Annotated in this window: 66 protein-coding genes and 3 pseudogenes (2 of these 69 running past the window's edge); 24 read left to right on the forward strand and 45 right to left on the reverse strand. The window is 34.5% G+C overall.

What is annotated here, in order from left to right; genetic code table 11:
- Together gatA and gatB are read left to right on the forward strand one after the other, a co-directional pair.
- Positions 1-114, forward strand: the end of a protein-coding gene (gatA, locus tag E4O01_RS11715; RefSeq protein WP_253692365.1) for an Asp-tRNA(Asn)/Glu-tRNA(Gln) amidotransferase subunit GatA. Its footprint begins 1,344 nt before the window's first position; the window shows 114 of its 1,458 coding nt (coding positions 1,345-1,458); its start codon lies off the left edge, out of view; its stop codon occupies positions 112-114.
- Positions 107-1,588 carry an Asp-tRNA(Asn)/Glu-tRNA(Gln) amidotransferase subunit GatB gene (gatB, locus tag E4O01_RS11720; protein WP_253692366.1) on the forward strand — a complete coding sequence of 494 codons (1,482 nt, stop codon included), beginning with the start codon at positions 107-109 and terminating at the stop codon, positions 1,586-1,588. The genes gatA and gatB overlap by 8 nt, the downstream gene beginning before the upstream one ends.
- A 63-nt stretch (positions 1,589-1,651) precedes the next feature.
- Here gatB and E4O01_RS11725 read toward each other — a convergent pair whose 3' ends face one another.
- From E4O01_RS11725 to E4O01_RS11870, 33 genes and pseudogenes are all read right to left on the reverse strand, one after another.
- Complete coding sequence (locus E4O01_RS11725; RefSeq protein WP_253692367.1) at positions 1,652-2,674, reverse strand: hypothetical protein; 1,023 nt, start codon at positions 2,672-2,674, stop codon at positions 1,652-1,654.
- 12 nt (positions 2,675-2,686) lie between these two features.
- Entirely contained in the window at positions 2,687-3,193 is a 507-nt protein-coding gene (locus tag E4O01_RS11730) for a YfbM family protein (protein WP_253685652.1), read from the reverse strand.
- A 41-nt stretch (positions 3,194-3,234) separates the two neighbouring features.
- Positions 3,235-4,011 (reverse strand): hypothetical protein, encoded by a 777-nt coding sequence (locus E4O01_RS11735; RefSeq protein WP_253685654.1) that lies wholly within the window; start codon positions 4,009-4,011, stop codon positions 3,235-3,237.
- A gap of 178 nt (positions 4,012-4,189) precedes the next feature.
- Positions 4,190-4,978, reverse strand: coding sequence for an alpha/beta fold hydrolase (locus E4O01_RS11740; protein WP_253692368.1), 789 nt, complete (start codon positions 4,976-4,978; stop codon positions 4,190-4,192).
- Between the two features lie 156 nt (positions 4,979-5,134).
- Positions 5,135-5,434: a hypothetical protein gene (locus tag E4O01_RS11745; protein ID WP_253692369.1), complete on the reverse strand. Its 300-nt coding sequence runs from the start codon at positions 5,432-5,434 to the stop codon at positions 5,135-5,137.
- A 24-nt stretch (positions 5,435-5,458) separates the two neighbouring features.
- Positions 5,459-5,830 carry a hypothetical protein gene (locus E4O01_RS11750; RefSeq protein ID WP_253692370.1) on the reverse strand — a complete coding sequence of 124 codons (372 nt, stop codon included), beginning with the start codon at positions 5,828-5,830 and terminating at the stop codon, positions 5,459-5,461.
- 203 nt (positions 5,831-6,033) lie between these two features.
- Entirely contained in the window at positions 6,034-6,594 is a 561-nt protein-coding gene (locus tag E4O01_RS11755) for a hypothetical protein (protein ID WP_253692371.1), read from the reverse strand.
- A 121-nt stretch (positions 6,595-6,715) separates the two neighbouring features.
- Positions 6,716-7,369 carry a GAD-like domain-containing protein gene (locus E4O01_RS11760; protein WP_253692372.1) on the reverse strand — a complete coding sequence of 218 codons (654 nt, stop codon included), beginning with the start codon at positions 7,367-7,369 and terminating at the stop codon, positions 6,716-6,718.
- 177 nt (positions 7,370-7,546) lie between these two features.
- On the reverse strand, positions 7,547-8,236 hold the full coding sequence (locus E4O01_RS11765) for a DUF6966 domain-containing protein (RefSeq protein WP_253692373.1): 690 nt from the start codon (positions 8,234-8,236) through the stop codon (positions 7,547-7,549).
- Positions 8,237-8,259: 23 nt separating this feature from the next.
- Positions 8,260-9,243: a hypothetical protein gene (locus tag E4O01_RS11770; RefSeq protein ID WP_253692374.1), complete on the reverse strand. Its 984-nt coding sequence runs from the start codon at positions 9,241-9,243 to the stop codon at positions 8,260-8,262.
- 65 nt (positions 9,244-9,308) lie between these two features.
- On the reverse strand, positions 9,309-9,521 hold the full coding sequence (locus E4O01_RS14900) for an RHS repeat-associated core domain-containing protein (protein ID WP_371819656.1): 213 nt from the start codon (positions 9,519-9,521) through the stop codon (positions 9,309-9,311).
- Positions 9,522-9,564: 43 nt separating this feature from the next.
- Entirely contained in the window at positions 9,565-10,236 is a 672-nt protein-coding gene (locus tag E4O01_RS11775; RefSeq protein WP_253692375.1) for a protein phosphatase 1 regulatory subunit 42, read from the reverse strand.
- Entirely contained in the window at positions 10,227-10,409 is a 183-nt protein-coding gene (locus E4O01_RS11780) for a hypothetical protein (protein WP_253692376.1), read from the reverse strand. The genes E4O01_RS11775 and E4O01_RS11780 overlap by 10 nt, the downstream gene beginning before the upstream one ends.
- 3 nt (positions 10,410-10,412) lie before the next feature.
- A complete protein-coding gene (locus E4O01_RS11785; protein ID WP_253692377.1) occupies positions 10,413-10,568 on the reverse strand; it encodes a hypothetical protein in 156 nt (51 codons plus the stop codon).
- Positions 10,569-10,592: 24 nt separating this feature from the next.
- Positions 10,593-10,763 (reverse strand): annotated as a pseudogene (locus tag E4O01_RS14905) (RHS repeat-associated core domain-containing protein); the annotation flags it as partial.
- Positions 10,764-11,177, reverse strand: coding sequence for a hypothetical protein (locus tag E4O01_RS11790; RefSeq protein ID WP_253692378.1), 414 nt, complete (start codon positions 11,175-11,177; stop codon positions 10,764-10,766).
- A gap of 1 nt (position 11,178) precedes the next feature.
- The gene (locus tag E4O01_RS11795; protein WP_253692379.1) at positions 11,179-11,520 is read right to left on the reverse strand and encodes a hypothetical protein; all 342 of its coding nucleotides are present in this window, start codon (positions 11,518-11,520) and stop codon (positions 11,179-11,181) included.
- Positions 11,521-11,523: 3 nt separating this feature from the next.
- Positions 11,524-11,685, reverse strand: a pseudogene (locus E4O01_RS14910) (RHS repeat-associated core domain-containing protein); the annotation flags it as partial.
- A 76-nt stretch (positions 11,686-11,761) separates the two neighbouring features.
- A complete protein-coding gene (locus E4O01_RS11800) occupies positions 11,762-12,358 on the reverse strand; it encodes an Imm26 family immunity protein (protein WP_253692380.1) in 597 nt (198 codons plus the stop codon).
- Positions 12,359-12,465: 107 nt separating this feature from the next.
- Positions 12,466-12,807 (reverse strand): DUF7668 domain-containing protein, encoded by a 342-nt coding sequence (locus E4O01_RS11805; protein WP_253692381.1) that lies wholly within the window; start codon positions 12,805-12,807, stop codon positions 12,466-12,468.
- A gap of 126 nt (positions 12,808-12,933) precedes the next feature.
- Positions 12,934-13,278, reverse strand: coding sequence for an immunity 51 family protein (locus E4O01_RS11810; protein WP_253692382.1), 345 nt, complete (start codon positions 13,276-13,278; stop codon positions 12,934-12,936).
- 10 nt (positions 13,279-13,288) lie between these two features.
- Positions 13,289-13,669 carry a hypothetical protein gene (locus E4O01_RS11815; RefSeq protein WP_253692383.1) on the reverse strand — a complete coding sequence of 127 codons (381 nt, stop codon included), beginning with the start codon at positions 13,667-13,669 and terminating at the stop codon, positions 13,289-13,291.
- Between the two features lie 67 nt (positions 13,670-13,736).
- Positions 13,737-14,087: a hypothetical protein gene (locus E4O01_RS11820; RefSeq protein ID WP_253692384.1), complete on the reverse strand. Its 351-nt coding sequence runs from the start codon at positions 14,085-14,087 to the stop codon at positions 13,737-13,739.
- Between the two features lie 111 nt (positions 14,088-14,198).
- Entirely contained in the window at positions 14,199-14,345 is a 147-nt protein-coding gene (locus E4O01_RS14915; protein ID WP_371819657.1) for an RHS repeat-associated core domain-containing protein, read from the reverse strand.
- Positions 14,346-14,496: 151 nt separating this feature from the next.
- Positions 14,497-14,904 carry a HEAT repeat domain-containing protein gene (locus E4O01_RS11825; protein WP_024465754.1) on the reverse strand — a complete coding sequence of 136 codons (408 nt, stop codon included), beginning with the start codon at positions 14,902-14,904 and terminating at the stop codon, positions 14,497-14,499.
- Positions 14,905-14,908: 4 nt separating this feature from the next.
- The gene (locus E4O01_RS11830; protein ID WP_253692385.1) at positions 14,909-15,169 is read right to left on the reverse strand and encodes a hypothetical protein; all 261 of its coding nucleotides are present in this window, start codon (positions 15,167-15,169) and stop codon (positions 14,909-14,911) included.
- Positions 15,170-15,289: 120 nt separating this feature from the next.
- Positions 15,290-16,231, reverse strand: coding sequence for a hypothetical protein (locus E4O01_RS11835; protein ID WP_253692386.1), 942 nt, complete (start codon positions 16,229-16,231; stop codon positions 15,290-15,292).
- 14 nt (positions 16,232-16,245) lie between these two features.
- The gene (locus E4O01_RS11840; protein ID WP_253692387.1) at positions 16,246-16,584 is read right to left on the reverse strand and encodes a hypothetical protein; all 339 of its coding nucleotides are present in this window, start codon (positions 16,582-16,584) and stop codon (positions 16,246-16,248) included.
- Positions 16,585-16,635: 51 nt separating this feature from the next.
- Complete coding sequence (locus E4O01_RS14920) at positions 16,636-16,950, reverse strand: RHS repeat-associated core domain-containing protein (RefSeq protein WP_371819569.1); 315 nt, start codon at positions 16,948-16,950, stop codon at positions 16,636-16,638.
- A 169-nt stretch (positions 16,951-17,119) separates the two neighbouring features.
- Entirely contained in the window at positions 17,120-17,653 is a 534-nt protein-coding gene (locus E4O01_RS11850) for an ankyrin repeat domain-containing protein (RefSeq protein ID WP_253692388.1), read from the reverse strand.
- A 1-nt stretch (position 17,654) separates the two neighbouring features.
- On the reverse strand, positions 17,655-18,305 hold the full coding sequence (locus tag E4O01_RS14725; RefSeq protein ID WP_305879940.1) for an RHS repeat-associated core domain-containing protein: 651 nt from the start codon (positions 18,303-18,305) through the stop codon (positions 17,655-17,657).
- 36 nt (positions 18,306-18,341) lie between these two features.
- Entirely contained in the window at positions 18,342-19,109 is a 768-nt protein-coding gene (locus E4O01_RS11865; protein WP_253692389.1) for a hypothetical protein, read from the reverse strand.
- Positions 19,106-19,921 carry a leucine-rich repeat domain-containing protein gene (locus E4O01_RS11870; protein ID WP_253692390.1) on the reverse strand — a complete coding sequence of 272 codons (816 nt, stop codon included), beginning with the start codon at positions 19,919-19,921 and terminating at the stop codon, positions 19,106-19,108. Before E4O01_RS11870 ends, E4O01_RS11865 begins: the two co-directional genes overlap by 4 nt.
- A 263-nt stretch (positions 19,922-20,184) precedes the next feature.
- Between E4O01_RS11870 and E4O01_RS11875 the strand changes: the two genes are divergently transcribed.
- From E4O01_RS11875 to E4O01_RS11970, 20 genes and pseudogenes are all read left to right on the forward strand, one after another.
- Positions 20,185-20,712: a hypothetical protein gene (locus E4O01_RS11875; RefSeq protein WP_253692391.1), complete on the forward strand. Its 528-nt coding sequence runs from the start codon at positions 20,185-20,187 to the stop codon at positions 20,710-20,712.
- Between the two features lie 50 nt (positions 20,713-20,762).
- A complete protein-coding gene (locus tag E4O01_RS11880) occupies positions 20,763-21,332 on the forward strand; it encodes a hypothetical protein (RefSeq protein WP_253692392.1) in 570 nt (189 codons plus the stop codon).
- Positions 21,333-21,350: 18 nt separating this feature from the next.
- On the forward strand, positions 21,351-22,010 hold the full coding sequence (locus E4O01_RS11885; protein ID WP_253692393.1) for an SMI1/KNR4 family protein: 660 nt from the start codon (positions 21,351-21,353) through the stop codon (positions 22,008-22,010).
- A gap of 116 nt (positions 22,011-22,126) precedes the next feature.
- Positions 22,127-22,396 (forward strand): annotated as a pseudogene (locus E4O01_RS14925) (helix-turn-helix domain-containing protein); the annotation flags it as partial.
- Positions 22,397-22,673: 277 nt separating this feature from the next.
- Positions 22,674-23,537 (forward strand): hypothetical protein, encoded by an 864-nt coding sequence (locus E4O01_RS11895; protein WP_253692395.1) that lies wholly within the window; start codon positions 22,674-22,676, stop codon positions 23,535-23,537.
- Positions 23,538-23,598: 61 nt separating this feature from the next.
- Positions 23,599-24,147: a hypothetical protein gene (locus E4O01_RS11900; RefSeq protein ID WP_253692396.1), complete on the forward strand. Its 549-nt coding sequence runs from the start codon at positions 23,599-23,601 to the stop codon at positions 24,145-24,147.
- Positions 24,147-24,767, forward strand: coding sequence for a hypothetical protein (locus E4O01_RS11905; protein ID WP_253692397.1), 621 nt, complete (start codon positions 24,147-24,149; stop codon positions 24,765-24,767). The genes E4O01_RS11900 and E4O01_RS11905 overlap by 1 nt, the downstream gene beginning before the upstream one ends.
- 16 nt (positions 24,768-24,783) lie before the next feature.
- Positions 24,784-25,314, forward strand: coding sequence for a hypothetical protein (locus tag E4O01_RS11910; RefSeq protein WP_253692398.1), 531 nt, complete (start codon positions 24,784-24,786; stop codon positions 25,312-25,314).
- 115 nt (positions 25,315-25,429) lie between these two features.
- Complete coding sequence (locus E4O01_RS11915; protein WP_253692399.1) at positions 25,430-25,882, forward strand: DUF2004 domain-containing protein; 453 nt, start codon at positions 25,430-25,432, stop codon at positions 25,880-25,882.
- A gap of 227 nt (positions 25,883-26,109) precedes the next feature.
- Entirely contained in the window at positions 26,110-26,337 is a 228-nt protein-coding gene (locus tag E4O01_RS11920) for a hypothetical protein (RefSeq protein WP_253692400.1), read from the forward strand.
- Between the two features lie 122 nt (positions 26,338-26,459).
- Positions 26,460-27,791 carry an RNA-binding domain-containing protein gene (locus E4O01_RS11925; RefSeq protein WP_253692401.1) on the forward strand — a complete coding sequence of 444 codons (1,332 nt, stop codon included), beginning with the start codon at positions 26,460-26,462 and terminating at the stop codon, positions 27,789-27,791.
- A gap of 15 nt (positions 27,792-27,806) precedes the next feature.
- Positions 27,807-27,959, forward strand: a complete 153-nt coding sequence (locus E4O01_RS11930) for a hypothetical protein (RefSeq protein ID WP_253692402.1) — start codon at positions 27,807-27,809, stop codon at positions 27,957-27,959.
- Positions 27,960-28,081: 122 nt separating this feature from the next.
- Complete coding sequence (locus E4O01_RS11935) at positions 28,082-28,936, forward strand: hypothetical protein (protein WP_253692403.1); 855 nt, start codon at positions 28,082-28,084, stop codon at positions 28,934-28,936.
- Positions 28,937-28,999: 63 nt separating this feature from the next.
- Positions 29,000-29,911, forward strand: a complete 912-nt coding sequence (locus E4O01_RS11940) for a DUF4261 domain-containing protein (RefSeq protein WP_253692404.1) — start codon at positions 29,000-29,002, stop codon at positions 29,909-29,911.
- Between the two features lie 13 nt (positions 29,912-29,924).
- Positions 29,925-30,989 carry an ankyrin repeat domain-containing protein gene (locus E4O01_RS11945; protein ID WP_253692405.1) on the forward strand — a complete coding sequence of 355 codons (1,065 nt, stop codon included), beginning with the start codon at positions 29,925-29,927 and terminating at the stop codon, positions 30,987-30,989.
- A 149-nt stretch (positions 30,990-31,138) separates the two neighbouring features.
- Complete coding sequence (locus E4O01_RS11950) at positions 31,139-31,519, forward strand: hypothetical protein (protein WP_253692406.1); 381 nt, start codon at positions 31,139-31,141, stop codon at positions 31,517-31,519.
- A 1-nt stretch (position 31,520) separates the two neighbouring features.
- Positions 31,521-31,958, forward strand: coding sequence for a hypothetical protein (locus E4O01_RS11955; protein WP_253692407.1), 438 nt, complete (start codon positions 31,521-31,523; stop codon positions 31,956-31,958).
- A gap of 11 nt (positions 31,959-31,969) precedes the next feature.
- The gene (locus E4O01_RS11960) at positions 31,970-32,320 is read left to right on the forward strand and encodes a hypothetical protein (RefSeq protein ID WP_253692408.1); all 351 of its coding nucleotides are present in this window, start codon (positions 31,970-31,972) and stop codon (positions 32,318-32,320) included.
- 156 nt (positions 32,321-32,476) lie between these two features.
- The gene (locus E4O01_RS11965) at positions 32,477-33,751 is read left to right on the forward strand and encodes an ATP-binding protein (protein WP_253719277.1); all 1,275 of its coding nucleotides are present in this window, start codon (positions 32,477-32,479) and stop codon (positions 33,749-33,751) included.
- 309 nt (positions 33,752-34,060) lie between these two features.
- Positions 34,061-36,103, forward strand: coding sequence for a methyl-accepting chemotaxis protein (locus E4O01_RS11970; protein ID WP_253730160.1), 2,043 nt, complete (start codon positions 34,061-34,063; stop codon positions 36,101-36,103).
- A 6-nt stretch (positions 36,104-36,109) separates the two neighbouring features.
- Here the strand turns inward: E4O01_RS11970 and E4O01_RS11975 are convergent, their stop codons facing one another.
- From E4O01_RS11975 to E4O01_RS12010, 8 genes are all read right to left on the reverse strand, one after another.
- Positions 36,110-37,549 (reverse strand): DUF6630 family protein, encoded by a 1,440-nt coding sequence (locus tag E4O01_RS11975; RefSeq protein ID WP_253692411.1) that lies wholly within the window; start codon positions 37,547-37,549, stop codon positions 36,110-36,112.
- A gap of 74 nt (positions 37,550-37,623) precedes the next feature.
- On the reverse strand, positions 37,624-38,601 hold the full coding sequence (locus E4O01_RS11980) for a hypothetical protein (protein WP_253692412.1): 978 nt from the start codon (positions 38,599-38,601) through the stop codon (positions 37,624-37,626).
- 260 nt (positions 38,602-38,861) lie between these two features.
- The gene (locus tag E4O01_RS11985; protein WP_253692413.1) at positions 38,862-39,728 is read right to left on the reverse strand and encodes a hypothetical protein; all 867 of its coding nucleotides are present in this window, start codon (positions 39,726-39,728) and stop codon (positions 38,862-38,864) included.
- 111 nt (positions 39,729-39,839) lie between these two features.
- Positions 39,840-40,706 carry a hypothetical protein gene (locus E4O01_RS11990; RefSeq protein ID WP_253692414.1) on the reverse strand — a complete coding sequence of 289 codons (867 nt, stop codon included), beginning with the start codon at positions 40,704-40,706 and terminating at the stop codon, positions 39,840-39,842.
- A 52-nt stretch (positions 40,707-40,758) separates the two neighbouring features.
- Complete coding sequence (locus E4O01_RS11995; protein ID WP_253692415.1) at positions 40,759-42,582, reverse strand: DUF4280 domain-containing protein; 1,824 nt, start codon at positions 42,580-42,582, stop codon at positions 40,759-40,761.
- A 340-nt stretch (positions 42,583-42,922) separates the two neighbouring features.
- Positions 42,923-43,900 (reverse strand): hypothetical protein, encoded by a 978-nt coding sequence (locus E4O01_RS12000; protein WP_253692416.1) that lies wholly within the window; start codon positions 43,898-43,900, stop codon positions 42,923-42,925.
- 81 nt (positions 43,901-43,981) lie between these two features.
- On the reverse strand, positions 43,982-47,344 hold the full coding sequence (locus E4O01_RS12005) for a UvrD-helicase domain-containing protein (RefSeq protein WP_253692417.1): 3,363 nt from the start codon (positions 47,342-47,344) through the stop codon (positions 43,982-43,984).
- Positions 47,345-47,367: 23 nt separating this feature from the next.
- Positions 47,368-50,175, reverse strand: a complete 2,808-nt coding sequence (locus E4O01_RS12010; RefSeq protein ID WP_253692418.1) for a PD-(D/E)XK nuclease family protein — start codon at positions 50,173-50,175, stop codon at positions 47,368-47,370.
- Between the two features lie 102 nt (positions 50,176-50,277).
- Between E4O01_RS12010 and trkA the strand changes: the two genes are divergently transcribed.
- Together trkA and E4O01_RS12020 are read left to right on the forward strand one after the other, a co-directional pair.
- The gene (trkA, locus tag E4O01_RS12015; protein WP_253692419.1) at positions 50,278-51,678 is read left to right on the forward strand and encodes a Trk system potassium transporter TrkA; all 1,401 of its coding nucleotides are present in this window, start codon (positions 50,278-50,280) and stop codon (positions 51,676-51,678) included.
- Between the two features lie 8 nt (positions 51,679-51,686).
- On the forward strand, positions 51,687-53,129 hold the full coding sequence (locus E4O01_RS12020; protein WP_253692420.1) for a TrkH family potassium uptake protein: 1,443 nt from the start codon (positions 51,687-51,689) through the stop codon (positions 53,127-53,129).
- A 44-nt stretch (positions 53,130-53,173) separates the two neighbouring features.
- Here the strand turns inward: E4O01_RS12020 and E4O01_RS12025 are convergent, their stop codons facing one another.
- The 4 genes in view from E4O01_RS12025 to E4O01_RS12040 are tightly spaced (at most 52 nt apart) and all read right to left on the reverse strand, a layout consistent with a single transcriptional unit that may run on beyond the window.
- Positions 53,174-54,853, reverse strand: coding sequence for a transglutaminase domain-containing protein (locus tag E4O01_RS12025; RefSeq protein ID WP_253692421.1), 1,680 nt, complete (start codon positions 54,851-54,853; stop codon positions 53,174-53,176).
- A complete protein-coding gene (locus tag E4O01_RS12030) occupies positions 54,843-55,505 on the reverse strand; it encodes an anti-sigma factor family protein (protein ID WP_253692422.1) in 663 nt (220 codons plus the stop codon). The genes E4O01_RS12025 and E4O01_RS12030 overlap by 11 nt, the downstream gene beginning before the upstream one ends.
- Positions 55,489-56,031 carry an RNA polymerase sigma factor gene (locus E4O01_RS12035; RefSeq protein WP_253730161.1) on the reverse strand — a complete coding sequence of 181 codons (543 nt, stop codon included), beginning with the start codon at positions 56,029-56,031 and terminating at the stop codon, positions 55,489-55,491. Before E4O01_RS12035 ends, E4O01_RS12030 begins: the two co-directional genes overlap by 17 nt.
- Before the next feature lie 52 nt (positions 56,032-56,083).
- Positions 56,084-57,061: the 3' portion of a cysteine--tRNA ligase gene (locus E4O01_RS12040; protein WP_253692424.1), read on the reverse strand. 501 nt of this gene lie beyond the right edge of the window; the window shows 978 of its 1,479 coding nt (coding positions 502-1,479); its start codon lies off the right edge, out of view; the stop codon is at positions 56,084-56,086.

Consider the following 57,061-nt stretch of genomic DNA (forward strand, 5'->3'; position numbering starts at 1 on the left):
CCGGCAGGAAAAACAAAGGCAGGACTTCCGGTAGGCATTCAGTTTTGCGGAAAGAAATTTTCGGAAGAGAACATCTTAAAACTTGCAAAGGCCTGGGAGGAAGATCATGCTTAAACACGGCAATTTAGAATACGAAATAATTATCGGCTGCGAAATACACTGCCAACTTTTAACCAAAACAAAGGCTTTTTGTTCTTGCGAAAACCGTTACGGCGGCATTCCGAATACGCGGGTTTGCCCCTCCTGTCTCGGACTTCCGGGAGCCCTCCCCAGAGTAAGCAAGGAATATGTAGAGTTCGGAATTAAGGCAGGGCACGCCCTCGGCTGCAGGATAAATAATTTTTCCAAATTTGACAGAAAACATTATTTTTATCCCGACCTTGTAAAGGGCTATCAGATAACTCAATTTTACACACCTCTATGCGAAGAAGGCGAAGTCGAAATTAACCTCGCCGCTCAAAATGAGGAGCCTAAATTTAAGAAAGTGAGAATCGAGCGCATCCACTTGGAGGAAGATGTCGGTAAGAGTCTTCATATAGAAGGTTCACACAGCTACATCGATTTTAACCGATCAGGAGTTCCTCTAATCGAAATTGTTTCAAAGCCCGATATGTCAACTCCCGATGAGGCTGCCCGCTACATGCAGACAATCAGGGAGATTTTAAAATTCGTCGGCGTTACTGACGGAAACATGGAAGAAGGAGCCCTGCGCTGCGATGCAAACATAAACTTAAAAATCATCGACAACGGCGTAGAGTTTAGAACCCCTATTTCGGAAATAAAAAATATGAACTCCTTTAAGGCTGTAAAGGATGCCTGCACCTATGAGGTTTCCCGCCAATTGGATGAATACACGAGCGAGAACCGAATTGCTTTTAAGCAGGGCTTTAAACGAACCATGGGCTGGGACGAACCTTCAGGGCAGACTGTAATTCAGCGTACAAAAACAATAGCCGAAGACTACCGCTTTATGCCCGAACCGGATTTAAGAGCTCTGGAATTGAGCGATGAGTTTATCAAAGAGGTGAGCGATTCGGTCGGAGAATTACCGGAAGCAAAACGGCTTCGGTTTAAAAAAGAATACCACTTGTCGGAATTCGATGTTCAGACCCTTACCTCGGAAAGAGATTTGGCGGAATGGTTTGAAGAGGCGGCAAAAAAATCTTCTTCTCCCAAAAAATGCGCCAACTGGATTTTGGCTGAAGTTTTGGCTGTTTTAAACGAAACAAACTCTTCTCTCTCCGATTTAAAATTCGGACCCTGTGCTATAGCAGAACTTGTAAATGTTATTGAAGAAGGAAAAATAACAAGCAAGCAGGCAAAGGATGTTTTTGCCGAGATGATAGCTCTCGGTAAAAAACCGTCTGCCATAATCGCCGAAAAAGGCATGGAACAGGTGAGCGACTCTTCCTTTATCGAAAAAATCGTAGAAGAAGTTTTTGCCGAAAACACCGAAGCCGTCCAAGACTGGAAAAACGGAAAGACCAATGTTGCAGGCTGGCTTATGGGACAGGTTATGAAAAAATCCGGCGGCAAGGCTAACCCGAAGCAAGCTGCCGAACTTGTAAACAAACGCCTGGCACAGTAAACTTAAAGCCGATACAATAAGCCCTCGCTTCTTAAAAAGTGTTAAGAAGTGCGGGCTTTTTTATTAATCCGCCTCTCTTGCGATTTGGCATTCAAGTTCAATACCTGTCATCAAATAATTATCGTCCATATCGATACTTGCAGTATAGGAATTATAAAATAAGTGATTGCTGTTACTGTGCCACGAAATTAGATAATGTTTATCTGCTTCTATTTGATGAGGTCTTAATATCTTGCGCCCGAATGTTTTTTTCATGGTATCGGTTTTAAGCACAGAAAGCATATCGACCCCGTTTAATTTTATAGATATTTTATTATCTTTTGCTTTTGAAATGTCATCCTTTTTCATCCAAAAATAAATGATGCTGCAATCTTTAAGCGGGGTTTCCTTTTTCATGCTTCCATAAAATATAAGCCGGGCAATAATTGCATTATTTTTTACTAAAACGGCTTTTGAATAAGGTACCGGTTTCATAGGCCGCCGATGATAACCTTTTGCAACGGATATATCCGGTGAACCTGAATATTTTTCAAATTCGTTTGAATTGGGAAATTTCATTATGTCTAAAGCAGTTACACGTCCCTTTTCCGTATAAATGTCAAAACCATCATTCATAAGTTCTTTTATCGCGGTATGTCCTAATTTGATTTCGGTATTATTTAAGGTAAGAACCGGAGCTTTTACCGGTAAGCCGATAGCGATATATGCTATTGTGCAAAAGACTAAAAACAATAAAGAGGCAAAAAGCACAACCAACGATTTTCCGGTGCGTTTTCTTGCATTAAAAAAGGCCATAATCGGCACAAGAATTACCGTTCTTGTTAAAACGGCTGTTGCTGAAGGAAATCTGGATCCTTTGTAGATAATTTGTACAACAAAAAGAATTGCTATTATAAACATTAAACCATATACAAGAATTTCGCCTAATCCCAATTTACCGGTTTTTGTATTTTCGTTTACCGGCTCATCAATTAATCTTTTTCCATTACCAAGGGTGTTTTTTAAATTGCGATATAAAAAACAGGTGCAAAAAATAAATGAGATACCTAAAAAGGTCATTAGTCCGATATGCAAAAGTCTTCCCATGTTCAAACCTGGTTAATAAATGGTAACCAATACATTGCCGTCAGCTTCGAGCACTTGCTTGTAAAATTCTTTCATATTTTGAAAACAGTCGGTTAATTCCTCTTTTATTTCATCAGCTTCTTCTTCATAATCCCAAATGTTCGGATATAAATCCGCTTTTTTGCATTCTTTCATACTGAAATTATTCATAGCTTTTTCTATATCAAAATTATCGAGAGCTGAAATGATGTCTTTAATTCTTGACTTTTCGGTGTAAGCTATAAAATCTTCTATGCCATCAATAGGAGATACGCCTACAACAGCTTCACTAAGAGGGTCATTTTCTATCGGTTTGCTGCTATCGATACCAGTAAGCACAAAATGAAGTGCATCCCACATCTTATCTATATCCAGCAGCAGTTTTGCTTCTTCATTCCACTCTTCTACATTCTCAAAGATTTCATCTTCTTCCGCATTAAAAGATTTGAGCTGTTTTAAATTCTCATCACTTAAATATTGATAGTTTGCTATCATTCCCATTTTCTTATACCTCCCGTAAGTTTTAAATTTGTTTAAGCTGATTATTTCATTATATCACATTCTTCTTGTTTCTTATGAAATTTGATCCCAATCTTTTCGTTTTTAAAATCAAAAAAGCTTAGGCGGTTTTTTAACACTTGGTATCCGATTACACCGGATACCGGTACTTTGAGCTTAATATCGTCAATATTATGCATAACAGCGGTAACATCACTATATTCACTACCAAGTGCAGTTACCTTTATCTGAACTATTCCGTTTACTTCATCTATTACTTTTAAACTATCTATTCCAAAAGATTTATCAAGAAGACAAGTGTTTGCTCCCGTATCCAATACGAACTGATATACATTATCTAAGACATTAACATCAATCACCGGCAATACTCCCGTTTTCATTTCAAAATACTCCAATCCCTCCGGAGCATCTTCGTCTAATCCAATCTGCAAATTAGCATAGTCAAGTAGTACAGTGTGTTCTCTTATAAGATCAATTCCTATTGTTCCAAGGAAACAAAGATCCGGCTTAATATTTCTAAGCGGTTTTTCAACATAATCCATATCTAATAACAAAACTGAGGTCTTGGGTGCAACCCATTCATGACATCTAATATCACATATACTTTCTACCGCAGAAGCAGTCTTCATTTCATTATCGAACTTGGCAACTTCAATATCTTTTCCTACAAAATCCGGAAAATGAAATTTATTAAGACATGTCTTCATAGCCCCTGTATCAAATGCCATATAACCGTTAATTCCGTTTACAGATACATTAATCAAAATAATGCCGCTTACTACTTCAATCGGTATTCTCATTGTTCTTTCACCTCAAAATTTATAAATTTGCCTGCCTTATGTTTATTTCATTATATCACATTCCGCATATTTTGTTAGTGAGTAAAGCCTAAATATTCATTCTTATAATTACTGCCCTGATATAAAAATTGTGCTGCTTCGGCAAATCGGGATTTGTTAGACAGCTTTGTAGTTTAATTTAGTTTTTAAATTGAACATTAGTTTTCAAAAATGGATTAACCAGTTCCATCCACTCTAAAGGTAGATAAGCTGATAGATATCCATGATTATAACCTTTAGCTTCATAGATGGTACAATTAGGATGCATTTTTTGAAACAGTTTAGCAGATTCTTTAACACAGCTCATTTCTTTTTCACCATAAATATATAAAACCTGTGCTTTGCTTTCTGTAATAGCACATTTAAGTCTATACCCGCCCATATATGTTTGGTACATAGTCACTAATGTTTTAATGGTAATCCTTGGCATATCCTCCATATAATAGTTTTCTATTTCTTCCGGATAGGCCATATTGGGATACATTTTTTTCATTAAACTTAATTGAATTTTACAGGCCGATTTACTAAACATCAGTTTCCCAAATAGTTTTACAATAATTGTACTAATTCGCGCTAATTTTGGCTGAGGAATACAAATACTCCCATCTATTATCGCTTTCTGAGCTATATCACTATCTAATGATAATAACTCAATTGCAATTTGACCACCCAGAGAAACACCGCCTAAGGCAAACAATTTTCCATCACAATTATTTTTTATATAAGCCATGATTTGCTGTGCGGAATTTTCAGTTGAAATATAATTTTTTTGATATTCTTCTCCATGACCATCAAGTGTTGGTAAAATTACATGGAATTCGTCTGATAATATACGAGCTTGCCAAAAATAATTCCACCAGGAATTACCTCCACCGTGTATCAATAATATATGAGGAAAATTTTTATTGCCAAATTCATGAAATATCATATTTCAATACTCCTATAAATTCAAATTTTGTTTGCATATATTAATCAATATTATACCATATTACGGCTTCAATTGGTATTACCATTGTTCTTTCTCTTCAAAATTTATAATTTTTGAAATTTGTCTACTTTATGTTTAATTCATTATAACTGTTTTTTATCCCTTAAAAAATTCTCCGTATATCATAAGAGATATTATGAATAAAAATATAAGGCTTAAAAAGAAAATAAACTTTTCCAAGCGTAAGTTGCCTACACTGTGCTTTACTTCGCTGCGGTTTAAAAACCGAGAAAGAAAATAATTTATAGTTGAAAGAATTATATGGCTTATCAATATCACAATTATTTGCACCTTACTGCTTTGCGAGCCGATAAAGGGCAATTTCGATATTAAAGACATTCCGCCTATATAAATTATCATAACATAAAGAAGTCCTAAACCTTGAATCGGTATCATATTTACACCTCACTATGGAATAATCTACGATAAATTTGAATAGAGAATTTCCAAGTCTCCGTCTACAAAACCTACGCCCACACCCTTACGCGATTTTAAAACACCGCAGTATTTTCCTTTTGCCAAATACTCTTTAATAGCTGCGGTAACCTCTTTTAAAACCTTTTTCCATTTTGCTTTTTCTTCCCAACGAAAAGGATTATCGCGGCTGCCGAAGTCGGTGATCTCATCGCATGCCCAGTCTTCATCTTCCAAATCAAAACTTTCAGTACCGACCAATTCCATCGACCACATATCGCCGTCTTCTTCATTTAAATTAAAGCAAAAGGCTTCAATCTTATCGACGGCGGCAGAGCTTAAAACACCGTCAATCCATTCTTCAATTTGTTTATACATATTTTTCCCTTTAAGTTTATAAATTAAGAAAACGTCTGCGCAATTTTACAGAGGCTTATCTCCCGTATTTCTCGAACCATTCTTTTCGATAAAAGGAAAACTATAAAAACTTCCGTTTTTTATAGTTTTTCCTTAAACTTATGTGCGATGTTTTTAATAAGTCCTTTGTTATTAAAGACTTATTAAAAACTCGTCGGTCATCTCTAAAATCTAACCGAGGTTTTAGAGATGACCAGAATATTTTTAACGCCCATGTTAAAACCGAATATCAATACGATAATTCCAAGTATAAAAAACAAAACCGCCAACAATGATATGTTTTTTGCACGCACTTCGGCACCGATAAAAAATTCGCCGCGTGCGGAACCTGAGGTATCGCAGTATATGCTTACCGTGCCGCCCGGTGCGGAAAAAGAAGCCGACGGTATAAAGTGCCCCATAATCTTTCCGTCAAACGGGATTGCCCTCTTGCCGCTCAGCTTTGTAAACTCAATTATTTTTCCTTTATCATCTTTTATTTCGTATATATAATCGCTGCGCTCTACCGAATACAAATCGGTGTAGATAAAAACCGTTTCATCTTTTTTTGTTTCGATGTACACCGTTTCTTTTGAAAGCGCGTGCGCAAAACTGCCGGCACTTGCCGCATTTTTGTATGCATTTTGAATCCCAAAACCGATTATAAAAAACACAGCAGAACCTGCCGTCATAATTAAAAGACCTATTGCCTTCGGTAACCTTGATGGCTGTTTTGGTATATCCATTAGAGCTCCTTGTAAATTAATTAATACGGTTTAAAAATATTACCGTCCAATTTCCAATATCTGATTCCGGTATCGCCGCCGCTACAATCCTTGCCGCAAGAGGTGATTTTACTGCTCAAACCTAACTTAAATCGATTATCTTTCCGACGGCTTGACCTATCATATCTACGTATGTTTTGGCATCAACTATCTTTAATGTTTTGTATGTTTTTTTACCGCCTAATGCCGGTATGGGTGTATAGCCGTAACATTCACCATATTTTAAAGGAGGTAACACTCGTTTTATTTTTTGATAATTTTTTGAACGAAATTCTTTTACATTATATTCAAAATCTTCGTGTGCTTCATCTTCCATATTAATATCAAAGTCGTAACCTAACCAAAAAGCCGGGTCTTTTCCTCCTACTACATCATCATCGCAGTCGTTGATAAAAATAATTTTAATATGATCTCCATTTAATTTATTTTTATTTTTAATATCCCATAATAATAAATCTCCTAAAGCTGTAATACCTATTACAATGCTTTTATCATAGATATTATCAATATAATCAAATGCAAAGTCCCATTCATCAGGGTTTACAAATTGTACAAAGCCGTGTTCGTAAATACCAAAACCGGTACGCCTCCATACTTCCAAAATAGGTTCGGGCAATAAGCCTGTGTATTTGGTTATAAGTTCGTTGGGTACATCGGAGTATTTAATGTAATCTTTATTCCTATCAAAAAATAATTCTATATCTTTTTGTTCTTGGTTTGTCAGCTTATTTGTCATAATATTTTTCCTTTTATAGTTTTACGTTCAAAATTTTATCATCATTTGATTGTGATAATAATTCCGAATTTCGAAGAATTTGTTTATAAGCTACAAATTCCCGTTTTTCCTTTACAATGTCTTCTAATATTTTTTGATTTCTATCTGTATATCCATTAGAGCATCCTTGTAAATTAATTAATACGGCTTAAAAATATTACCGTCCAATTTCCAATATCTGATTCCGGTATCGCCGCCGCATTTTTTGCAGCAAGAATTTTCAGATGCCGAAAAGCCGATTCCGCTTTGTTCCGCAAGTTTTATAATCCGCTCTCTTTCTTCAACTAAATTCGGAATATCAGGTATGAGGCAAGCGGAAATTAATTCTTCCGTTTTGCTTTGTAAAAAGGCCTCTTCCGTCATTTTGGGTAAAAGAAGTGAAGCCAGATACCAATCCGTTTGTTTTTTGTGTATTTCCGAGAACCCGCAAGACTTACATTGAATGCTTGTTAATATTTTCGGTGTACGGCTTTCTGCAAATATTTTTTCAATATTTATTTTTTTGTCTTCCTTTATCATATGTGCAATTCCGTAAGAAAGCCATTTCAGGCATTCCATCAACTCATTTGCCCATGGTTCAGCTTCGCCGTTTATGGTATGATTATTTACCTTGCAAATCCAAATATCATTTATGCTGCCCATTCCTCCATAAGCCATAAGATGATGTTGAACGCTGCCTGTGCTTAGGTATTCTTCAATATCGGTTTCAATCCATTTTTTCCAAGCACAGGATGTTTCGGTAAACAATTGTTTTAAGGCTTGCAATGCATAAATATAATATCTGTCATTTTCTCTCTTATAATCTTTTTTATCCTGTAACTTTGACATTGTTCTTTTTACTGACACTCCTTTTAAGCTTTCCACTTATTTATTATTTCGGTAAAATCGGCAATTATTAAATTGAAATCATAATCAGGTATTTTCTTTTTTTGTTTTTCTGCAATGGTTTTAAGAGCAACTAAAAAATACTCTGCCAGTTTTTCTTTTTGCTGTTGATGTGTTAATTGACTGAATTCTTTTTCAAAATGTATGTCTGCATTTATCTTGCCTGTGTCTGTTTTAAACGGGCCGTATTGAAATCGAGGACGCAAGTAATATCCTTTTTCAGAAATTTCTTTTTTTGTGTATAATTTTTGTAATTCTTTCGCCGCTTCTTGACTTGATAATTTGCAGCCGGTTTCATCGATAATATAATTTGTTTTACAATGAGCATTATCATAATAACTGAAAGCACAATTCAAGAAAATACAATTCACGGCTTTTCCGTATTTTTCCGGGCGCATCTTTTTGTTCAATTCGTCCTGAAGTTTTTCCTTAATACTTTCTATAACCGGTTTTGAATTTTCATAACAGTTGGATATCGTACGCACAATCCAAATAGGATTTTTGGGAATCCAATTGCGTTGACTTTCAATTTTTATGTCTTCTATCTTTTCGGTTACGGGGTAATCCCAATACACCGGTTGTTTTTTGTCTTTACATTCAGGCCCGGGATAGTAGGAAGTTCTGCCCTGCTCCATAGTAAATCCGGTCTTTCTTTTTGACCATATTGCTTCGACAAAACGTAGTTCTCCGAATCTGTTACAAAAAAAAGTACGGGGATTACCGTTAAAAAATACACCTCTGAGCGCTTCCACCGGTTCGTGATTTCCCCAGCCGATTACGGCAAGACATTCGCAAAGACGCACAGCCTTGTTCCACTCGGATACGCTTTTATAATCCGCATATTTTAAAAACTCTGTAAAAAGTTTTTCGCGCAGTTTTTCAACAGAGGCTTGAGAATTTAAAAAAGTTTCCAATTCCGATAAATCGTTAATTTTATAAATTTCGTTCATGTCCGTTTTTTTTTGTAAATGATAACGCCTCAGATTTAAAAGGAAAAATACCGTTTGCTTTTACATCAAGGAATTTCATTCCGCCTAAATAATGCAGGATTACCGCCCGCCTGCCCAATCGTGTCTCGGCTTATGTATGTGCCTGTACTTGGGGCGTAGTATCTGTACCTATTATACGCTAATTCGCTTTCGGCAGCAAGGTGTTGACATTGGTATAAAAAACACCTGCCAATGTTCTGGCTAAAAATAAGGGAGACAAAAATCTCCCTTATTTTTATTGTGCGGAATTATTAAGGACATAAATTATATGTTACCATCAGACTACCTAATAATACTAACTTTTACTTTATTCTTGATGATATCAATTAATTTATAATCAACAATTTTCTTACATCGTTCAATGTTTAATTCTTTTAACATTTTCAAATCTTTGATAGCTTGAATATTTTCTAAATTATTATTTCTTACCAAAGATAGCTCAGTTATTGGAAGCGTTTCAATTCCATTCAAGGTTTGTATCTTCGAACTATAAATATGTAATATTTGCAGTTTTCGTAATTCTGAAATTTTTTTTAAATTCATATCAGTGAATTTAAAAAATACCATGCTTTTTAAAGAGTGAGCCTTATTGAAATTAGTTAATCCCTTCCAATATTCACTTCCTAAATGTTTAATCTGGGTAAATTTTGAAATATCTATTGCAAATTTTTGCTTCTGTTGAAAATAAATTTTTTCAACATTTTTTAATAAATAAATTGATTCGAAATTAATAATATTTTCAACGCTGCCAATAAAAGAGAGTACTTTTAAAGTGTCCGATATCTTCGCAAACTCTTTAAAATCAATAATATTCTCAATTCCAGAAATACCAATTAGATGTATTTGATTAATGCCTATCTGGGCGGCATATTCTATACCTCTGTTGAAATTGTCTGTATATATAGTTAAATACTTTCCATCTAAATTTTCTCTTATGGTTTTATCTAATGACATTTTATACCTTTTCCTTTCTGTTGGTTAAATTTTGTTTCAAAATCATCTGCTTTTTGAATAATATCATTGTATAAAGTCTTATTATTTTTCCGGGCATCCGCAAGTAGCTTTTCTCCCGGAGAATTAATTGCATTTTTAAAATTAGGGTCAGTAACTGCATTCTTTCTTCTCATAAGTTAAGCTTCGACCATTAAGCCTGTTTGATTATTTCCATAATATACATATATTCCTTGTGTTACATTAGCCTTTCCACCTACTCTTTCTTTCATTGAAGCATACATCCTATCTTCTGGTCCTTTTCCTATATACCATGTTTTCCCATCGGTAAACATATAAGTTCCTGTTAGTCCTAACACATCTATCCAACTGTTAGAGTCGTGAACATAAGCATATGCATTTAGTCCGCCCGCCAGCCCAATCGTGTCTCGGCTTATGTATGTGCCTGTACTTGGGTCGTAGTATCTGTACCTATTATACCCTGCCGATGTTCCGCAAAAGGCGGAAGAAAGGAAAATAAATAATCGCAACTAAGGCAAATATTCTTTATTTCCAATTACTTTCATTCTGATTTTTGAAAAAATATCATCAATTTGATATTGATTTATATTATATTGTTCAAAAATATTTCTTATCCCTTTTTCCATATAATGGAGAAAGATGTTGTAAATATCTGTGTCTTTTTGAATTTCCTTATAAGGCATATAGATTACATACTCTACAACCTTATACCGTTTAGATATAGTTGGATTTGTTACAAAAAAATCATTGCTTTCTCTTGCCGAATACAAAAAAACCAAAGTGTAGTCTTTATGCACTTTGTTGTATTCATCTGATAAGTTGATTTCTTTCTCCAAATCATTCCAAATCAATTTTACAACTTTGTGAGAAATCTTAAAAGATATACCCACATCTGAAAATATTGCACCAATTCTAAATTTCATATTATCCACATCCTTTTTTAGGTTTAAAACTTTTTTTATTACCGTCAAGTATCTCACTTGTTTTATCATAATGAGCTTGTAATCGGGCAGTCTCTGCTGTTTTTGCTTCTGCTGTTGTTTTAAATCCTTTTTCTACGACTTCCCCTCTGATAACACTATTAGGGTGTAGTTCTTGTAATTTTCTCAATTGTTGATGTAGTCTTGTTGGTTGTCCTGATGATTTTGTAACACGCCCTAAATCAGCTTTCCCTATTTTATATAGTTTATCATCTATATGAATTTCATAAACTCCAAAATTACCTACGGCGTTATTTGAATTTAGATTTATAGGACTTAATCCCATTATATCCACCCAACTGTTCGAGTCGTGAACATAAGCATATACATTTAACCCGCCCGCTAACCCTATCGGGTCGTGGCTTATGTATGTGCCTGTACTTGGGTCGTAGTATCTGTACCTATTATACGCTAATTCGGTGTCGGTAACAAGGTATCGGCTTGATAGCAAAAACGTGTAAAGGTGTACCTAAGCAGCCGTTTGTTTCAAATAGTTTTTGAAATTACGATTTATTATTAAAATATTTTTATAAACATTCTGATATACTGCTCAATTTTTTTATAATCTTATTTTCTACTTGCACTTCTGTATAAATACCCATTAACTGATAATCGCCGTTCAACAATTCTTCTCGCGTGATAGGTGTTTCGCTATTGTCTTTTGCTTTCCAAACTCTTAAATTATCTATTGAGCCTAAAACCAATTCTATATTATCATAATTAGAGCACGTTACCTTGTCATAATGTGGAGTTATATAAATAGATTTCCACCGTTTTTTTAATACAGGTGTCCATACTGTATAAAAGGGTTTCATTAATATACCTGAGTTGATTATAATATCTATTGGTGTGTTTAAGTTTCCCGTTTTATTAAATACCTCAATTAAAGTTTTTCCCGCAACTTCATTAATAGCCCGTGCAAAAGCAAATTGCTTGTTCCAATCCTCTTTTTTTAGTTTTGCTTTGGGATTTTCTGTCAAAAACAGAGGTATTGCTACTACCTCTCCATCTGTGCTGTAACGCTTTTGTGTTTTATAAGTTCTCATATTCTTCTTTATATCTTTTTCCATTTTCATCTGTTTTATTTTCATCAAAAAATTATTTTTATTATCTTGTTTGTTCAATATCTTTTGCTTGAACATAAGCCAGCTGTTTATAATGTATATGCATATAATTTGTTACAATCAACTCCAAAAACCGGAGCATTATCTTTGAGATAGAGCACGCTATTTTATAAAACCCTTAAATCATTAATTTCGACTTTTGCTGTTTCGTTGGTAATATAACAGGATACTGATAATGTCAAATCACTTCTGCCTTCTTCTTTTGTCCATAAAGGGATATAAACATCAAGTCTATTTTCATCTTTTACATCATAAATTTCGGCCTTTGTAAATGCTTCATCCGGTAATGGAACTATAATACAACCATATTTTGTAATTATTCTTCTCAAATCATCTATATCAACTCTGCCGTTTTGACTATTAAGTTTAACGGCTTCGTAATTATTCACAGAAATATTGTATACTATTTCCTTTATTATTGATTCAAAATATGTAAGTTGTAATTTCATATTAACAGTCCTTTTAATTCAGCGTCTTCAATCTGCCCTGCTTTTCTAAACGGTATGAATGTCCGCTCTCCTTTTAGTTTTTTTAAGTCTGCCGTTAGCGCTCCATTCGTAACTTATGATATATATCTAATCCAATTCTGCTTTTGAGAAAAGACTTTGTATTAAAACATCATTTTCGCAAGTTTCTTTAAATGAGAGTATAAATGTTTTTAAAGCTGATTCATTTGATGAGTAAGCACAAAACATATCCGCTTCGGGGTCGAACCCAACAACATCTATTAATTCAGGTTTTCGTTCCTTTAAAAATACTTTTGCTAAGGAAACCCAATCATAACCGTTTCCCTCAAAACCTTCGTCTTCACGAGTTTCAAATAATTCAGCTTTGTAGTCTCCTACATATAAGCAAACGGAAAAGCTGTTTTCTTGTTCTCTCCATAAAAAAGGGGCGATTTTTTCTTTTAAATCTGTCATAAACTTATAATTATTCGGATTTAGCCCAACTTCTTATCGCAAACAATTCTTCAAAAAGAGTATCTGCATTTTCTTTGATACCGTTACGATATTTAGCAGGAATTTTTTTATGATTTCTTTCCCACCAAGCATCAAATGTTTCTTTTAATTTTTTACGATTGAGAAGATAAATACTGGAAGCTGCCGTAATTGGATATTTTTTACAAATTGTTATCAACATGTCAAGATTGACAAGTAAAATTTGACAACCATCATCTTGCTCTACAATCATTAAGCTTTCTTGTGCTTTTTTTACATTTTCCAAAGCATAATAAAAATAATCTAACGGAAAAAGGTCTGCTTTTGTATTGTCTTGCGGGGCTATGCCCTTTACTTTGTGTTTAGTACTCATATATTTATTTTTTACTGCCTCCTGTTTGCGTGCTTGGTTATGTTTACGTCTTTAGCAATTATCTGCATTAATCCCTTTCTAATTTAACATTTACTTTAGAGTATTTTTTTTCTAAAATTTTTAGAAACTCATCTAACAGGCATAAGACGTCTTTGTCTGTTATTGTTTTGTATTTAGATAATATGTAGTCATAGATACTTTTATTACCTTCATAATATAATAGTAATTCCGTATGTTCCATAATATCATCAAGCCATTTCGGTTGTTTTATAGCACAATTAATCATTATAATAAGAGCCAATTCTGAGGAGTGCCCAAATACTTTTTTATCTGCATACTCAAAAACAGCCTCTAAATCTGAATAATCTAATTGTTCACAATAATCTATAATTTTTTGATATTCTTCTTCTATTTTCATTTTTAATTCATTGGTACATGTGTTTCTTCTTTATTGCTACTTATTTCTCTCAAATCCTCTATTTTCAAGCTCCTTATGTATTTTATCTCTTGTCATTCCCTCAAATTGCAGTTAGTCTTTTATTTCCTCTTGACAGGTTGCAGCTAACCCGAACACATCAATCCGAGTATTCGGGTCTTGGCTTAGGTATGTGCCTGTCTCCGAATTATACCACCTGTACCGGTTATAGTAAAGCCCCTCTAATTCAGCGTCTTCTATCTGCCCGGCTTATCTAAACGGTATGAATGTCCGCTCTCCTTTTAGTTTTTTTAAGTCTGCCGTATATGTGTAATCGGCACTGCATACAAGCTCGCCGTTATCGTCTATTGCCTGTAAAGGTTTGCCTATATGATCGGAGATAATGCATATTTTAAATGATTTTTCTTATTTTTAAAATCCTTATTGCTTCCTCAGATATTTCAGGTTCATTATCCATTGTCATTTTTTCTAACAAATCAATAGGAAGTTTTTTATTTCTCACAACAGCCATTCTAACCGAATAATCCGTATCTTTCATTAAGATTTCAAATGTATCTCTGTCATTTTTATTTTTCATTGCAATAGTGAATCGCACATCTGTATCTTTATCTTTACTAAGTAATTTTAATATTTCAACAGGAATGTGTTTGTTATGAATAAGCCATGATTTTCTTTCAGGATAGTTATGTATTATTTCAGATATCAGTTCAGGAGACAATTCTTCGGTTTTTGTTTTATTATTATCTTCCATAAAAGAACTGTCAGCCAATTTAATATAATCTTTTATATTATCAATCATATCATTATCCCCCACATACTTTTTTCCCTTTAGTTCCCTTATGTTTTTTGTTAGGATCAATGAAGTCTCCATATTCGTCAGCATCTCTATACCATTCTAATACCCCCCCTTTGCCTTCTTTAAATACTTTAAATGCTGATCCGCCATGTTTCGCTGTATCTATAGACCACCATAATCCTGTTGACTTATGTTGATAATAAGTATGTTGCCCTATTGTGCGTTTTTTACTTGTACCTTCAGTAGTCAGCTTCCAAAGCCCTCTCAACCCGAACACATCAATCCGAGTATTCGGGTCTTGGCTTAGGTATGTGCCTGTATTCGGGTCATAATACCTAAATCTATTATATGCTAATTCGGTTTATACATCAAGATATTGACATTTTTACTATTTAACTAATGCGGGTTGTTTGTAAATCCAGTTATTCCGTTGGCAAAATTCAAAAAATTTTAAGTTTTCTTTGGGGTCTTTGAAAGTTATATAAGCTATTTTTAAATTCGGTAATTCACTTAATCTGCTAAAATCTTCTGCTTTGAGTAACTCTAAATTTGTAAGCATTAATGCTCGAAGTTTTTTCATTCGAAAAACAGCTTCTATATTTTCAAGTTTTGATAACCCTACACATTCAAAATCATATATATATTCTTCATTTTTGAAAAATGGAATTACAGAAATATGATTCATATATCTTAAATGAACTGAATTTAATCGCTCTAATTGACTTATAGAAGAAATGTTAACTTCTTTACATTTTTCTAAAAAAATAGATTCAATACTTGGGATTTTTTTTAAAATCAGCTCACTTGCTAGTATTTTTCTACCTACAAACAATTTTTTTATAGGTAAATCTACAATTTTTGATAAATCTATATCAAAAGCATCTAAACATTGTAATTTATCAAAGGTGTTAATAATGGAATATTGTTTTGTAGTAAATCCTGTATATAAACCTAATGTCGTTAGATTTTTAAACTTAGCCAATGGTTCTAACGAAATCCCCTTTTTTACATTATCATAAATCCTAAACTCTTCTAAATCATCTATATACGACAAATCAGATAAGTCTTCTATAAGACCATTGAAAACAATTATTCTAAGTTTTTTTAAATTCGTTAATAATTGTAATTGCTTAAAATTTTGTTGATTTATTTCTGTTTTTTTATTTAATGATAAAATTACTTCTTTGTTATAATTTTTTAGAACATCATTTATTGTTATTAGTAATTTATTATTACTCAAATTATTTCCAATATATAAACGCTTTGCATTTATAATTTGATTTTCTAAGTCTGCTAACTCTGTTAATTTGTTAATTTCTAATCTGTCCATTTTTTATTATGCATTTATTTTATACAACCTGCACCAGCTCCATTTTTATCATAGTGATTATTTATCTTATCATCAATTACATTTATATAGTCATCTCCATATTTCTCCTTTAACCACTTTTCACCATATTCTCTTCTTTTAGCTTTATCCTTTTTATCCATATTTACTGGACGTTTTTTATTTGTTACAGGATTTACTTCATCTATGAATTTACTTTCTTTTAATCTTTCATAAGTAATTTGTTCTACTCCTTGCGCCGTATCTGTATCAGGTATATCTGTAAATATATCTGTAGCCGAATTTACTTTGTCACTTTTATATCTTGTCTTTGCATTTTGTTTAGCTTTTCCCACATAAATTTCATTATTTCTTAAATAGACAGTTGCCAGCCCAAATATATCAACTTATATATTACTATCAAACACATACCCATAAATCGTTGGATTACCGCCCGCCAGTCCTATCGGGTCTTGGCTTATGTAACTGCCTGTACTTGGGTCGTAATATCTGTACCTATTGTAACATAAATCCGTCTCATTGTCAAAGTATTGCCCTTGATAGCGGAAATTACAAAAACCCTTTTCGCCTTTTTCTTTACGGACTCTACCGTAAATGTCAGGGAAATCAATTTTTGGACACGGGCACTGCTTTACCGGCCGTTTTTGCAAGCTCATCTCGCGTAGTGCCGTAACATGCCACCAGTTACGGGCATAACACATCACCTGTTACGGACGTAACAAGCAACGTAAATAAACCGCTTAAAACTTGATTTCCGTGCCGTAAATGTCAAGTTCTCTTGCCCAAATGTAATAAAACAGCTAAAATGTTACCGTTTTTGTATTTTTCAAAGAACTATTTTTTAACAACACATCTGGAATGTTATCGCTTTTAATCTTTATGATATTTTTGATTAATAATCTGTATAACGGGCTCTATATTTAATTTCTTCCCCCCCCTTGTAATTTCACCAGAGGCATATCTTTTCATTAACGAGTAGGCAGAATTTTTATTTATATCTTCTATAAATGGATTTATCTCATTTTCAATTAAATAAATCATCAATTCATTATCTGTTGGATGTGCTTGAAGCGCAATCATCATCGCATTCTTCTCATCATCATTTTGTAATGATTTATTCAAATTTGGGTTATCAAATAATACTTTAAGCATTTCCAAATTATTTGCCCTTATTGCAGCAAATAAGGGAGGTTCACCGCTATAATCTTGCTGATTAATATCAGCACCTAAATCAATCAGTTTTTTCGCAAATGTATTTTTTTGCTCTGCAATTGAGGTTGTTAGAAAACTTCGTCCATCTCTATCAACGCTATTTAATCCATATTTATCCAAAAAATCTTTCACTTTGGAAAAATCATCTTGTAATAACAGAGGATATAATTGTTTGTCATCAAATTTTTTCATACTATTTTTTATTACAACTATTTAATTTTTTATCTTTCTTTTTTTCGTGTTTATGACTCATATTTTCATAAGGGTCTTCGATTTGATACAACGCTGGGTTATTCATTCTATCATTAAATTGTTTCTGTGTCAAACCTTCCACCTCTGCTTTCTCTTTTTCTCTCCAAAACTCATTGCCTTTTTTATGTCCTAAATGATATTTCCCTTCTGCAATACTATAACTTCTTCTTTTCCCTCCTTTTATCAATTTATTTGGATTATTAGCATCCACAAAACGATTATTTATTATATTAGCTTCTTTTTCAACAGCCATTCTGGTTGAAACTCTAATATATGGACGATGTAAATATAGTCCAAATATATCAACCCAAAAATTACTATCATGAACATAGCTATATAAGTTCAACCCACCCGCTAATCCTATCGGGTCTTGGCTTATGTATATGCCTGTACTTGGGTCGTAATACCTGTATCTATTGTAACATAAATCTACCTCACTGTCAAAGTATTGCCCTTGATAACGGAAATTACAAAAACCTTTTTCACCTTTTTCTTTGCGTATTCTGCCGTAAATATCAAGCTCTCGCTCCCAAATTAGTTTTCCTTCGCTGTCTATTGCCTGTAAAGGTGTGCCTAAGCGGCAGCTAGTCAAACGGTACTTAAATAATACATCCGGTGTATTAACCCGTTATTTCCAAAATTGTTCTAATTCTTTATAATCTTCAAACCAAAACCTAAAGGCTTGTTTATTTATACCGTCTTTACCTAACCAAAAATCTACAGGGTAATTCCAATCGGAGCTATGAGTTTTTCGAGGAGCGGCTGCCAAATTTATATATTCATTTAGCAATCCCTTTTGTTTTTCTGTTTCTAAAATACTGCAAAACCCTAAAGTCTCTAACAAAGCTTTCAACTGTTCCGAATTCGATTTAAAACCTTTTATCTTTTTTATCTGTAAAAATATTGTCTTTTTTACAGTTTCATTAGGGGCTGCATTTGCCAGAATGGTGAGAATTTCGGAAAAAATTCTAAAATCCTCATTGCAGGGCTTTACATTCTCTATCTTATTGGTTTCCGATAAAAAATAGTAATAACACAATAAATCCGCTCCAAGCAAACCTCCGACTTTATTGAATGCCTCTTTAGCAAATTCAAAATCAGGTTTTATGGATTTATATTCGGAACAAAATTTGCACGGAATTCTTTCTTTGACAAATTGCTTATCTTCAATACTCATTCTTTCAAATAATTCATCGTTGATTCCGGTATACTCTCCAAGTGTAAAATTATGATTGGGAAAACTTTGCATTATTGCAAATACGGATAAGCCGCTTCTCCAATTCATATTTTTGCTGCTTAAACTTGAAATAAACAATGACGTATATTTAGACTTATCAGCCTTTTTAAATTCCGCAAATATTTTGTTTATTAAATCGTCGTGTTCTATTTTATTCATGATTTGCATACTCCTTTAAATTTATCTAAAGTAAGCAGTTCTCTATTGAATTTTTGAATTGAAACATTTCCTGAAAGATTTACTTTTTGCAATTTGTTTAATCCCGAAAAATAATCTTTTGTAAATTCACCAATCCTGCTCGAAATATATAGTTTTTCAAGATTTACAAGATATTTTAAAAAAGAAAAGTCTTTTACTTTATGTGCCGATATTCTCAAATGCTTTAATTGTGTTAATGTTTGCAAAGGGGATAAATCTTCAATTTTACTAAAATCCAATAATTCCAAAAATGATATTTTATTGTTTTTTGATAGAAAGGAAATATCCATTAGCGGCGTTTTTAAAATTCTCAATTTTTCTATTGATTTAAAAGCCTCGCCATATGTAAAATTATCTTTTCTTAAACCTGCAAGGGTAAGTTCCTTTATAGTAGATACATTCCAAATATTTTTGATGTTTTTTCTTTCCCAAGAGATAAATTTTTCAAGATAAGGAAAGTTGGAAAATTCAATCGAAGTAGCATCATCATTATCAAGCCATAAGACTTTTAAATTTTTACAAGAATGAATACCGTCTATATTTTTTATATTAGTCCAATGGATTAAAAGTTCTTCCAAAAAAACAAAATCGCTTAAATCCGGCAATGTGCTTCCATTCCAACCGGGACCGTTTTCGCTGCTTGTAATAATTAATTTTTTTAAGTCATTCTTTTGCATATATCTTGCCAAAGAAGTACTATTTTCTTCCGTTATTACTTGATATTCAATATCCGAATTTGTAAACCTGAATATAGGAAATTTATTTTCTTTCATAATCTATTTTTTAGCCGTACAACCTGTTCCTCTTGGTCTTCTTTTATCAATTGCATTATCTATACTTTTCGACGTGTTCTTGTTCTTATCTTTCGATTATACATGATTTTTCAGTATTTTTCTATACTATTGAAAAACATAAAAACAATCATTTTTACACAATAGAAAAAATCTGCTAAAAGTGGTATAATCTATAGATAATAGAGCATCTCTAAAAACTGATGTCTTTAGAGGCTCCCTTTAATTTGCAGAAGGCTTTTTACATGGCAAAAGAAATAAATACTTTAAAAGAATTTTTAGAAAGCGAAATCTATTCGGAACTGATTCGGCTTACAAATCCGGCAAGAATTGAAGAAAAAATCAGGGATATTGAAATTTCCCGATTACATGACCGGTTAAAACAACGCCAATTTTTATTGAAGGGTTTTACTTGCAAATTATCTACGGAAAAAGAATTGACTGAGTGGTATTTGCATTTAATCGAAGAAAATAAAAGCGATATTATTCTTTGGACAAAAGAATTTTGGAAGTACAGCGAGGGCACACCGGAAGAATATCCTGACGGCGAATTTCCTCCGGGAGAAGAACTTGGTGGAGATGAAAAATCAAAAGTCCGTTCGGTTGGCAAATATACAAAATCATGTTTAGCAATGTATATGGCTGAATTCGAGATATTAAAAAATCATCCTGAAATTCTACCCGATTATTATAAAAGACTGAGGATTCCGGGAGCCGTTAAATATGCAAAAGAAATGAAAAAACTCTTTGCTCGAACATTCGGAGAAGAGTAGTTTTTATAGGATTTGCTAATCCTTGCAAAAAGTTTTTATGGAGGTAGAAAATGGCACGATATGAAATAGGTGCAATTTACGAAATAGAGGCAGGTGAAAAATCCTATTATGCCCGTCTATTAAATTGCGATGTATACGGAATATTTGAGCCCATCACCGGCGAATTATCTGAAAAAGTATTTGAAAACACTCCGTACCGGCTGTATATTTCTACCGGCAGTTATGCGGTAAAAAGAGGCTTTTGGGAAAAACTTTTTCCCTCGCCCGATAAAACGGATATTGAGCGCTGGGCCTGCCCTGAGCATTTGGTTGTGTTCACACCTTGGGATATTGAGGGAGCTCTCAGCCGCCTCAATTCATTTGACCGATACGGGCATACGGAAATCCTTGATAAAAAAACGTATATTGAATGTCTTAAACAGGGCTCTATTTCAATCATTCAACCCATGTACGAAAAAATCCCGCAGTTCCTAAACAATTATTATGATGATTGGCCCGAAAGTGAAATTTACAGCGACGTTTTAATCGGAGGCGGAACCGAGGAACACAGGCAAAAACAAATCAGCAATTTAAAGAAGATGGGTTTTGATGTTGCGAAATATAAAATTGATAGGGGATAAAAGAAAAGGAAAAATTATATGTATGATCAAATTGTATCGCGGCTGAAATGGTATAAACAAAGAGTTGAAGAGCTCGGCGGTTATACAACAGAATTAATCATTGAAAAACCTGCAGCCGAAAAAGAAATTTCAGAGCTTGAAAAAAAATTAGGATGCAGCCTGCCTAAAGATTTTAAAAAGGTGCTGCTCGAATTTTCTTCTCATTTAGAATTTTATTGGAATATTTATGATGAAGAAAAAGAAATTTTAAAACTACCTGAAGAGTTGAGCAATGCTTTTTCAGGCAATCTGCACTTCGGCTTAAAACTCCTTCCAGCTTTTGAAGAGTCAAGAAAGGATTGGATTAAAATTTGCTATCCCGATTACGATAATCCGTATGATAGAATCTATCATAATAAACTCAGCTTTTATGAAGTGGGTAACGGGGATTTGCTTGCAATTGATCTGGAAAAAGAAAGTTATGGAAATATTGTTTATTTAAGCCATGATGGAGATGAGATGCATGGATATGTAATGGCTCATTCTTTTATAGAGCTTTTGGAAGAGTGGACAAAACTCGGCTGCGTCGGCGGTGAATGCTGGCAGTGGGAGGCTTTTACCAATAATAAAACCGGCCCGATTGACAGCGAATGTGCAAATGCAAAATTATGGTTAAGAACAATTGGGAAAATAGAATAGAAAAACAAATACGATACTTATGCAAGTTTATTGTAATTGAATTAGTTGACAAGTACTATATATTCATATCATAATATATAATGTAAATCAAAATCATAATTAAAAAGGAGGTTAAAATGAATTTAGAGGAAGTAAATAAACTACTCCAAAATGGTGAAAAAATAGATGTTGAATTTAAAGAATCAAAAGATGCCTTAACTAAAGATATTTATGATTCCGTATGCTCATTTAATAATAGAAATGGCGGACATATATTATTGGGTGTTAATGATAAAAGAAAGATAGTAGGTGTTAATCCGGATAAAGTTGATAAAATCATAAAAGAATTCACAACTTCTATCAATAATTCACAAAAAATTTATCCGCCCTTATATTTAGTACCTGTCAAAAAGATTGCAACGCAAAAAGTCGCTCAGACTGTCGCCCGCAATGTCGCTCAGACTGTCGCTCGTAATGTCGCTCAGACTGTCGCCCGCAAAACAGCTTATGAAAAGGCAGAGCTTATTGCCTTTATAAAAGAAAGAATAAGAAAAAATAACAAAATAACCAGACAAGCCATTGCCGATGCAGCCGGTGTCAGTAAAAAAACAATAGAACGATACATAAAAAAAATAGATAATTTAAAATATGTAGGAAGAGGCAGCAATGGGCATTGGGAAATAAATGATAAAAACAGGTAAACTTATGTTAAAAGCATATCCGTTAATATTGGAAAATACAACCTTTGTAAGCCATGGTATAATCGGAATATATCCGCTAAAAGATAAAATAGCGGTTGTTCATTGTGCTTTCCGTCATGTTGATGAAGAAAAGTGTTTACAAAGTTATATCTTGCTTGATATTTTTTCAAAAGATTTTACCAAACATAGCAAGACACATCTTATATATCATCAAGAAGGAATTTTTAGTAAAACGGATGCGGCCTGTTATATTGAAAGTGATAAATTCTTATTGAATACTAAAAAATATAAAGGCTTTGCGCCTTCCATAGCAAAGCTGATAGAAATATCCGATACTAATCTTATTGAACTCGAAGAATCACCTGAACCTATTGATAAAATATATAATGACAGTAAAACATATCATTTCGGCGAATACGAAATATATATGTTCTCAAAATCTATAATGGCATGCAGAAACATAAAATCAAAAGAAATAGTATGGAAACTGAAATTAGGTTCATATCTTTATACTGAAGTGAAAGAAGAAAAAAGTATATTGTATTTTGGAACGGCAGGAAACGGCGGAAAGTTTTTTGCGGTGAATATGCATGACGGCAGTCTTCTTTATAGTTATAAAACAGGCGGAACAGAAAACTTCATACAATATAAGAATTATATCTTACTTGCCGATATAAAAAATAAACCGATATTATTAAATAAAAAAAACGGCATGGAATTTAAAAAAATAGATTTCGGTAATTTTCAAATAACAGCATACCAACAAATGATTGTGATTGAAGATACATTATATGCTATAGCTTTTTCTGAAGATACGGTTTATGCAGTATGTGCGGATTTACTATAATTTAAAAAAAGCTAATTAAAAGATGCTGCATAAAAACAGCACAAATAATAAGGAGAATAAAATGCTTACACTGAAAGAACTAATCAAAAATCAAAAAGATTTTACGGAAGACTTCTTTGCGGAAGTATCGGATAAACTATGGGAAATCGGAGGAGTAGAAGAAATTAAAAATCAAACCGATGAGGATTTATTTCTTTTTCATATTGCCGTTAACATCATAGGAAATTGGAAGGGCGACGGTTGGTGGGAATTTATCTGCAATTATCCGCAGCTTATCCGTTATGTACCGGACACATTGGCAGCATTAAAATTATCCGATATGAAAACCGCCTTTGAAAACGTTATAAAATGTTTTCCTGAAAATACGGTCTTTGAAGATTCGGCTGTCTATGTCGATACGGTCAATTTTCTTCAAAATGTCAGATTCAAAATACGCGATGTATATTTAAACTCTATTCCCTCAGATAGAAGAAAAGAAATGTCCGAGGCTTTGCATAAAAGTATTGACGACCTTGAATCATTGACGGATAAACGCTGGGGATATGAGGCAATAAACGGCGGCTGGTCGGATGTGATTGATTTTATTAAAGAAAGAAAGGAACACATGTAATGAACTATATCGGAGAATTAACAACAGACGGTTATGGAATGGCGATTATTCCTACCGATTTACTTTCGGAATATTTAACTTTAAAAAAATGCAAGGCGAAAAAGCTTTTAAGCTACCTACAGAAGAATTTCGATCTTTTTCAGGAACTTGTAGAAAAGGCTAAACTGATTCCTTTTTACCGTATCAATGCTTTTGAATATCATATATTCGCTTCAATAAATGAAGAAACTGTCATACCCGAAGGATTTAAAGAAGTATGCAGATTTGAAAAACTTTATTTGGAAGTTGGAGAATTAAATAAAATTTGCTTTTCATGCTTCGATGATTTAAACTATGATTTTGAAAATATTAAAAAGCATATTACCGAGCGAACGGAATATATTAAAACCGGCCCTGAGGAAATTATTGAGCCTTATAATTATCGTTTAGGTTTTGATATACCCAAAGGCAGGTATGAGTTTGATCTTATAGGCTTGGAAAAAATAGAGAAGACTGAGAGGGAAAGTAAAAACTACGGCTATGCCTTTGTGTTCAAAAAGAATGAAAATGCGGTAAACGATAATTTAACAAAATGTGATAATGAAGAAGATACCTATAAATTTAATATGCCAAAAAATTAGCTTATAAGGAGAATTTATGAATAAAATAATAACTGATAGAATTGCTAAATTGGGCGGCAAATGTGCCTTCGAAGGAGAGAACTTGCTGAGCAATATGAGAAGCATTAGCTTCCCTAAAAGCTTTCTTATGAAAGATTTTAGGGATTACTTAGAAGATGATTTACTCCATAGAATTAAAGCAGAGGGAATAATACCGGAAGAGGAAATTCCATACCCGAGAATACAATACCGAACCGAGAAATTCACTCCTTTCACGAAAGGAACAACCGATTATGACGAATACTCCAATTGTATAGATAAAGAATATGTAAGCTCTGTAATTCCTTGCAGTGAATTAGAGTTTTTAATCATTGGCGATTCCAACTCTTATCCCAATTATTACTTTATATGTCTAAGCGATAAAGATTTTAGCAATCCAAAGGTATATACCACGGATCATGAAGTATATTTTAGAGAGATTGAAGACTTGGGGCATTTCTCCGACTTTCTGGATTTATTTCTATCGGAAGCGGAGTATAAAGAAGAAATTGATAGACTGACAGAATAGAAAAACATCTGTAAGTAGTATGATTATATACAACTTTTATAAACGAGAAGAAAATACTCCCTATTGAGATTTATTTATCGATATGTTATACTAACTAATATATGGAGGAAAAAATATGAAAGAAATTCAACATAAGTATTTCGGTATTTTAAACCTTGAAACCGATGACGATGTATCGGTAATTTGGGAGAAAGAAATTAATGGAATTCAAGTTTGGCTGTGGTATAGTAATAACGGAGAAGCGCCGGATGTTTTGCTGGATAGCTACGCACAATTTCTTGTAGATTTAGACGAAAAAATCAAGGAAGGCCGCCGTGCTATTATCGAATACTTAAATAATGACAGGCACTATATTGACTTTCATATCGAAGATTTGGAGTTAGATGACTTACCAAGCGATACAACCGACTTCGCAAATCAAATGAGCGTAACAAATCTGGGTTTGTGGATAAATAATACTCCGCACATCACAATGGATTTTATGATTGATCCGGATATAAGCGACGAGATATTATGCGTAAAATTCGGCGAAGATGCAAAACTAATTGATATTGCATGGGAAAGTTAAGAATAGGGGAAATAATTATCCAAAACATAAATAATGAGTAAAAAATGTCTTTATATTGCTGACACATCAATTCCACTTAGCTTATGTGATGATGCCATTATTTCTTATCAAGAACAGAAAATCGAATTGAAGTTTGAAACAGTACCTCCTCATGGAGATCAAATTTATTCTATAAAAATATCTAACTTAGGGCTTACACTTCCATTCCGGATTTATGGAGGAATTTAATGTTTTTAGATAACCGCTTTTTAATTGCAGAATCCGTCCGGAAAAACACATGGGATCTTATTGAAAGTGTAGTAATTGATATTTCAACCGGAAAATATATAGGTTTAAATGACCGGTATCATCGTGTATGCATCGAGGAAAACGGAATAAAACTGGAAAACGACTATACAGGAAAAAAGCTTCACATAAAAGATATAAATCTACTTGAATGGGAGAAAAATATATAAATAACTATATGATTTTTTTTATCGTAGAGTTCCTGATGAGTATACAAAATCAAAAAAATGCCGGTTTATATTTGACAAATAGCTCACTTATGATATAATTTATCATAACAGGAGTATTTAACATGCAAAGATACTTAGAATCAGAAAGTGTAGAATTAAAAGAAAGATATACTGATACGATTACAAAAGAAATAGTATCTTTTCTTAATGGAGATGGTGGAACAATTCTTATCGGTGTAAAGGATAATGGAGTAGTAGTTGGTGTAAATAAAATTGATGAGGCATTAAGAAAAATTTCCGATATTATAACAACACAAATTGAACCAAATCCTCAAGATGAAATAAGGTCAGAACTAAGATTTGATAATGGAAAAACAATAATAGTAATTCATATCAATAAAGGCAGAAACCATATTTATTGTCACAAGAAGTACGGTTTTTCTTCTACCGGATGTACGATAAGAATAGGCTCAACCTGCAAAGAAATGACTCCGGAACAAATAAAAATAAGATATGAACGGAAATTTATTGATGGAGAATACATGATTAAGAAAAAATCAAATTTAAAAAACTTATCTTTTAGGGAGCTTAAAATATATTATTCTGAAAAAGGCTATCATTTAGAAGATAGCACCTTTGAAAGTAATTTGAATTTACGAAATGAAGCCGGTGAATATAATTTATTAGCTGAACTATTATCTGATAAAAACAACATTCCTCTTATATTTGTAAAATTTCAAGGGAAAAACAAAGCTTCAATTTCAGAAAGAAGCGACTATGGCTATGGTTGCCTTTTAACAACCTATAGTAAAATAAAAAATAGATTGCAAGCTGAAAATATCTGTATTTCCGATACTACTGTCAGACCGAGAAAAGATCTCTATTTATTTGATTATGATGCCGTAAATGAAGCTCTTCTAAATGCATTAGTCCATAATGATTGGCTTGTTACCGAGCCTCAAATATCTATGTATGATGACAGACTGGAAATATTATCGCATGGAGGACTTCCAAACGGGTTAACTAAGAAACAATTTTTTGAGGGTATCAGTAAACCAAGAAATGGAACATTGATGCGAATTTTTTTGACGATGGGACTTACGGAACATACAGGGCATGGAGTGCCGACAATAGTCGAAAAATATGGAAAAAAAGCTTTTGAAATTGAAAGTAACTATATTCTCTGCATCATTCCATTTGAAAAAGAAGTTATAGCTATGTTGCCAAATAAAAATGTCGGTTTGAATGTCGGTTTGAATGTCGGTTTAAATAAAACGGAAAAAAGAGTGATTGCATTGCTAATAGAAGACCCAAGCTATACATCTGTTGATCTCGCGGAAAAAATAAAAGTCTCCCAAAGAACAATTGAGAGAACTTTTAAGACCTTGCAAGAAAAAAACATAATAGAAAGAACCGGATCAAAACGTGACGGGAGATGGATTGTAATAAAGTAAAAGCAGGAGAATTTTATGTTAAAAACACCACTAGGAGAAATTCAAATATTTATAGATTCTAATACAGTTGATTATAATTTTCAAAAACTAAATAATTATACAGATGAAAATGAAGTGCAAACTTGGTTTGGTGCTGATCCCACATTAATGAACGCAAAGTATGCGTAAGAATTGTAATGATATAGATACAGCTTCTAAAAATGCACACAAATACGATGACAAAATATAAGAAAGGTGATATAATGGAACGGACGAACAATTGATAAATTAAAAATTGTGGAGGTGATTTTATGTCCCAAAATGATTATTTTCAAAACGCTATGGAATATATCCTAAAAAACTTAAATGAAACAGGATTTAAAATGCTTAAAAATGGAACGATAAAAAAGAAAGTAGGAGATTTGAGTTTGGAGATAATCACACAAAGAAGCCGTAATAATCCCAATGTTTTACTGCATCTTTCTGCTTCAATTTTTAATAAAAATAAAGTTCAATTATATCAACTTTTATTTACAGTGCCCCAAAGTAGAGCAATATATATTCCATTTTACATCAAGCAAAAAACATTAAATTTCGAAGTGCTTGATAGAATCATTAAAGATTTAAATGATCATTTTGTAGAACCAACTCATCTATTACATGAAAATCCGAAAGAATTATTTAAAAATACGAATTATCAACCTGAAATCCGTTCAGAAGATTATCGTTATCGTATTTATCTTTCAAAGAGCTTATATGAGCATTTTGCAACAGAGGAAGAATTGAAACTTTTTGAGGAAAATTACATTGAATACAAAAGCTTAGAGAATGAGATAAAGAGGGATACGGAAGAATATTTATACTATATTTCAAATATAGTGCCGAATGACTTTTTACTTAAAAACGCAAAAAAATATAGCAATGAGAAACTTTTAGAAATACTATTATTTGCATATCATTTTGCTAAAGAAGAGAACGATCATGATCGCTTTGCTATTCGTTATGAATATATAAAAAATCGCAAATCTACAAATGAAGAATTATTTGTTTTAGTATTTTATTTTATCATTGTAAGCGGAATGGAAAGCAAAATTCTTGCAAGGCTTAAAGAAGAGAGTAATATAGATTTTGTGTTTCGAAAAAAACCGCTTTTGTTTTCTTTATAAAAATTTAATGATATGATGAGTTAGCGAAATCAGCAAAATTAGATTTTTGTTGGAGGTAAAGGTATGACATCAAGTTATGAAAGAAAAAAATTAAACGAAAACGATAAAACTCTTAAACAAGACATGAGTCAAATTGCCGACCTTCCCGGTATGGTTTTTGTGATTCATTTACTTATGGAAGAAAAATGTAAAGCGCCTGAAAAAAAGCTTATGCATAAAATTATGGCCAAGCATTTAGGCGAAACGGATTGCTTTTGCTATGACAGTAATATGGCAGGCTTTGCTCCAAAAAAATATTCCGTATACTTTGAAAAAGAAAAGTTGAATGCTCATCCTCAGCTTATCATTATGAACTGTTCTGAAATTGAAAAACCGATTATGGATGATATTGCCGCAACACAATTATGGAATTGTCCGAACGGCGAAGAAATTCTGGAGACATGTAAATATCAAGTATTGGCAACGGATATGTTGGCTGCCGGTTTAGGTTATAAAGAAAGAGCGGAAATGCTGGTGCATTATGTTGAAGCATTAGTGAACATTTATCCGTCCTGCAAGGCAGTCGTTTTTGAAACATCTAAAAAAATGCTGACTAGGGAAGAAATTCTAAACTGTACCTTACCCGAAGAAACACGCTTTATTCATTATGCGGTAAATATTCGTTTTTTTAATATTCAAGGAACAAATGACATGCTGATTGACTCGCTCGGCATGAGTACACTCTTTTTACCGGATATTCAATATCATTTTCACGGCTTAAATCCGAATGATGTTGTAAACCATGCATATAATGTTTTATCCTACATTTACGATAATGATAATCCGATAGAAGACGGGAATACAATCGCAGGTTTCACAAACGGCAAAATGAATCCCGATATAAAATGGAAGGTTCAATATGAAGATTCTCTCATACAGCCGATAAGAGAAGTAATAGACATCAATATGGGAGAATACGCTTCCGGAAATCGGTAGCAGGGAGTTAGGTATGATAAAGAGCGGAAATATCGGAACATTTGAATCGCTGCCGCAAATTTTAAATGATGTGCTAAATGAAAACATTTCTGCGTTGGAAGAAAATCTATTAAATGGATGGAAGATTGATAAAGCAATCAGCTTGAATAAGCACACAGATATCTCTCCTTTAGATTTTGCACTTATGATGGAAAAATTTCAATCTGTAAAATGGCTGGCGGAAAATGGTGCAGATCTTAATGCAAAAGGTCATCCTAGTTTTTTGTCGGCAGTTAGGTATTGCAGTGATGAGTTAATAAGGCTCCTCGTTTCTCATGGCGCAAAGGTAAATACAGTAAACAATGCCGGTTCGGATGCTTTTCTGGAAGCGTATTATGGAAATCGCTTTGACAATTTTCCGCTTATACAAGAGCTTGGTCATACCGCAACTAAATACGGAGGACAAGTTTTGCGTCAAGCTGTGTTCGACCGTAATTATAAAGTTTTGGAATTTCTAATTAAGCATGGAGCAGATATTAACTATAATGCACCTGATATGGTTTATCCTTTTATGCCTACTCCGCTTTGTGTAGCTGCAAGATATGTCGATTTAGAAATGTGTAAATTTTTGACGGAACATGGAGCTGATGTTAAAATTTCCGAAAAAGACGGAATGCGTCCATATAGCATAGCCTTAGAAAAAGGAGATGATGAAATGGCGGAATATTTTAAATCATTAGAACCTTCCGAGTTTCATCAAAAACAAAATAAATTGTATGAATTAAAACCGTATAAACTACCAAAGACATTGATTGAATTTTTACAGACTGAAAACATACACTTTGATTTAGAGAATTCTGATTTTGGATATATTGAGTTCTTTACACTGATTGATACCGTCCCCTTTAAATTCGGCAGGCAGAAATTATTAAGACTTTCCCGTTCACTCGGAGATTACACCCATATTTATATTGTATGGAATCCTAAAACAAAAAAAATTGCAAGCTATGATATGGAACATAAAGAGCTCATTGACTTGGCAGCCTTTGATGATTTTATAGAAAATATGTCAAACTATATGAACCGAATTTTGGAATAGCAGTTGTATATTATGAGGTATGGTGAAGATTCATTGACAATAAATTGTACCCAATTAATGGAACATCAGTCACTTATAGGAATCAGTAAATCCTCACTAGAAAAAACGTCTTAAAACAAATATAATATTCTAAAAGAGGAGGATTTGTTATGAATTTGATTTTCTTTCACAACTGGTATTATTCATCAGCTGAATGTGGTGAAAAACAGGCAGTCGAAGCTATTGAGACCATCAAGCAAAATATTACTTCTTTTCCGTTTAGCAAAAACTATTACGAAATAGCTTCAGCTGAAGCAAAAGCCGGCGGCGACCATTATTGGCTTTTGGTCTTTCTTGTATCAAGCGATGTTTTGAGTGACGACAGTACGGCGATTAGAAATAAAATTGAAACATGGCTTGAGTCCATTGGTGTATCGAGGAATGACGACAGAACCACAATGATTCCAAAATTCGACACCTTGCAAGAGTGTCTGGAAAATTCATATCGGGGAGCTTATACTTTGCACACCCTAATCCGATACGAGGAATAAAATGTGTAAAGAATGCTATATCGACAAAAGCAGAATAACTCCGCTTTTAAACCCGGCGGATTGTTTGGAAAAGCATACCCAATATATGTGCGGAACGTGCGGGCGATGTATTTGTATTGAGCATGATTCTAAGCGCGGATTGCAGCGATGGAATTTTCCTTTTAAATCATTGGAAATTGCAAAGCTCTATTTACGTACAGCTGATTATACCGTGAAACAGCCCTGCGGTATCTATGAAATTGAAAGTAAAAACAACAGACGACTATATAAAATATTTGCAAACGGCAAAGACTTACAGCTATACCTGAGTAAAAATAAAGACAAAGCGTGCAAAACTATGAAACCCGTTTTTATTGTTGAAAAGTATAAAGAATATCCGCATACAGAAGTGAGAAAATTGACCGCTGATGAAATAAAAAAATATTTGTCGGAGCGATAAGTTAAAAAACTATGTGTAAAAATTGTGATGATATAGATACAGCTTTTAAAAATGCACAAGAAAACCCTCATAAAAGTTTTATGCCGATCTATGAACTTCTGTTAAGCAAGATTGAAAATGAACAGCTGAAAATTTATGCAGGAGACTGTAAGTTTAAAGATATGCTTAAAATTATAGATGAAGAGCTTCATTTTACTGTCTGCTTTTATTTGCAATGTCCGGCCTGCGGAATATTTTATTTTTTTGGAGTTTGCATTAGAGGAGCTCCGGTTTATAAAAAATTGGAAAACATAACGAAAAAAGAGATAGAAAATATGATTTGGGGGAAAGAAGGAACATTTTTTAAAACAGATTATTGTTGAGGTATGATATAAGTTTACCCGAATGAGATGCAATGTAACTGCTAAAACGCCGAAAAATTTTTAGCTAAACAGCAGAAAAAAATATAACCAAAAGCAGGAAATAATTATTGCCAAAACGCCGAAAAAATGACATAATATATGTAGAGGTAAAGCTTAATGAAAAAATATAGAGCCCGCATAGTAGACGGTATGTTAAAAGACAAACTTGAAGCAAAAGGAGCTGTTGTTATTGAAGGCCCTAAGTGGTGTGGAAAAACAACAACCGCAATGCAAGTTGCAGGTAGTGTATTAAGAATGGATGAACCCAGCAAAAGGGAAACAAATATTCAAATGACTGAAATAGATCCCGGAAGATTGCTAAAAGGTGACACCCCAAGACTCATTGATGAATGGCAGATAGCACCAAAACTATGGGATGCAACAAGATATGAGATTGATACAAGAGGAGAAGAAGGTCAATTTATACTTACAGGTTCGGCAGTACCAATAGAATCAAGAGAAATAACTCATTCGGGAACAGGCCGCTTTACATGGTTAATGATGAGGCCTATGTCTTTATATGAATCAGAAGATTCAACAGGAGAAGTAAGCCTACAAAAACTTTTTAACAATACTGATAGCATAAAAGGAATAAATGATTTAGATATAGACCACTTGGCTTTTTTAATTTGCAGAGGCGGGTGGCCCCATGCAATTGGAATGAAGGAAAAAGCAGCATTACTACAAGCTGAAGATTACTATGAAGCAGTTATCAAATCCGATATTAATAGAGCAGATGGTGTGAGTAAGAATCCGGAAAGAGTAAAAAGGCTGATGAGATCTTTTGCAAGAAATCAAGGAACACAAATTGCAAACACTATGCTGAAGGATGATATGATTTCAAATGATACAGAATCTTTGAATGAAGATACCATTGCATCCTATATTAATGCACTAAAAAACATTTTCGTAGTCGAAGATATGCCTGCATGGAATCCTAATCTAAGATCAAAAACATCAATCAGAACTTCTGATACGAGGTACTATGTAGATCCATCAATAGCATCCGCTTCTCTTGGAATTGGACCAAAAGATTTGACTAATGATTTAAACACAATGGGGCTGTTATTTGAAACACTGTGTGTAAGAGACCTTCGAGTATATGCAGAAAGTATTGGAGGTAATGTTTTACATTATAGGGATAAATCAGGGTTGGAATGTGATACGGTAATTCATCTCAAAAATGGAAGATATGGTTTAGCAGAAATTAAACTGGGAGGACAAAAATTAATTGAAGATGCAGCAAAAAATTTAAAATCATTATCAAATAAAATTGATACATCAAAAATGCCCGCACCATCCTTTTTGATGATAATTATTGGAATAGGTGAGTTTGCATATAAGCGGGAGGATGGTATTTTTATAGTACCTATAGGATGCCTGAAAAATTAATAACAAGATATGAGTCAGATTCCACAAAAAAATTAGAATCAATAAAAATTCTTGGACTAATCAAGTTGGAGCAATTATACAGCAAATTTATCGATTAAATTATAATTCCTAGATAATCGTTTAGGATAACTGGACTTATTGTAGAAAAAAGTTTATAATACCATAAACATAGGTTTACAATCTATTAAAAAAATAAAAAACATGATACTTGAGGAGAGTACTTGACATGAATAGCAAAAATGATTATATTACCCCAAAAAGGAAAAATACTTTTCAATTAAAAACAAGCTGCTGATAGTATTTGGGATATTGATCTTTGCAGTCGGTTTTACGCTTGCTTTTTTAGGAGCCAGAACTGCACGGGTTGAAGTAATGCGAAAGATAGAAGCGCATCTTAAAGATAAGGCTGAAGACACAGCAGAAATTATTGACGGACGTGTTACAGCCTTTTTTCGATTTTTGGAAGGTATGACCAGAATACCTATTTTAACCGATCCATTGTACAGCTTTGAGCAAAAAGCAGAATTGTTAAAAAAAGAAATCAAATTACATAAAGAGCTTCTTACAATAAGCATTGCAGATTTACAAGGAAATTTATATACACACGGTAAAAAAACTATCAAGGTAAAACAACAAGCATGGTATCCGCAAACAATGAAAGGAAATACTTTTGTTTCGGAGCCTTTCACTTCATCTTTAGACGGTAAACTTATTATGGTCTTTGCCATGCCGATATATGACAGCCAACAAACCATTGTCGGCGCTTTAAATGTTGCAGTACAGGGAACATGGCTTGCCGATCAAATAGATGATATTGTTGTAGGAAAAACGGGAGCCTGTACCATTTTAGGAATATCGGGAACGACAATAGCCGATCCTGATTACGAATTAGTCAATAATCTGTCAAATACAATTCAAGATGCAATAAATGATGAAACTTTAGCTTCTTGCGGTGCATTTGAAAAGGAAGCGATTGAAGCAGAGAACTCCGGTATCGGATATTATGAATATAAAGGTATAGAGAAAATAGGAGCATATACAAAAATCAAATCAACAAAATGGACCGTTTATATATTTGCCCCTATAAATGAATTTCTGGATGCAGTGTACCGCTTACGTATTAATATGGCAGCTATAGGTTTTAGTACCTTGTTTGTAAGCCTTGCAATTGTCTTCTTTATTGTCAGCCGCATAATAAAGCCGATACAGATCGCTTCGGCAGCACTGAAAGATATAGCACAAGGAGAAGGCGATTTAACGGTACGTTTACCCGTAAAAGGTAATGATGAAGTAACACTATTATCCGATTATTTTAACCAAACGATAAAAAAAATCGGTGCATCCATAAAATCGGTAGAAGAAAACAGCGTAGAAATGACAAACATAGGGAGTGAACTTGCAAGTAACATGACTGAAACGGCAAGTGCTGTACACCAGATAAGCGCCAACATTGATGGAGTAAAACAGCAAGCGATGAGTCAAGCAGCTAGCGTTACCGAAACAGCTTCCACAGTAGAAGAAATTATCCGCACCATAAAACAGCTGAACGGCAGTATCGAAAATCAATCTGCAAGTGTTGCCCAATCTTCTGCTGCGGTCGAACAAATGGTCTCTAATATTTCATCCATTGCACAAACCCTCGATAAAACAAACGAAGTTATCAAAACACTTGCACAAGCTACCGCTGACGGAAAAGAAACGGTTACAGGAGCAAACACAGTAACTCAAAAGATTGCAGAAGAATCCGGCGGATTGCTCGAAGCTTCAAATGTTATTCAGCATATTGCAAGCCAGACAAACTTACTTGCAATGAATGCGGCAATCGAAGCCGCCCACGCAGGAGAAGCAGGTAAAGGTTTTGCAGTCGTTGCCGACGAAATACGCAAACTCGCCGAAGAATCCAGTGCTCAAGGTAAAACTATTACAGCAACTCTTAAAGTGTTAAGCGGAGAAATCGATGCACTTTCGACTTCTGCCAAAACAGCTGAAGAAAAGTTCAATACGATTTTTGCCTTATCTGACCAAGTACGGGATATGAGCCGACGTCTTATGGAAGCAATGCACGAACAGGAAAACGGCAGCCGCGAAGTTCTAACGGCAATCCGCGATATCAACATGGCAACAAATGAGGTAAATGACGGCTCTGCAGAAATGCTGCGAGGCAGTGAAAATGTAGCGCAAGAAATGTACAAACTAGATGAACTGACTCGCGTCATCACTGACAGCATGAACGAAATGGCAAGCGGCGCAGTACAAATCAGTAACGCCGTTCAAGACGTCCATGAAATCAGCCAAAAAAATAAACAAAGCATTGAGAAGTTAACTGCTGAGGTGAAAAAGTTTAAAGTATAGGCAACATCATTTTTCCTTACTCAACAAGTCCAACATATTATCGACTTTTAGTATGCCGCTGCTAACATTAATTAAAGTATAGCCGTCAGGATGTTCGATAATATCTCTCACTGCGAATTTACCGAGATTGCCGAACTTCATCTTAAGCTTTTCGCCGGTTTTGAAATTCCAAAACTGAGCAAGGTCATAGTTTTTGTCGGCAACTCCTATTACAGCGAGCCATTCGTCATTCAGTTTGCTGATATAGTTATATACTTTCGGATTCATTTTTTCCAATTCAAAAGTACGCACCAGCTTGCCTGTCGTGATATCAATTTCCTTAATAAATCCTCGATGAATATACACGAACTTATTTTTTTCGAAAGAAGCTGATCCGCAGTTGATAGGTTCGTCCAGCTCAAATAGAGGTTTAAGTTCAGGGGTTCTCTCTGTCTTTTCGGAAAGCGAACCGCTGCTTTTTTTCTCTTTATATTCAAGGGATAGGAAATATCCATTTGCAAAGACATATCGCTTTCCGTCGGACATTTCAATTAATTCCGGATAGAACTCATCGCGTGCGGGTTGTTCCTTTTTTGGAGTTTCCCAAAGTTTGCGGCATTCTCTTCCGCCGTGAGCAGCATCTTGAATTATCCACGCCTTATTTTCATAAAGTATAACTACATCATCACCTATCCAAACAGGAACGGAAAGCTCATCTAAATAATCCTCGCACTTAACATCTTCCCAGCTATCCATATCGAAAGGATCAGCAGTTATTTTAATCGTTCCCCAATATTTCCCATTCCTATTTTCATCTACACTGACATTTCTAAACCCGGCACAATATAGTTTATGCTCTGTGGAATAATCATAATAATGTATTCCGGCCGGCAGATACTTCAGTGCGATACTTTTCTCTTTAGGCGGGAAAGTCTGCAAATCTAAAAAAACATAGTTCCTGCCGATATATATAGCTTCAGCTATATTCTCTATATCTCTTATCCATTTGCCTTCTGCTACAGAAAATGGATAGGTAAAGGTCTTCACATCCTCCACGCGATAGAGTTCATAAGGCAAACGATTTGCAAGTTTTAGCAGCCGTGCAGGCTCGCCCCATTTCTTCCGCGATTGTTTATACTGAGTCAACCTTATCTTTTTAGCTTTCGCATCTTTTTCAAATATCTCGCTCGTATCCTTGCGGCAAATATAAAGACAAATACGGTCGCTGTCCTCATAGATTTCATACAAAACTAAATCGTAACGACTTAATTCCTGCCCTATAGCCGGAAGAAACTCTTCAGCATCTTCTACAGAATAGTTTTCTATCAGTTTAACAAAGTCTTGATTTTCAAATATACTTTTATAATCAGGAAAATGCATAGTTAATTGATAAACTGCTTCATCTATCTCTTCTTTCCAGTCAATAAAAGCACAATTATTTTCGATAAATGCTTCTGCATGTGTCATTTATTTTCTCCTTTATTTATTTTTAAAATGTTCCTGCTTCATTATATACACAAATAAAACCATTAGTCCATCTTTTATAAGTTAGCGCAAGTACACAAGGCAATTTCTTTCAAGCCTCTATCATAAAGTGAGGTAAGGCAAAATTCCCCAGAGATATTTTCCAGTTTGTGCTTGGACATACCTCTTGGAAATGCAATATCGGAATACTCACGTGTGCTGAGCGAAAAAACTTTTTGCTTACCTTTCCAATCATCGGTTTTAAAAAGAGGAGTCATTATCACATATTGAGAATCAGTAAAGCATCCGTTGATGCCGCCTTTTTTACCGTCTTTTTTTAGGCAATCCGATTCGATAAGTTTTTCGATTACTTTTCCGTCTTCGGAAATTTTTGCAAGGGCATAATAATTCATTCCCCACTTATTAACCGATGTTTGGCTGTCGCCAGGAATAAAGGCATAGATTTCTTTATCAGATATTTTAATGCTGTCTATTTTGGGTGCATCGCCGCGGCTGTCATCTTGATGTGTAAATGCTTTTTTTTCTATTGTAGAAAAACATTTCCATTCGGCAGATTTTGCAGCAACATCAAATTCCAAAAGAGCAAAATATCTTGCATCCCCGCAATAAAATTCATTTTCAAAGCAAACGGGAATTGTCTCGCTGTCGGATATATTTTGAAAATACCTTTGTTGGGCTTTTTCCGGCACAATGCTTCCTCTTAGCTGTGATTTATTTTTTATCGGAATTATTTCAGGCAACGAATGAATGCCGGAGTAATACCGCAGCTCTTTTGCCGAAATGATAAGTCCGAAACTTGCACCATATCGAAAAAGCACAGGATAATCTCTGCTTGATGTTTGTTCATGTTCAATCGGAATCTTTTTTATTCCATCGGAAGAAAGCACAAGGAGGTAATATTTATCCCAATCGCTCTTCAGCCCTGTAGTTAGAATTACCGCAGTTCCGTCCGCCAACAAAACAGAGCCGTGTACAAACGAAAGCTCACTATCCAATTCCCATTTTTTCAATAAACTTAATTTTAGGTTATTCATATTTTTATCTCCTTTTAATTCGATTAATATTATAACATAATTTGATTAACATAAAAACTATCTTTCGAAGATGGTTTCCCAGCCTGTAATTTTTCCGTAAGCTGAATAGGATTGGTTTTATCTCTAATTTTTAATTCTTGTGCGTTCATAATAAAATTATTAAGTATTATAAATATTAAAAAATACATCCTTTTCATAACATTAATTTAATAATTTGACCGAGACTTTTGCCTTTTATAATATCCTCCTTTGTATTATCGTTATTTTGGATTCCAATGGCTATATTCAGGTGCTAAAGCCTCTTCCGTATAGTCGCAAAATAGCCAGCCAAAACCCGGACGATTATTATTTAGATAATTACCGTATTTTATCAGTTTTATTTCGTTCGGGCTATCGGTAGTTTTATAAAAGATATAATAAATCCATTCTTTTATAGCATCATTTATATAACCTGCAGAATATATAAGTGCGTTCGGAGCAAGTAGATTATGCTCTTTAACCAGGTTTTTAAACTCTTTAAAAAGAATAGTCTTCCTGTCCGTTTCGGGGACATCGCCTTTTATTTCTTTTATTCTTCGGTAAGGGTAAAAAATATTTTTTTCCGAATCTTTCTTTTCTTTTATTTTACTTACATTGTTTTCTTTTATGCGTAATAGTCCGAAGCCTTGTATTACACTCGGACGTGTTACATAATAACTTACATAGTGATATTCTCCTATTTCTTTTATATCGACATAATATGTATACAGTCCAAAATTCATTACACTGCCGCTTTCGATAGGGCATAATAAGTACCCGGTTTTTTCAAACTTAACGCCGTCTTTAAAATAGTATATCTCCAACATCGCCTTATAGTCTTTATATATAAACACATACAGATATTTACCCTCCATATAGGCATCTATCAGATTGGGCGTATGCATAAAGGTATCTTCTCCCAAATAAAGAGTTTCTGCTTTATCTAATAACTTAGTTTCCCGCTCTCCTTCTTTTTTTAGGCAAAGAGTCCAATATAAAGTATCATTTTTGACAACTTTTTCTTGATAAATAGATAATTTATCCGATAATTGTACGGTTTTATCCTTATGAAACTTCTCCATAAGATAATCTAATTCTTGTGCGTTCATAATAAAATTATTAAGTATTATAAATATTAAAAAATACATCCTTTTCATAACATTAATTTAATAATTTGACCGAGACTTTTGCCTTTTATAATATCCTCCTTTGTATTATCTTTATTTTGGGTTCCAATGGCTATATTCAGGTGCTAAAGCCTCTTCCGTATAGTCGCAAAATAGCCAGCCAAAACCCGGACGATCATTATTTAGATAATTACCGTATTTTATCAGTTTTATTTCGTTCGGGCTATCGGTAGTTTTATAAAAGATATAATAAATCCATTCTTTTATAGCATCATTTATATAACCTGCAGAATATATAAGTGCGTTCGGAGCAAGTAGATTATGCTCTTTAACCAGGTTTTTAAACTCTTTAAAAAGAATAGTCTTCCTGTCCGTTTCGGGGACATCGCCTTTTATTTCTTTTATTCTTCGGTAAGGGTAAAAAATATTTTTTTCCGAATCTTTCTTTTCTTTTATTTTACTTACATTGTTTTCTTTTATGCGTAATAGTCCGAAGCCTTGTATTACACTCGGACGTGTTACATAATAACTTACATAGTGATATTCTCCTATTTCTTTTATATCGACATAATATGTATACAGTCCAAAATTCATTACACTGCCGCTTTCGATAGGGCATAATAAGTACCCGGTTTTTTCAAACTTAACGCCGTCTTTAAAATAGTATATCTCCAACATCGCCTTATAGTCTTTATATATAAACACATACAGATATTTACCCTCCATATAGGCATCTATCAGATTGGGCGTATGCATAAAGGTATCTTCTCCCAAATAAAGAGTTTCTGCTTTATCTAATAACTTAGTTTCCCGCTCTCCTTCTTTTTTTAGGCAAAGAGTCCAATATAAAGTATCATTTTTGACAACTTTTTCTTGATAAATAGATAATTTATCCGATAATTGTACGGTTTTATCCTTATGAAACTTCTCCATAAGATAATCTAATTCTTGTGCGTTCATAATAAAATTATTAAGTATTATAAATATTAAAAAATACATCCTTTTCATAACATTAATTTAATAATTCAGTGTGGTTACATAAAATAAAATTATTTAAGTCTTTGAATATATAGCTTATAGGTGCTACATAGCCGTTATACTCTTTATTTATCATCATAGGAATTCTATAATTCTCTTTGCTGTCCAACCGCATAAACATATCGTTCAGGTTATCTTCTAAATAATGCTTTAAGGTACTTTCTTCTTCCCTATACTTTTTACCATAAGAGGGATCTAAAAAGAATTTCCCCTTAAAATATACCCAAACATGGTCACCGAATGTAGGCTGCGTCTGTTTATTACCTTGTCCTTCACTATCGCCTTGGGTAATATATTTATGCGGTTCCGTTTTGTCCAAAGTAAACCTTGCATCCTTTACGGAAAACTCATAAGACTTCTCTGAACTGACATAATTCAGTTTATAGGTCGAAAAAAAATTCGTTTGGATAGCACATCTATCTCTATCTTCATCTACATCAATACCCTGAGTTAAAAGTAAGTGTAAGAAAAAGTCCGTCCACTCTCCGCAGCGGGCTTCACCGTATTGCAGCAGATAACGGACAGAGCGTAAAGCCCTAAAAGCGGTGTCGCCTCCTACAGCACTCCTGCCCCTCCAGTAGCCTAAGCCCTCTTTACTCCAATCGATATTTAAATATTCCGTACCTTCGCGGGCTCGGGTAACCCTTTTACTCTCAAAGGGTACGAAGATACTACGTACAACGGTTTCTTCATCTTTGGGCAACAGCTTATCGGTAGGGGCATTTGTACAGCCAAGCCATAGTAAACTCTCATGTATAAGTTTATCTTCTTTATCAGAACTTGATAGTGCTAAAGTTTTGTCATAAAAACTATCATACAAGGGTTCCCTCCATGTAATATAAAGCCTGTTGCGGGTAGTACCTGCTTTAAGCCACGTCCGTCCATCTTCGGAGTATTCAAAAAGAAGTTCAAACTTGCCGATACACGCTATCCTGTCCTCAAATGGCCAGTTGGTGCTGCGTATAACAGCCTCGTAGCTATCGCTGCCTTTCTTTTCTACCGAAACGGTCTCAAACTCGTATTTATCCCTGCCCGCTGTCTTGTGCCTTACTCGGATTTGAGGCATACGCTCAAGTTTCTTATCGCTTACCGTCCGTAATACTGCTTTAAGTATAACAGGTTCTATCCCCGAAAAGGTAACAGGCAGCGGGTCGGGCTTAAACTTAACGGCGTCCGACGGATTAGTACGTTTGTTAAGCCAGTGGTAATACTCGCCTCCGTCTTCCAAAATATACGTTTTGATATAATCGCTTTCGGCTTGCTCTTTGCTTTCTATCACATTGCCCTCCTTATCCTTTTTCTCCCAAATAAGTCCGTAATCGTCGCTGCAAATATCGTACGCCGTGCCGAAAGATACACACGATATTTGAAGTTTTGCATTCTCCTCGCAAGCATCGCCATGCTCAGACTTAGCACGTTCTGCTCCGTTGGTTACTTTGTTTGCCTTTATTTGTCCCGACTGGACAAACGAAATAACACCTCCCAAACCGCATGGTATAACAGACTGTTCCGTCAGGGCATTAGCTCCTTCTATTTCTATATCTTTTTTGTAGTTTTGCCAAGCAGTCAGTTTGATACACCCTTTGCAAGGTTTTTGCGTTACCGAACAAACCCCAAAATCGAACCAGTTAACTATGGGGTCGATGTCCCGCACGGTGCAGCCCGATTTGCCGCCTATCCGTATTTTCTTGGGTGTAGTCGTAATACGGCACGGCAAAGAACCCACGGTACATTGCATCCAAGCTCCATCGGTAACATAATCCTTAACGGCATTTTTACCGAAAATAACAGTACTCATAATGATATTCAGTTTTTATTCATAATATCGCAAAGTTAAGAAAATTTTAGCAACAAAAATTAAAAACTGTTAATTCAATATCAAATACTGTATTTTCTTTATAAAAATATAATTAGTGAATTTTAACTATAGCAAGGGAAAGGTATAATTGTCAAGGAATGGGTTTGTACTTTCCGTACGTACCGGATAACCTTGAATTCTGCCATCTATTGTAATCAGGAATTAATCTTTTCTTTTATTATTGGGTAAACATGTAAGGTCATTTTAATTCATAAGTCATAATGAAGAATTTGTTTAATTCTTAATCCCTCATTAAGAATTCATAATTATTTATGTGCCTTTAACTTCCCATCAACCCTTCTAAGTCGAACCATTCTTCCGTTACTTTAAGATCAGCAGGAAGCTGTCTGTTATTGGATTCTTCGATGAGATGTTCCAAGTTATCGAAATGATTTGCAAGCTCTTCAAAACAGGATATGTATTTGGCACTGCCCAATTGAATTTTCGTTTCGTCTAACTTGAGTTTTCCGATTACATCGAATTTATCAACAAAGTTTTTTAGCTCCTTGTGCGGAATATCTATAATGTTCAATAAGATTTGAGGTGCAGCTTCGTTTTCCGTTTTATCCTGAAAAATTTTCTGCATATTATTCATCATATCGGCAAAGCCTTCCAACTTATTGGTGACTTCCGCAGAGAACATACCTGCCAGCATATCGGCGATATTATTGCCCGACAGAGGTTTATATCCCAAAACTTTAGTTTTATTTACCTGTGCGATTGCAGGAGGCTCGCTGCCCCTGTAATTAGTAACAAGGAAACGGTAGCTGCACATATCGCGGTAACGGAAGATATCGGCAAGCACTATTGCATAATGAGCCTTGCCTGAAGATTGAAATGTAAGCACATCATTCACTTCAAAAAGAAATTCGGTTATCTTCTTATATTTTTTACGCTTGCGTATTTTAGGATTGGGCGAATTGATTTTTGCCCACAGTTTGTCAAGTTCTTTTTGCCGAGCCTTACCTGCCTTAGCTCCGCATTCTTCCGTCCATGATTTTACGCAGGCGCCTTTATCCATTACGCGTTTAACCTCTGCAATAATATCATCGCTAATAAAGCCCATCTCCCAAAATGCCAAAGCGTATGCAGTTACCATAACTTCATAATCGAAGTCATCCGCATACCCTTCCGGCGGGAAAGGCACTTGCTCTCTTATACTTTCTGCTGTTCCGCCGCTGTCGTACAAATCCATTATTCCGTTATACGTGTCAAAAGCGATATCTCCATCAATAATCTTTACTCCGTCTGTTGCCATTGTGTTTTTCTCCTTTTATTTTAATACACAATCAATTCAACCATTTTAAATAATGCAATAAATTAAAATTTATAGTCCGCATTAATTTTTTATATCAAGTTCAACACAATGCCCTGTCTTTAAATAGAAGATAAATGTCTTCACTTCGGTTTTTGCAAGATCAAAAACAGCTTTTTTATAAATCTTCAACTGAGTCAAGTGAGCTTCCGGATTTTCCACTTGATCGGTTTTATAATCGACAACATAAACTATTCCATCTTTTTTAAAAAGCAAGTCTATCTGCCCGCTTACAATTTGGCCGTCATATTCCGTCAAAAAGCCATACTCGCTTTTTAAGTATTCGGCATCCTTTGCAAGAGCGTACATATCCGAATTAAAAAAGTTATCGGCCCAAGCATAAATCTTTTTTCTTTCAGTTTCGGAATACCCTTTCGGATACACAAATTCCTTGTTTAAAAGACGAGCCTCGATTAAAGAGTGTGTAAGAGTTCCAAGTTCGGCAGCAGTAAATTCTTTTTGTTCATCCATATTTTTAGAAGACTCAGGAAGTTTATCTTTTTCAGAATTAAAAGAATAAACAGATTCTTCACCTCTCTTTTTATTTACTTCATGAGCAAGGCCTGTGGCGGTTGCTATTCTTTTTTCTGCAAGATTAAATTCTTTTATCTTCGAAGAAGCAAAAAGGTTTTTAAAATTTATTTTTTCTCTCCTTTGCTTTTTAGAACTGTTAAATAAATTTTGCCTCTCAATAGGTAAAACTTCATTAAAAATAATATCTTCATGCTCATTAGGCAACGCAGGCAAAAGCAATTCAAAAAAACTTACAGTCTTATCCGAAATTTTAATCATATTTTTTATATCTTCAAGATTTCGCGGATTTTCAAATGAATAATCATTATTTTTAGAATCGTCCGTTTGCAGATGACTGCATACACCGCTCATAATTAAATAGGACTCTGCCCTTGTAACTGCAACATAAAGAAGTCTTTTAGTTTCAGCGATCAACTTTGCATTAGCCTCATCGCGCAACGATTCAAAAATCAAATTACTTGATGTAAAAGATAAACCGGGAACATTAGGCGAATACAAAACAGGCCCCATATCTTCATTATAAAAAACAAGACCTTCTTTTTTTTCGGGAATACCTCTGTTACCGCAGTCGGGAATTATTACAATGGGAAATTCCAGCCCTTTGCTCTTGTGTACGGTCAAAAATCTCACAGAATCTTTTTCATCATCCAAGGGGAGTTCCATATCATCAAGTCTCTCATTATCTTCAATATGAGATGAAAGCAAATCTATAAACTGAGAAAAAGCTAATCCGTTTATATCCGCTTGACAGGCGAGTTCAAAAATATAATCATACAAATCGATATAATGATGATTTTCTTCATTGCTCAATAAAAAATATCTATAAGCTTCATCATACCAAAGGTATGTAATCAATTCGGCACAATTCATTGTTAAAACATGATCATTCAAACGAGCAAATAAATCACAACCTCGCAAATATGCATCCTTATTTTTTCCGGTTAGTTTTTCCGCTAAAGAACTATCAAAAGCTCTTTCAAAATTTAAAAGCAATATAGCAAAAGCATCATCATCAATATTTACAAAAGGAGAATGCAAGACCTGAGCATAAGTTTTTTTATCTGAAGGGTAAGCAATAATTTTAAGCATAGCATAAATATCGTTTATAGGAGCATCATTAAATAAACCTCTCTGCTGCACACTTCTATATGGAATGCCCAAATTACGGAAAACTCTTTCATATGTACTTTGTTTTGTCGAAGCTCTAAGCAAGACGGCAAAATCATTCCATGAACAGGGCCTTGCCATTTTGCCATCTCTAATTTTAAAACCTCGGTTATATAATTCTAAAATTTTTTTTGCAATAAACAAAGCTTCCGTTTCTACCGGATTAAGAAATTCACTTGAATTTTCCAATGTATCGAATCTTTTTTTGTCAAAAAGCATTATTTCAATTTTAGGATTAACTTCTTTTACAGGAGGTCTTGTTTCGGTCGGAACATATTCCGCTTCATAAACAGGCACAAAGCCGTTTTTTTCCAATGGCCTATTTATCTCGGAATAAAAAACTTTGGAAAATATTGTATTAAATAAATTTATAAGGGAAGGCTCCGTGCGGTAATTTATTAAAAGTCTTGTCGCCTCAAGTCTTTCTTTACTTGAAATCTCTTCTGCAAGTTTTCTAAACACGGAAACATCAGCGCCTCTAAAAGCATAAATCGACTGTTTCTCGTCCCCTACAAAAAATAATTTATTTGGGCAAAGTTCACTTGGAGAAGGAACTGATTTTTCAGAACGTTCAAGTTTTTCCGTAATTAAAAAAAGCAAATCTCTTTGCAAACTATTATTATCTTGAAACTCGTCTATCATAATAATATCCGTGTTTGCTTTATAAAAATTTCTCAAATCGATATCATTTATTAAAGCATCCACAGCTAACTGCGATACATCCGAAAAAGTTAAAAGACCTCTTTGTTTTTTTTCGTATATATACTCTTCTTGAAGATCTTCAAGCATGGCAAAAAAAAGGTTTAAGTTGTCTCGTGAGTACGCAAAGCTATATATACATCCAAGTCTTTCATATATATTTTTCAATCTTTCTTTTATTTCCTTTACGGTATCGTTTCCTTTTCCTTTTGCTGTTTTAGAAACTTTATCGACAATCGAAATCAATTTTATAAAGTTTTCATCCTGCACTGATTCAGGAAAATAAGTTAAAGCGGAGTATGCACTCATTGCTTCTTCCGTAAAATTTTTGGAAGGATCATTTTCTTTTATAAATGTAAAAATCTCAAAACATTCGGATAATGTTTTTTTCTCCTCTTCTTCATGATACTTTATTTGAGCCTCTAAGCTTTTTTTAAAATCAATAGGCTTTGAAATCAACACATAATTACTTAATAACCTTGCAAACAAACCTGTTACAAAATCATCTATACCGTTATCGCCTAAAAAAAACTGCATAGTCTTATCGGATCTCATTTTTAAAAAAAAATCCAAACCTATACGATAAGCTAATTTTTCCGACTCGGTATTATCAATAATAAAATCGGGAGAGATACCGAAATTTCTACATGCAGTTTTTGCTATCCAATTACAAAATGAATCTATTGTCGAAATCTTAGCAAGATGAAATTTTTCAATCGCAGCTTTTGCATTCGGATGATCTATTTTTTTTAGCTCGTTATAAATTCTTTTATGCATTTCGGCTGCAGCTTTTTCGGTAAAAGTTAAGGCTATTATTTTTTCGACACTCACACCCTTTTCAACAACAAAATAAACATAACGCGAAGCCAGAACTTTTGTTTTCCCTGATCCGGCTCCGGCAGCAATTACCGCATTTTCTTCAACGGTTACAGCATTTTTTTGATTTTCATTTAAACCGGTCAACATATTTTTTATATAATCATTCACTTTATTTTTCTCCAATAAAAATTTTATTTAACCGAATAAACGATTCTGCAAATATGTTTAAAATTGCAATCTTTACATGTTTCAAACGAAACAAATGAAGGTCTTGTAAAATCTTGAGCATTAACCAGCTCCGCAAATCTTTCTGCTTCTTTAATAAATGAATCGATTGAAGATTGAAAATCATCCCGTGTTCTTTCAGCTCCGTTGCGGGCAACAGGAATAACTTCATTATCGTTTACAACCTTGTTTATTTTCTGCTGAACAAAACTCAAGAACCATGCATGTTCTATAGTTTGGTTTAATTTAGATTCTGCCAAAAAAATATACATAGGTATTTGAAAATCGGTTAATTCTATATCATCGGCATTCATACCTTTTTTTCCGTATGAAGAATATGCAGGCATATTATTTGTTTTATAATCTATAATAACTCCGCTTCTTTCATCTTGAGGAAAAGACGCCCTGTCGATTTTCCCCCTATACAAAATACCATTATTTTCTATTTCTATCCATTCTTCTACCCATTTTGGATAATAGCCGTTCAAAAATTTTGCATCGTTTTCTAAAACAAAATTAACAGCTTCCATAACTCTTTTTTTCAACGATTGAATAAAAGGTTTTGCCAAGCCTCCTCTAAAATCCATGGATTTTTCTGCAATATCGTCAAATATTGAAGATGCTTTTTCCATATATCTATCCAAATTATCCGAATTAAAATATTTATCCGTCGAACCTATTTCAATATAAAGAGCTTCCAAAACCGAATGCGAAAGGTTTCCGATATTTCTTGCATCAAAAATGTGCGCATCATAATTTTCATCAAATACGGAAAGAACTTTTTTTAAAAACCATGAAGAAGGGCACTCCGTAAATGTTTTTAAATCGGTTTGGCTTAATTTAAAAGCGCCGTCTTTAAATAAATTTTCTTCTATGTAAGAATTTACTTCTTTACAAGTCATATCATAAGTTTTATCTAAATATGAAAAATCCTTTTTTTCTTTAAAAACGGAAAAAGCCAATGCAGCATTTTTTTGAATTTTATATATCACAGCATCTTCCGGCATTTCGATATCTTTATCTGCAGAATAATCAAAGATAAAAGAATCATAAGATTTTAATTCTTCTATTTTTTTATTCATCCGTTTAATATTTTTAATTTCTTCATCTTCAGACATTTCAAACAGATTATTTACAATCAAATATGAGGAAAAAGAATGAGGACTAAAACTAAAAACAGTATTAGGCGATGCCGTATAAGCTTCAAAAAAGAAAGGAGAGGCATCGGTTTCAAAAACACCTAAAGCTTCTCTTTTATCTTTACGCAAAAACGAAAGTTTATTGTAAATAATATTTGTTTGCTCTTGACTGCAATTTAAAATAAAATGATAAGCAAAGGGAGCAGCAGCCGCAACTCTATAAGGAAAAACACTTACAGCGAGCCCTGTGTTTTGCGGAACATAGATAGCCTTATCCAATTCCGAAATAAAAAACTTGAACCTATCGGCCGGCATATACCTTTCAAACTTATCTTCCAAGTATAAAAGTTCTTGCAGACAAGAAATACAGCGGCCTAAGATTGCATTATCTTTTTGAGAAAAGCGAGTTTCATCTATCAGCTCTTTTCTAAACAAAAAATAGTTTTTTTGTAAATCATTAAAAGTTTTAGATTCACAGATTCTGTTTACGGCATAATAAAAACTATAAAACCAATCCCTTGCTTTTTTCTTTTGTTCAATCTCGGCTTCATCTTTTTCATAGTTTATTTTAAAAGACTCTATCCAAATATTTTTATAAAAATCATCTTCTTTATTTTCTTTCCAAGATACAGCACAATTATTTTTTACACCGTAATCTATTAAGGCTTCTGCACCTTCCGCATCTTTCCACGGAATATGTTTATTTAAAACTATGGGCTTCATAAATTCAAAAGAAAAATTATTTTGTACGCAATCATAAATAAGAGAAAAAAGTTTACCCGCCTGCTCAAGTCCCAAGTTAAACCCCGAACGGAATTCTGCCGGTATACCCCTAAGATAAAATTCTCTTTTTATATAAGCTGCATAGTTTTCAATATCGGGAACACTTACGGCAATTTCATCAGCCCTCACACCCTCGCTGAGAAGTTTTTCAATTTGTAAAACAGTATTTTTTAATTCGTTTCTTGAATTTTTATAAACATCAAGCAAATTTTCTTTTTGATTAAATTTAGGGCATGGAACATAGATAATATCTTTCTGTAAATCTAAAAGTTCTGCATGTTCGGCAAAATCTTCCATAAGCTCAGGAAAAATAATAATATATTTTTTTTGATTTGAATAAAATTCTGAAGAAACCCAAGAAGGTTCAAACAAAGAGTTCTCTTTTAAAAATTCGGTATACTCATTTTTTAAAAGAATATAGTCCTTCATTTCATCATCGTTTGAAAAACCCTCACCCTTATCTGTATAACGTTTCTCAAAATGATCAAGCTGAGGCAAAATCCCGGCAATCCACTCCGAAAAAACCGCACCTGTTTCGGCATAGTTTTCCGGAATAAGAGACTTAAAGAGAGCTTCCGCTGTTTTTGCTTTTTCGGAATTAAGACGGCTTATATATCCGGCAAAAATTCTCCGCACAGTATTTGACACAGGGCTTAAAGAAGAAACTTGAGAAATAAGGCAGGCTTCTTTAAAACCATCCCATGACATATAATTTTCTAAAGGAATAGTTCCTAATCCCGTAATGCTTAACGATTTTTGAAACCATAACCGCGCAGCAATCCTTGACGGAAAAACAAAAACATTGTTTAAATCCCGTCCATAAGTCTTTATTGTTTTTTCTATTAAATCCATAATACGGTATAATTATATCACAAAGCCTAAAATTTATTAAGTGCAAGGTAAAAAAATATTTATGCTCTTTTCAAAAAGTAAAATTTATTGTACTATTACAAAATGAAAGTAATTATAGTAGGCGGCGGTGTTACCGGAACCGAATTAGCCCGCAGGCTTATCCGAAAAAAACATGATGTTGTCTTAATAGAAAGAGATGAAGAGACAGCCCGCCATGCCGCAAACAGATTGGATTGCATGGTTGTACAGGCATCAGGAAACGATACGCAAATTCTACTGGATGCAGGTATAAAAAAAGCTGATGCCATGATAGCCGTAACCGACTCAGATGAGCTCAACATGATAATATGCGGCATTGCCGAAAGTCTCGCCCCCGAAGTTATAAAAATTGCCAGAGTACGTAATGAGGATTACGTAAATGCTCTTAACTTTTCAGAAGAAAGAACTCTGGGTATAAATGCTTTAGTCTATCCCGACGAAGAAGCAGCTCACGCCGTCATACAGGCAATCGAACACGGAGCTGTAAGCGATGTTTTATCTTTTGAAAATTCAAGCTATGAACTTACCCGCTTTAATGTTTGCGAAAAAAGCACCTTAGACGGCCTTGCTGTTTTAGATATCAGAAAATATATAGACATCCCCTTTATAGTCGTAAGCGTAGAACAAAACGGGAAAAATAAGATTCCATCAGGCGATACTATTTTAACGGCAGGAACACGGGTTTCAATTTTAACAAAACCGGAGCATATAAAAAAATTTTATGAGCTGTCAGGATTTCAGACTCAAGAATTTAAAAAAATTGCCTTAGTCGGAATGGGACGTATAGGAAAAAGCATTGCAGAATATCTGCTTAAAAACTTAAAGGGCAAATCCCTTCTTTCAAAACTTTTACCCATCAATTTAAACCAAAAATGGAAAATTTCCATCATAGAAACTAACGACAAAAAAGCAAAGGAAGTTGCCGCAGAATTCCCGGAAGCCTCTATCTACAAAGCAGATGTTATGGACGAATCCTTTGTAGATGAAATAGGACTTGACTCATTTGACTTGGTAATATGCACAACGCCAAACTACGAATTTAATATGATAGCTTGTGCCTATCTAAAAACCCTCGGTGTTTATAAAACAATTTCGCTCGTTCAAAGTTCAGTCCTTGAAAATGTTGCATATAAAATAGGAGTAGATGTTGCAGTTTCTTTTAAAGATGTTGTTGTTGATTCCATAATGAGTCATCTTGTAAGTGAAAATGTAACGGGTGTCCATACAATGGGAGACGGCAAACTTGAAATTATAGAATTGCAAGTATCGGAAAAAAGCCCGACTTTAGGAAAAAAATTAAAAGATATTTCACAACACGGAATATATTTAATTCTGCTAGTCACAGATAAAACCGGTGAAAAAATTCCGGGAGGTGATACGGAATTGGAAGCAGGAGATAAAATAGTATTTATAGTAAAATCATCACGAAGCGATGAAATTATAAAAATGTTCGGAGGCAATTAGATTTTCAAATGAAAGCACTCCAATATATCCGCATTATCTTTATGATTCTCGCAATAATTTCCATCAGTTTCATAATTCCGATCGGAACAGCCCTTTATGAAAATGAAACTTATTTGATTCCGTCTTTTTTAATTCCGACAGCCTTTGTGCTTGCAATTGCTGCATGTTTTTTCTTTTTTCAAAAAAACAAAAAAGTAAAGCTCTCAATTTCGGGCGGAATAATTTTAGTCGCAGCAGCATGGGTTTCTGCCGGCATCTTGGGTGCAATGCCATTATTCATTTCAGGCGTAATTCCAAATTTTGCAGATGCAGTATTTGAATCTGTGTCGGGCTTTACAACAACGGGAGCTACAATTCTTACCAATATCGAAGCCTGCCCCATGACAATGCATGTCTGGCGTACCCAGATGCACTGGCTGGGAGGAATGGGAATCGTCGCTCTCACTGTTGCCCTCTTTCCGCTATTAGGTGTCGGCGGTTTTCACCTCATCAAAAGCGAAACGACGGGACCCGACAAGGGAAAGGTAACGGCAAAGATAACCCACACAGCAAAAGCCCTTTGGTTTATCTATTTTGGAATGACGGTTATACAAATAATTCTTTTAATGCTTGCAGGACTTTCCTTTATCGAAGCTATGTGCCACACATTTGCCTCCTTGGGAACAGGAGGTTTTTCTACAAGAAATGCGAGCGTAGGAGCCTTTAATTCCCCGGCTGTCGAAATCATCTGCGGAATATTCATGATTTTAGCCGGTGTAAACTTCAGTCTTTATTTTCACCTGTTTACAGGTCATCCGGAAGAGTTTTTCCATAATTCGGAACTGAAAGCCTATCTTAAAATAGTATTTGTATCAATCGTTTTAATAGCCGTTTCTATCTATCCTATTTACGGACTTGGAGGAGGTTTGCGGCAAAGTTTTTTTCAGGTTGCATCCGTAATTACCACCACAGGATTTTCCACTGCGGATTATAATGCATGGCCCGAATTTGCAAAAATGATTTTGCTTACTTTAATGTTTGTCGGAGGATGCTCAGGCTCAACTGCAGGAAGCATCAAAGTAATTCGATGGCTGATATTAAAAAAACAAGCCGGAATGGAAGCAAAGCGGCTTTTAAGCCCTCACGGCGTATTCGGCATTCAGCTTAATAACCGCCCGGGACGAAAAGACATAGTTTACAGCGTTGCAGGCTTTATCTTCTGCTACTTTCTTTTAACCATTATCACGGCCTTAGTTGCAGCGGCAGACGGAGCCGACCTCTTAAGCGGATTTACCGCCTCCCTTGCCCTCATCGGAAACATAGGCCCCGGATTCGGCCTTGTAGGCCCCGCAGGAAACTTTGCGTTTTTTTCATCGCCTGTAAAAATTTTCTTTTCTTTTGTAATGTTAGCCGGCCGATTGGAATTATACACAATGATAATCTACTTTACACCGGCATTTTGGAAAAGATAAAACTTTTTTAACGGCAGACTTTATTTTAAGATATCGATTTAAACTTAATAAATAGCGATTATATTCGGAGTCCGCCAAACGGAGTTATATTTTGTAAGGCCCGAATATTCTTCCCAGCCGTTATAAAAGGCATAACTTCTTTCTTTTGAAACCATCGTACTGTTAGAAGCCATCGGAGGCTGAACGTTCTCACCGCGGGAAAAAGCAACTCTAAAAGCATCCAAATTACCGAAGTACCAACTTTCACTTTGAGACACACCCATATCGAAAGGAACAGATTTTGCCAGACCTAAGTCTACAGGAATCCAGCCGAAGCCTTCCAAATAAAATTCCGCCCACCAGTGCAAATAACTTGCCTGCGAAACATCAACTACAATACCGGCAATAGGCTGAGCCGGAACGCCTGCAGCCCGTGAAATAGCCGCAAACAAAATAGCTATATCATAAGTATCGGCCTTTTTTTCGGTTAAAGCCTTTACAGGAGAAACTCCCGAATTCAATATTGAAGCAGGAATTATCTCGACATTTCTTAATAAATAATTATAAATCCTTCTTGCCTTATTATACGGGTTTCTTTCATTTTGAACAATTTCTGCGGCCGTTTTTTGAATGACCGGATCATTGGAAGGAATCAGTTCCGTTGCTATAGAATAATTATTATATATCTCTTTATTTTGGCGTGAATTAACTCTTACATTTACAGGATTGACCCTCGTATTTACCTCATAGGTATTTACGCCGTATTCCTGCCTTATATGAATTTTTGTAGAAGAGTTTACATTTTCATATTGGTGAATAGATGCTCCCTGATAATCGGCAACAAAAGGAGCAGGCATGATAGACAATATCTTAACATCCCGCTGCGAATAAGCTTGCACAGGCAGAGGCACCTTAACAAAAAGAGAATTTTTTTCGGCTGCAACCACATTCGAAATATCGACCTCAGCCGCAATCGCAAAATTTTTCTTATTGGAATAAGTTTTTGTTCCTATTTTGTTTTTTACTCTAAAAGGAACCGAATTGCTGGCACCCGATGAAGTCAAAACTAAAAGCACTCCCGAATCAGCTCCGTCGGGAACCCTCACGTGAAGTTCTTCATTTGACCAAAGTAAAAAATCAAAATCATAGTCGGAGCAGCGGGCAGCTTCTATATCTTCCTTCCGCTCAATTTGCTGAACCATTGCGGCATTAAAATCCGAAACAAATAGAACTTGAGAATTGCCTCTGGTCTCACCAAAATTTTTACCCGATATTTTTATAATACCGCCTACTTCAACAAAATCTTTATCTAAAGAAATTATGGACGGAATGCCGCCGGAACGGGTTTTATCCTTTATCAACGGAATTGATGAAACCGATGCCATAAAAGACGGGGGAGATTTTTTGTTTTGTACGGACACATATACAATACCGCCGTTTTGATATTCGGGATACTTAAAAACAATTTTTTTATCCGTCCATAAATTGCAGTTTTCCGCCTGGATGATTGCATCACCTATTTCAACCCAAGAAGAATCTATCTCTGTTCCGAAATTTTCTCCATGTATTACGATTTCATCTCCTGCCTCAGCTATGGGTGGTAAAATTTCCGTTATTGCAGGATATTTTGCCGTTAAGGATGTCAGATACAAAATAAAAGCCGCAAGTCCGCCGAAAAAAAGGAGGAATATAAAAAATCTAAAAATAAAAAATTTTCTAAATAAATAAGTAAATCTATTTCCCATTTTCTATAGAGGTAAGAGTAATTGCATTATGGTCTTTAAAAAATAACACTTGTGTATTTATTTTTTTTTCTAATATACTAAACTTTGTTTTATTTGAAGGAGGCAGATATAAATTTACATATTGACTCAAATTTATCGCCTGAGTTTTATTTTTAAAAACTATGGCTTTTTCATTTACACCGAGGATATTCGAAACATTTAATTTAAATTTATTAACAGGTTTTAAATCGCTTACTATAGGTGCGGTAGACTTAAAATCTTTTCCTGCGATTGAATCTGACGGTTTTAAATTTTTCCCGGTACTGATCATAACAACCGGGGTTAAAACAAAAAGAAATACGGCAGCCGCAGCCAAAGCAGGCACCGGAATTTTATTCGATTTATAAAACCAGCTTGTCGGCTTCTTTTTATTTTCTTCAATTCGTTTTAGGCATTCCTGCCTTTTCGCATAAAGTTTAAGGAAAGAACCTTCAAAATCAGGTTCGGAACATGAGACTTCAGACAATTTTAAACTTATTTTTCTATACGAATCAACCACACTGCTGCACTTTTCACAAGAAGCCAGATGAGCTTCTATCTTTTCTTTCCAAGGGGATTGTAGTTCTCCATCAACATAAGCCGAATACAAATCTTTACTAGGGCATGTAGACATCGCTTTCTCCTATATGTTTTGCTAATTGTTCACGGGCTCTAAACACCCGGACCTTTACATTACCTTCACTAATTCCAAGAATGCTGCCTATCTCTTTGTAGTTTAAGCTGCCGTATTCTTTGAGCTGTAAAACAGCCCTCAAGTTTTTAGGCAATTTTTCAAGAGCTGCCTGAACCGAATTTATGGACTCTTGCTTTAACACTATCTCTTCTCCTGTATCGACCTTACGAGTGTCTTCCTTTAGTGCTTTAGCATAAGCCTTTCGTTTACGGCCGCATCTTTTTACATGATTAAGCGATGCATTCCGCGTAACCCTAATAAGCCAGTATTTAGCATCATCCATAGACGGGAATTCCATCTTTTTTTCGGTCATTTTTATCAAAGAATCATGACATATATCTTCAGCTATATCCCCTTCTCTGACTATATTGTAGGCTACTTTATAAATAACAGGCATGAGGGTTTCATACATTGATCTAAAATCGCTGTCTGATAACGCCTTCAAACCGCCTTTCTCTTTAAACACTTTTATCTCCAAAATGTTACAATTTTCTTAAAAAGCTTAAAAAATATACATTTTATAATTTTTTCCATGTAGTTTTACCGGCTTGATCCTCAAGGATAATGCCCATGCCCTTTAGCTTATCCCTGATTTCATCAGCCAGTTTATAATTTTTTTCAAGTTTCGCCGAAGACCTCTCTTCAATGAGCTTGATAATTTCAGCCTCATCTATTTCAAGAACATTCTTATCTGCAAGAATGTTAAAAGCCTCTTCAATTAACTTGATGCCCAAAACCGAATCCATGACGGCAACAGCCGTTAAGACTTCACTTTGCGGAATATCCTTTTCCTTTATCAAAAGCTGTAGTTCCGATAGAGCTTTCGGTGTGGATAAGTCATCTTCCATGGCGGCTGCGAAGCCGTCAAAATAGCCGAGTACTGTCCGGTTTTTAATTTTCTCCTTAGCGGTTTTTAGATCAACGGATTCCGTCAAAGTTATATAATCTTTGACTTCCGCTTCGGATAAACCTTCCATCAGTTTAGAAATCCTCATATTTAAGTTTCTTCTGCCGTTTCTTGCCGTTTCCATAGCTTCCCATGAAAAGGTAAGCTGGCTTCGGTAATGTCCGCCCAAAAGCAAGAAACGGTAATCAAGAGGAGAAAAACCTTTCTTGATAACATCTTCTAAAATGATAAAAGAACCGGAAGACTTTGACATCTTGCCCTTATTCATAACGAGAAATTCGTTGTGAAGCCAGTACTTTACCCATTTTTTACCCGTAGCTCCCTCGGACTGAGCTATTTCGTTGGTGTGATGCACCCTTATATGATCGATTCCGCCTTTGTGGATATCGATTTGTTCGCCTAAGTACTTCATACTCATGGCAGAGCACTCGATATGCCAGCCGGGATAGCCTCGTCCCCAAGGCGAATCCCAAACAAGAGCCTGATTTTCAAACTTGCTTTTTGTAAACCAAAGAACAAAGTCGTGAGGATTGCGTTTATTTTTATCTATTTCGATACGGGCGCCGGCCTTGAGGTCTTCAAGTTTTAT

This window comes from Treponema sp. OMZ 790, assembly GCF_024181285.1.
In the GTDB taxonomy this organism is placed as follows: domain Bacteria; phylum Spirochaetota; class Spirochaetia; order Treponematales; family Treponemataceae; genus Treponema_B.

What these genes read in the sequence shown, in the direction of transcription:
- E4O01_RS11760 (WP_253692372.1), bottom strand. Translation starts at nt 7,369, where the DNA reads ATGACAAATAAGCTGACAAACCAAGAACAAAAAGATATAGAATTATTT.
- E4O01_RS12010 (WP_253692418.1), bottom strand. Translation starts at nt 50,175, where the DNA reads ATGGATTTAATAGAAAAAACAATAAAGACTTATGGACGGGATTTAAAC.
- E4O01_RS11745 (WP_253692369.1), bottom strand. Translation starts at nt 5,434, where the DNA reads ATGATACCGATTCAAGGTTTAGGACTTCTTTATGTTATGATAATTTAT.
- E4O01_RS11735 (WP_253685654.1), bottom strand. Translation starts at nt 4,011, where the DNA reads ATGAGAATACCGATTGAAGTAGTAAGCGGCATTATTTTGATTAATGTA.
- E4O01_RS11805 (WP_253692381.1), bottom strand. Translation starts at nt 12,807, where the DNA reads ATGAAATTACAACTTACATATTTTGAATCAATAATAAAGGAAATAGTA.
- E4O01_RS11725 (WP_253692367.1), bottom strand. Translation starts at nt 2,674, where the DNA reads ATGGGAAGACTTTTGCATATCGGACTAATGACCTTTTTAGGTATCTCA.
- E4O01_RS11765 (WP_253692373.1), bottom strand. Translation starts at nt 8,236, where the DNA reads ATGTCAAAGTTACAGGATAAAAAAGATTATAAGAGAGAAAATGACAGA.
- E4O01_RS14920 (WP_371819569.1), bottom strand. Translation starts at nt 16,950, where the DNA reads ATGTGTTATGCCCGTAACTGGTGGCATGTTACGGCACTACGCGAGATG.
- E4O01_RS11850 (WP_253692388.1), bottom strand. Translation starts at nt 17,653, where the DNA reads ATGAAAAAATTTGATGACAAACAATTATATCCTCTGTTATTACAAGAT.
- E4O01_RS11815 (WP_253692383.1), bottom strand. Translation starts at nt 13,669, where the DNA reads ATGAGTACTAAACACAAAGTAAAGGGCATAGCCCCGCAAGACAATACA.
- E4O01_RS11795 (WP_253692379.1), bottom strand. Translation starts at nt 11,520, where the DNA reads ATGGGATTAAGTCCTATAAATCTAAATTCAAATAACGCCGTAGGTAAT.
- E4O01_RS11820 (WP_253692384.1), bottom strand. Translation starts at nt 14,087, where the DNA reads ATGAAAATAGAAGAAGAATATCAAAAAATTATAGATTATTGTGAACAA.
- E4O01_RS11790 (WP_253692378.1), bottom strand. Translation starts at nt 11,177, where the DNA reads ATGAAATTTAGAATTGGTGCAATATTTTCAGATGTGGGTATATCTTTT.
- E4O01_RS11885 (WP_253692393.1), top strand. Translation starts at nt 21,351, where the DNA reads ATGTATGATCAAATTGTATCGCGGCTGAAATGGTATAAACAAAGAGTT.
- E4O01_RS11960 (WP_253692408.1), top strand. Translation starts at nt 31,970, where the DNA reads ATGTGTAAAAATTGTGATGATATAGATACAGCTTTTAAAAATGCACAA.
- E4O01_RS11870 (WP_253692390.1), bottom strand. Translation starts at nt 19,921, where the DNA reads ATGAAAGAAAATAAATTTCCTATATTCAGGTTTACAAATTCGGATATT.
- E4O01_RS12000 (WP_253692416.1), bottom strand. Translation starts at nt 43,900, where the DNA reads ATGGCAACAGACGGAGTAAAGATTATTGATGGAGATATCGCTTTTGAC.
- E4O01_RS11950 (WP_253692406.1), top strand. Translation starts at nt 31,139, where the DNA reads ATGAATTTGATTTTCTTTCACAACTGGTATTATTCATCAGCTGAATGT.
- E4O01_RS11875 (WP_253692391.1), top strand. Translation starts at nt 20,185, where the DNA reads ATGGCAAAAGAAATAAATACTTTAAAAGAATTTTTAGAAAGCGAAATC.
- E4O01_RS11930 (WP_253692402.1), top strand. Translation starts at nt 27,807, where the DNA reads ATGTTAAAAACACCACTAGGAGAAATTCAAATATTTATAGATTCTAAT.
- E4O01_RS11965 (WP_253719277.1), top strand. Translation starts at nt 32,477, where the DNA reads ATGAAAAAATATAGAGCCCGCATAGTAGACGGTATGTTAAAAGACAAA.
- E4O01_RS11785 (WP_253692377.1), bottom strand. Translation starts at nt 10,568, where the DNA reads ATGTTTACCGATGGGAAAACATGGTATATAGGAAAAGGACCAGAAGAT.
- E4O01_RS12030 (WP_253692422.1), bottom strand. Translation starts at nt 55,505, where the DNA reads ATGTCTACATGCCCTAGTAAAGATTTGTATTCGGCTTATGTTGATGGA.
- E4O01_RS11985 (WP_253692413.1), bottom strand. Translation starts at nt 39,728, where the DNA reads ATGAACGCACAAGAATTAGATTATCTTATGGAGAAGTTTCATAAGGAT.
- E4O01_RS11825 (WP_024465754.1), bottom strand. Translation starts at nt 14,904, where the DNA reads ATGATTGATAATATAAAAGATTATATTAAATTGGCTGACAGTTCTTTT.
- E4O01_RS11925 (WP_253692401.1), top strand. Translation starts at nt 26,460, where the DNA reads ATGCAAAGATACTTAGAATCAGAAAGTGTAGAATTAAAAGAAAGATAT.
- E4O01_RS11995 (WP_253692415.1), bottom strand. Translation starts at nt 42,582, where the DNA reads ATGAGTACTGTTATTTTCGGTAAAAATGCCGTTAAGGATTATGTTACC.
- E4O01_RS11990 (WP_253692414.1), bottom strand. Translation starts at nt 40,706, where the DNA reads ATGAACGCACAAGAATTAGATTATCTTATGGAGAAGTTTCATAAGGAT.
- E4O01_RS11980 (WP_253692412.1), bottom strand. Translation starts at nt 38,601, where the DNA reads ATGAATAACCTAAAATTAAGTTTATTGAAAAAATGGGAATTGGATAGT.
- E4O01_RS11920 (WP_253692400.1), top strand. Translation starts at nt 26,110, where the DNA reads ATGTTTTTAGATAACCGCTTTTTAATTGCAGAATCCGTCCGGAAAAAC.
- E4O01_RS11955 (WP_253692407.1), top strand. Translation starts at nt 31,521, where the DNA reads ATGTGTAAAGAATGCTATATCGACAAAAGCAGAATAACTCCGCTTTTA.
- E4O01_RS11935 (WP_253692403.1), top strand. Translation starts at nt 28,082, where the DNA reads ATGTCCCAAAATGATTATTTTCAAAACGCTATGGAATATATCCTAAAA.
- E4O01_RS11900 (WP_253692396.1), top strand. Translation starts at nt 23,599, where the DNA reads ATGCTTACACTGAAAGAACTAATCAAAAATCAAAAAGATTTTACGGAA.
- E4O01_RS12020 (WP_253692420.1), top strand. Translation starts at nt 51,687, where the DNA reads ATGAAAGCACTCCAATATATCCGCATTATCTTTATGATTCTCGCAATA.
- E4O01_RS11835 (WP_253692386.1), bottom strand. Translation starts at nt 16,231, where the DNA reads ATGGACAGATTAGAAATTAACAAATTAACAGAGTTAGCAGACTTAGAA.
- E4O01_RS11740 (WP_253692368.1), bottom strand. Translation starts at nt 4,978, where the DNA reads ATGATATTTCATGAATTTGGCAATAAAAATTTTCCTCATATATTATTG.
- E4O01_RS11915 (WP_253692399.1), top strand. Translation starts at nt 25,430, where the DNA reads ATGAAAGAAATTCAACATAAGTATTTCGGTATTTTAAACCTTGAAACC.
- E4O01_RS11780 (WP_253692376.1), bottom strand. Translation starts at nt 10,409, where the DNA reads ATGAGAAGAAAGAATGCAGTTACTGACCCTAATTTTAAAAATGCAATT.
- E4O01_RS11865 (WP_253692389.1), bottom strand. Translation starts at nt 19,109, where the DNA reads ATGAATAAAATAGAACACGACGATTTAATAAACAAAATATTTGCGGAA.
- E4O01_RS11810 (WP_253692382.1), bottom strand. Translation starts at nt 13,278, where the DNA reads ATGACAGATTTAAAAGAAAAAATCGCCCCTTTTTTATGGAGAGAACAA.
- E4O01_RS11755 (WP_253692371.1), bottom strand. Translation starts at nt 6,594, where the DNA reads ATGGATATACCAAAACAGCCATCAAGGTTACCGAAGGCAATAGGTCTT.
- E4O01_RS11945 (WP_253692405.1), top strand. Translation starts at nt 29,925, where the DNA reads ATGATAAAGAGCGGAAATATCGGAACATTTGAATCGCTGCCGCAAATT.
- gatB (WP_253692366.1), top strand. Translation starts at nt 107, where the DNA reads ATGCTTAAACACGGCAATTTAGAATACGAAATAATTATCGGCTGCGAA.
- E4O01_RS12025 (WP_253692421.1), bottom strand. Translation starts at nt 54,853, where the DNA reads ATGGGAAATAGATTTACTTATTTATTTAGAAAATTTTTTATTTTTAGA.
- E4O01_RS11730 (WP_253685652.1), bottom strand. Translation starts at nt 3,193, where the DNA reads ATGGGAATGATAGCAAACTATCAATATTTAAGTGATGAGAATTTAAAA.
- E4O01_RS11775 (WP_253692375.1), bottom strand. Translation starts at nt 10,236, where the DNA reads ATGTCATTAGATAAAACCATAAGAGAAAATTTAGATGGAAAGTATTTA.
- E4O01_RS11770 (WP_253692374.1), bottom strand. Translation starts at nt 9,243, where the DNA reads ATGAACGAAATTTATAAAATTAACGATTTATCGGAATTGGAAACTTTT.
- E4O01_RS11940 (WP_253692404.1), top strand. Translation starts at nt 29,000, where the DNA reads ATGACATCAAGTTATGAAAGAAAAAAATTAAACGAAAACGATAAAACT.
- E4O01_RS11750 (WP_253692370.1), bottom strand. Translation starts at nt 5,830, where the DNA reads ATGTATAAACAAATTGAAGAATGGATTGACGGTGTTTTAAGCTCTGCC.
- E4O01_RS11880 (WP_253692392.1), top strand. Translation starts at nt 20,763, where the DNA reads ATGGCACGATATGAAATAGGTGCAATTTACGAAATAGAGGCAGGTGAA.
- E4O01_RS11905 (WP_253692397.1), top strand. Translation starts at nt 24,147, where the DNA reads ATGAACTATATCGGAGAATTAACAACAGACGGTTATGGAATGGCGATT.
- E4O01_RS11975 (WP_253692411.1), bottom strand. Translation starts at nt 37,549, where the DNA reads ATGACACATGCAGAAGCATTTATCGAAAATAATTGTGCTTTTATTGAC.
- E4O01_RS11910 (WP_253692398.1), top strand. Translation starts at nt 24,784, where the DNA reads ATGAATAAAATAATAACTGATAGAATTGCTAAATTGGGCGGCAAATGT.
- trkA (WP_253692419.1), top strand. Translation starts at nt 50,278, where the DNA reads ATGAAAGTAATTATAGTAGGCGGCGGTGTTACCGGAACCGAATTAGCC.
- E4O01_RS11895 (WP_253692395.1), top strand. Translation starts at nt 22,674, where the DNA reads ATGATAAAAACAGGTAAACTTATGTTAAAAGCATATCCGTTAATATTG.